The sequence below is a fragment of the Thermomonas sp. genome, assembly GCF_046293095.1.
Lineage (GTDB): Bacteria > Pseudomonadota > Gammaproteobacteria > Xanthomonadales > Xanthomonadaceae > Thermomonas.
The window spans coordinates 55898-113568 of the sequence record NZ_JBKBPN010000006.1; the positions used below are offsets into that span (position 1 = coordinate 55898).

Here is a 57671-nt window from a genome sequence, read left to right on the forward strand (position 1 = left end):
TGGAGGTGAGCTTCGACATCGATGCCAACGGTATTGTCCACGTCACCGCCAAGGACAAGAAGACCGGCAAGGAGCAGAAGGTCGAGATCAAGGCCGGCTCGGGCCTGTCCGATGAGGAGATCCAGCGGATGGTGGCCGATGCCGAAGCCCATCGCGAGGAAGACAAGCGCTTCCACGAGCTGGTGCAGGCACGCAACCAGGCCGACGCGCTGATCCATTCCACCCGCAGCGTCATCAAGGACAACGGCGACAAGCTGCCGGGCGACGCCATTGGCCGTGCCGAGGCTGCCATCGCCGAGCTGGAGGTCGCGATCAAGGGCGACGACAAGGCCCAGATCGAGGCCAAGGCGAAGGCGCTGGAAGAGGCCAGCCAGGCCCTGCTGGCAGCCGCCGCGGCTGCTGGCCAGCAACAGGCAGGGGGCACTGCCGACGCCGGCAAGCCGGCCGATGACGTGGTGGATGCCGAGTTCACCGAGGTCAAGGACGACAAGAAGGCCTGATCAGCCGATAGGGATGCGACGGGCAGGCCGGTGGCCTGCCCGTCGTCATGGAAGATTTCAGGTGGCCTATGAGCAAACGCGACTACTACGAAGTGCTGGGCGTGTCCCGCAACGCCAGCGACGAGGAACTGAAGAAGGCCTACCGTCGCTGCGCGATGAAGTACCACCCGGACCGCAACCCCGGCGACAAGGCCGCCGAGGCCGCCTTCAAGGAGTGCAAGGAGGCCTATGACGTGCTGAGCGACGGCGGCAAGCGTCGCCTGTACGACCAGCACGGCCACGCCGCCTTCGAGCATGGCATGGGGGGCGGCAATGCCGGCCCCGGCTTCGGCGGCTTTGGTGGCGCCGACATGGGCGACATCTTCGGCGATATCTTCGGAAATATTTTTGGCGGTGGCCGCCAGCAGGGGCCGCGCCGCGGCGCCGACGTGGGTTATGTGATCGAACTGGATCTGGAAGAAGCCGTGGCCGGCATCGAGAAAGAGATCCACATCCCCACGCTTGCCACCTGCGAGCCATGCAAGGGCAGCGGTTCGGAGGATGGCAGGGTCGAGACCTGCACCACCTGCCAGGGCCGCGGGCAGGTCCGCATGCAGCGCGGTCCGTTCATGATGCAGACCCCGTGCCCGCACTGCGATGGTGCCGGCAGGACCATCGTCACCCCGTGCAAGCACTGCAACGGCAATGGGCGGGTCGAAGAGGACAAGACGCTGAAGGTCCGCATCCCGGCCGGTGTGGACAATGGCGACCGGATCCGGTTGGCCGGCGAGGGCGAGGCCGGGCCCGCAGGTGCCCCCCCGGGCGACCTGTACGTGGACGTGCGGGTGCGGCCGCATGCGATCTTCGAGCGCGACGGCGACGACCTGCACTGCGAGGTGCCGATCCGCATTTCCCAGGCCGCGCTGGGCGACACCGTCCGCGTGCCGACGCTGGGCGGCGAGGTGGAGCTGCGCATTCCTGCGGAAACCCAGACCGGCCGCGTGTTCCGCCTGCGTGATCGCGGCGTGAAGTCTGTGCGCAGCCGCCAGCCGGGCGATCTTTACTGCAAAGTGGTGGTGGAGACCCCGGTCAACCTCACGACCGAGCAGCGCGAACTGCTGGAGCAGTTCGAGGCGACGTTCGTGGGCGAGGGCGCCCGCCGCCATTCTCCAAAATCCAGTACGTTCCTTGACGGCGTGCGCGGTTTTTGGGATCGCATGGTGTCCTGAATCCGGCCGCCGGCCCGTGCTGGCGCCGGCATCCGGCCGACCGACGGCAGTGTCTGTCGTCTGTGCGGGATCTCCTGTGTCGGAACCATGACGGCGGTCAACGATTGCGCCGTTCGATTCCAATACTGTAAGCCTTGGGTCATTCCCTCCCAGGCCTTGCCATGTCATTCCGTTCCCCCGCGGAATCCCCGATTCCCTCATCGGCGCCGCCCAACGGGCCGCTGCTGGACGCGCTGCAGAAACACGTATTGGATCGCTGCGGCCCGGCGCTGGACAGTGCGCTGTCCGATCTGGACGATTACCTTTTCGACCGCAGCCAGGCCGGCGAGGAAACCCTGGGCCTGATGGCCTTGCGCGAGATGCGTCGTGCCCGCGCAAACATCCTGCAGCATTTCAAGCAGGCGCTGATCGACCGCTTCCGAGCGCTGCGCGACTGGCGCCAGGGAGTCAGCGAGGGTGGCGTCGCCGCGGGTCTGAGCCTGCTTTCCGAGGAGGATCTGGAAGAGCAGCTTGCGATCGAGCAGCTGGCGGCATCGGTACTGCGAACCCATGCGCCGGCCTACGAGATTGCGGCCAAGCGGCTTTCCGCGGTGGCCGGGCAGGGCGAGCTGCCGCCACGCGAGAACCCGCTGGCTCCGATGTTTCTGGCCGCTGCGCTGGGGCGTGCCATGGGCAAGCTGGCGCTGGATGCCGAGCTGCGCATCGTGGTGTTCAAATTCTTCGAGCGCGAGCTGGATGCCGCGCTGGGTGAAATCTACGAACGTTGCAACGCATTGATGGCTTCGGCTGGCATTCTGCCTGAGCTGCGTGCCGCAAGCCGCGGGACAGTTCGCCCGTCCCGTGCGCCCGGATCGGCAACTGCATCCGCAGCGGCGTCCTCCACGCTGGCCGCCGAGTCGCGCATGCCGGCCCATGAGCATGCGGCGGGGATGTCGATCAGCCCGGCGGATCAGGCGGCCTTTGCCAACATGCTGGGCCTGCTCCAGGGCTGGCGATCGGCCACCGGCGTGGCACCTGCCGCCGGAGCGGCGCCAGCAGGGCCGGCATTGCCGACCCAGGACCTGCTGTCCATCCTCTCGCTGATGCAACACGAAGGCGCTGCGCAGTTCACCCCAGCAGGCGATGCGGAGCAGTCGCTGGCGGGTCAATTGCGCCAACAGATGGCAAAAAGCGCGCGCAAATTGGGGGTTGCGTCCGACAACCTCAATCTCGACGGGCTGGACGGCGACGCCGTCGACCTGGTGGCGTTGCTGTTCGACGTCCTGCTGGATGGGCCGCAGTTCGATTCCCACATCCGCCAGATGATCGGCCGCATGCTGGTGCCTTACGTGAAAGTGGCGGTGAAGGACCGCCGCATGTTCCTGTTCAAGGAGCACCCGGCACGCCGCCTGCTCAACACCGTGGCCGAGGCCTGCGAGGGCAACCGCGGCGAGGCGCCGCAGGAGCGCGAGCTGCTGAATCACGTGGACCACACCATCGATCGCCTGGTAGCCGAATTCAACGAGGACGTGGCGATCTTCGAGACGCTGGAGCAGGAGCTGCGGGCCTACATGGCGCAGCACCGCAAGCGGTTCGAGCTGGCAGAGCGCCGTACCGCCGAGGCGCAGCGCGGCCGCGAGCGGCTCGAGCACGCGCGCCGGGTGGCCGACGAGGACCTTGACCGCCTCCGTGCCGGGCGCGACCTGCCGCCGGTGATCGGCGAATTCCTCGCCCGGCACGCCCGTCACCACCTGACGCAGGTTGCGTTGCGTGAGGGGCGCGGGACACCCCGTTATGACGCAGGACTGAAAACCGTTGAGGGCCTGCTGGCGGCGTTCGACCATGCCGGTCCCGGCGAGTCGCCAGATGCACCGATCGACCTGCCCGAAGCCGGCCTGCACGAAATCCTCGGCAGCGTGGGCTGCCTGGGCGAAGCGGCGCAGGCGGCGATCGACGCGTTGCGCGATGCACTGGTGCGTCTGCGTTCCGGTGAGGCTGCGCTGGACGATGATGCCCGGCTGCCGCCGCAGCTGGTGGTGCCGGAACCGCAGGCCCCTGCGCCGGAGCCGGAGCCGCAGCTCGAGGTGGTGGCCGGTACCGCGGGGCTGGATTTCGATGCCGCGATGCTGGAGCGCATCCGCCAGCTGAAGATCGGTGACTGGATCCAGCTGGCTTCCGCCGACGGTCATTTCGCGCCGGCTAAGGTGTCGTGGATCAGCCCGATCTCCTCGCGCCTGCTGCTGGTGAACCGGCGTGGCATCCGCGTGCTGGTCGCCTCGGTGGAAGAGCTGGCGGTGATGGCCAAATTGGGCAAGGTCACGTTGCGCGAAAGCAATACGGCCTTCGAAAATGCCATGCATCAGGTGGCCGGCCGGCTGCAGAGTGTGGTCAGCCGCGCCTGAGCCTGGGGGCTGCGCGGCTTGCTACGGCGGGGCGTGCCGGCTAGCCTGACCGGATGACGACACCCCCGGTACGACTGCTGGTCCATGGTGCTACGGGCAGGATGGGGCAGGCTTTGTTGCGCCTGTGCCGCGACGAGGCCATTGGCAGTGAGGTGGTTGCCGCCGTTGCACGCACGGTGGGTGCTCGCGTGGTCGATGGCGTACCGCACTTCACGTCGGCCGAGCTGGTCGGCGTACCGCCCTTCGACGTGGCCGTCGATTTCAGCCTGCCGCCAGGCTTCGAGGCGGTGCTGGCCCTGTGTCAGGCGCGCGGCGCGGCACTGGTATCCGGCACGACGGGGCTGTCCGACGGCCAGCAGGCAAGGCTGGATGCCGCGGCCGCGTCGATACCGTTGGTCTGGGCCAGCAATTTCAGTCTGGGCGTGGCGGTGCTGCACGACCTGGTGGAACGGGCGGCGCGGGTATTGCCGGGCTGGGACTGCGACATCGTCGAAGCCCACCACACCCGCAAGCTGGACGCCCCCTCCGGCACGGCCCTGACCCTGGGCGCCGCGGCACAGGCCGGTGGCGCGAAGCCGCATTACGCCTCGATCCGTGCGGGCGACATCGTCGGCGAGCATCTGGTGCAGTTCGCTGCGGCCGGCGAACGCATCGAATTGATCCACCGCGCCACCGATCGCGACATTTTTGCGCGCGGCGCGCTGCATGTGGCCATGCGCGTGCACGGGCGTGCCCCTGGCCGCTACCGCGTCGCCGACCTGCTCTGAAGGCTGGCGCCCGGCGCCGCGCGCCGGTACAATCCCGGCTCGCCTGAACCCCCTCGCTCCGAACCGGTCACTCCGTTTCGGCGCTTTCTTGCAACCTGACGCAAGGCGACGCACTTGATCATTCCCGCCATCCTCGCGCTTGAAGACGGTACGGTCTTCGAGGGCATTTCCGTGGGCGCCCCCGGCCTGTCCGTGGGCGAAGCGGTGTTCAACACCGCCATGACCGGCTACCAGGAAATCCTGACCGATCCGTCCTACGCCCGCCAGCTGGTCACGCTGACCTACCCGCACATCGGCAACACCGGCTGCACCGGCCAGGACGACGAGGCCGCCAAGGCCTGGGCCGCCGGCCTGATCGTCCGCGACGTGCCGCGCCGGCCCAGCAACTGGCGCAGCCAGATCGCGCTGCCCGACTGGCTGAAGGCACGCGGCATCCAGGCCATTGCCGGCATCGATACCCGCAAGCTGACCCGCATCCTGCGCGAACGTGGCTCGCAGAGCGCCGCGCTGCTGGCGGCCGAGCGCCACGACGAAGCGCTGGACGTCGAGCATGCGATCGAAGCGGCGCGCAAGTTCCCCGGCCTCAGCGGGATGGACCTGGCGAAGGTGGTCAGCACCGATGCGCCGTACCGCTGGACCGAGGGCCAGCTGGACCTCGACCGCAACGCCTTCGTCGCGACGTCGCCGCGCTTCAAGGTGGTGGCCTACGATTTCGGCGCGAAGCGCAACATCCTGCGCATGCTGGCCGAACGCGGCTGCGACGTGCACGTGGTGCCTGCACAGACACCGGCGAGCGAGGTGCTGGCGCTGCGCCCGGATGGCGTGTTCCTGTCCAACGGCCCCGGCGACCCGGCGCCCTGCGACTACGCCATCGCCGCGATCCGTGAATTCATCCAGGCGAAGATCCCGCTGTACGGCATCTGCCTGGGCCACCAGCTGCTGGGCCTGGCGGTTGGCGCGCGGACCATGAAGATGCCCCACGGCCACCACGGCGCCAACCACCCGGTGCAGGACCTGGACAGTGGCCGCGTGATGATCACCTCGCAGAACCACGGCTTCTGCATCGATGAGTCCACGCTGCCGGCGAACGTGCGGGTCACCCACCGTTCGCTGTTCGACGGCACCAACCAGGGTATAGCGCTGACCGACGCGCCGGCCTTCAGCTTCCAGGGTCACCCGGAAGCCGCGCCCGGCCCGCACGACGTGGCCCCGCTGTTCGACAAATTCATCGCGCTCATGGAGCAGAACACCAATGCCTAAGCGCACAGACCTTACGACCATCCTCATCATCGGCGCCGGCCCGATCGTCATCGGCCAGGCCTGCGAGTTCGACTACTCCGGCGCGCAGGCATGCAAGGCGCTGCGCGAGGAGGGTTACCGCGTGGTGCTGGTCAACAGCAACCCGGCCACGATCATGACCGACCCGGACATGGCCGATGCGGTCTACATCGAGCCGATCAACTGGCAGACCGTCGAGAAGATCATCGCCAAGGAGCGCCCGGACGCGCTGCTGCCCACCATGGGCGGGCAGACCGCGCTGAACTGCGCGCTGGACCTGGCCGACCACGGCGTGCTGGAGAAGTACGGCGTCGAGCTGATTGGCGCCAAGCGCGACGCCATCCGCATGGCGGAGGACCGGGAGCTGTTCAAGCAGGCCATGTCCGAGATCGGCCTGGACAGCCCGAAATCGGAGGTCGCACGCAGCTACGAGCAGGCGGTGGCCATCCAGGCGCAGGTCGGCTTCCCGACCATCATCCGCCCGTCGTTCACCCTGGGCGGTAGCGGCGGCGGCATCGCCTATAACCGCGAGGAGTTCGAGGAAATCGTCAAGCGCGGCCTCGAGCTGTCGCCGACCCATGAAGTGCTGATTGAAGAGTCGGTACTGGGCTGGAAGGAATACGAGATGGAAGTAGTCCGCGACACCGCGGACAACTGCATCATCGTGTGCAGCATCGAGAACTTCGACCCGATGGGCGTGCACACCGGCGACAGCATCACCGTTGCGCCGGCGCAGACCCTGACCGACAAGGAATACCAGCGCCTGCGCGATGCCTCCATCGCGGTGCTGCGCAAGATCGGCGTCGATACCGGCGGCAGCAACGTGCAGTTCGGCATCAATGCCCAGGACGGTCGCGTGGTGGTGATCGAGATGAACCCGCGCGTGTCGCGGTCCTCGGCGCTGGCCTCCAAGGCCACCGGCTTCCCGATTGCCAAGGTCGCCGCCAAGCTCGCCGTTGGCTACACGCTGGACGAGCTGAAGAACGAGATCACCGGCGGCAAGACGCCCGCCAGCTTCGAGCCGAGCATCGATTACGTAGTGACCAAGATCCCGCGCTTCGCGTTCGAGAAGTTCCCGGCCGCCGACGCCCGCCTGACCACCCAGATGAAGTCGGTAGGCGAGGTGATGGCGATCGGCCGTTGCTTCCAGGAGTCGCTGCAGAAGGCCTTGCGCGGGCTGGAGACCGGCAAGACCGGGCTCGATCCGACCGGGCTGGACCTGGCCAGCGAAGACGGCCTGCTGGCGCTGCGCCGCGAGCTGAAGGAGCCCGGCCCGGAGCGCATCTTCCACATCGCAGATGCGTTCCGCGCCGGCATGAGCGTGGAGGACGTGCACGCGCTGTCGTTCGTGGATCCGTGGTTCCTCGACCAGATCGAGGAGCTGATCGACGCCGAAGTGGATGTCGTCCATCGCGGCCTGGACGGGCTGGACGGCAAGCGCCTGCGCGCGCTCAAGCGCATGGGCTTCTCCGACGCCCGTATCGCCCGCCTGGCCGGCACCAACGAGACCGCCGTGCGCGCCCTGCGCAAGGCGTTCGGCGTGCGGCCGGTGTACAAGCGGGTGGACAGCTGCGCCGGCGAGTTCGCCACCGGCACCGCCTACCTGTATTCGACCTACGAGGACGAGTGCGAGGCTGCGCCCAGCGACCGCAAGAAGATCATGGTGCTCGGTGGCGGTCCCAACCGCATCGGCCAGGGCATCGAGTTCGATTACTGTTGCGTGCACGCGGCCCTGGCCCTGCGCGAAGACGGGTACGAGACCATCATGGTCAACTGCAACCCGGAAACCGTGTCCACCGACTACGACACCTCTGACCGCCTGTACTTCGAGCCGCTGACGCTGGAGGACGTGCTGGAGATCGTGGAGCTGGAAAAGCCCTGGGGCGTGATCGTCCAGTACGGCGGCCAGACCCCGCTGAAGCTGGCGAAGGCGCTGGAGGCCAATGGCGTGCCGATCATTGGCACCTCGCCGGATTCCATCGACCTGGCCGAGGACCGCGAGCGCTTCCAGAAGCTGGTCGATGACCTGGGCCTGAAGCAGCCGCCGAACCGCACCGCGCGCAGCCCGGAGGAAGCGCTGGCCCACGCCCGCGAGATCGGCTACCCGCTGGTGGTGCGCCCCAGCTACGTGCTGGGCGGTCGCGCGATGGAAGTAGTGCATGCCGATGCCGATCTTGCCCGCTACATGCGCGAGGCGGTGAAGGTGAGCAACGATTCACCGGTGCTGCTGGACCGCTTCCTCGACAATGCCGTGGAAGTGGACATCGACGTGATCGCCGACCGCAACGGCAATGTGCTGGTGGGCGGCGTGATGGAGCACATCGAGGAAGCCGGCGTGCATTCCGGCGACTCGTCCTGCTCGCTGCCGCCGTATTCGCTGTCCGCGCGGACGCAGGAACGCCTGCGCGAGCAGGTGGTAGCGCTGGCCAAGGCGCTGCACGTGGTCGGGCTGATGAACACCCAGTTCGCTGTGCAGGTGGGCGTGGCAGAAGGCGACGAGGCCGACACCATCTACCTGCTGGAAGTGAACCCGCGCGCCAGCCGCACCGTGCCGTTCGTCTCCAAGGCGATCGGCCAGCCGCTGGCGAAGATCTCGGCGCGCTGCATGGCCGGGATGACGCTGGCGGAGCAGGGCGCCACCAAGGAAATCGTGCCGTCCTACTACTCGGTGAAGGAGGCGGTTTTCCCGTTCGCCAAGTTCCAGAACGTCGATCCGATCCTGGGTCCGGAGATGCGCTCCACCGGCGAGGTGATGGGCGTGGGCCGCAGCTTCGCGGCCGCGTTCGCGCGCGCCGAGGAGGCCGCCAACATCCGCGCGCCGCAGCCGGGCAAGGCGTTCATCTCGGTACGCGACCCGGACAAGGCGCGCGTGCTGGACGTGGCCCGCACCATGCTGTCGCGCGGGTTCAGCCTCGTCGCCACCCGCGGCACAGCCGACTACCTCACCGCCCACGGCGTCGCCTGCGAGCGCGTGAACAAGGTGGCCGAGGGCCGTCCGCACATCGTCGACCTGATCAAGAACGGCGAGATCAGCTATATCGTCAATACCACCGAAGGGCGGCAGGCCATCGCCGACTCCTTCTCGATCCGGCGCGAGGCCTTGCAGGCACGCGTCACCTATTCCACCACCGTTGCGGGTGCGCGCGCCTTGCTGCACTCGCTGGACCACCGCGGCCAGGGCGATGTGCTCTCGCTGCAGGAACTGCACAAGGAGCTGGCATGAGCCGTGCCCCCATCACCGCCAAGGGCGCGCAGCGTCTGCGCGCGGAACTTGAAGAACTGAAGTCGGTCAGGCGCCCCGCCGTGATCGAGGCGATCGCCGAGGCACGCGCCCATGGCGACCTGAAGGAGAACGCCGAGTACCACGCCGCGCGCGAGCAGCAGGGCTTCATCGAAGGCCGCATCAAGCAGCTGGAGGCGGAGCTGTCGCATGCCCAGATCATCGACGTGTCGAAGCTGGATGCCGGCGACAAGGTGGTGTTCGGTGCGACCGTGGTGGTGGTGGACTGCGAAACCGACGAAGAGAAGACCTACCAGATCGTCGGGGACCTCGAGGCCGACATCAAGCAGGGTCTGATCGCGATCTCGTCGCCGGTCGCGCGCGCCCTCATCGGCAAGAACGAAGGGGACGCCATCACCATCGAGGCGCCGGGCGGCACCCGCGAGTACGAGATCGTCTCGGTCGCCTACAAGGGCTGAGGCATTCGTGCGGTTGACCCTGCTGCTGCCGGTTACGGCGCGGTTCGCCGGCCTTCCGCTGCCACCCGCGCTGGCGCAGGCGCTGGGGCGGGCGGACCGCGCGCAGCACGATGCGGGGGAATCCGCGCAACTCGCCCGCCACCTGACGTTGCTGCCGCAAGGCTGGCCGGCGGCGGCGTTGACGCGCCTGCTGGACACGGGCGAGGACGACGCGCGCCAGGGCGCCTGGCTGCGCGCCGATCCCGCCCACGTCCGCCCCGACATCAACGGCGCGCGCCTGTTGGGCGTGGGCGCGACCGTGGGCATAGACCAGGCCGATGTCGAGGCCTTGCTGCCGGCGCTGCGGCCGCTGTTTGGCGATGCCGGCGTCCAGCTTGATGCCCCGCATCCGGCGCGCTGGTACCTGCGGCTGTCGCCGGGCACGCCGCTTCCCGATTTTTCCACGCCGGATCAAGCGCTGGGCGACGACGTGTTCGACCATGCCCCCCGCGGTGAAGCGGCGCGCCGCTGGCGGGCACTGGAGAGCGAGGTGCAGATCACCCTGCACAACCATCCGCACAACGCGGCGCGCCTGGCGTCCGGGCGGGTGCCTATCAACAGTCTGTGGTTCTGGGGTGGCGGGGTGTTGCCCGATGCGGTGTCGGCAGCCCTGCCGACGGTCCTGTCCGATGATCCCGTCGTACGGGGCGCGGCCCGGCTCGGCAAGTTGCAGGGCATGCCGCTGCCTGTCTCGCTGCCGACCAACGGCGACGCGCTGGTGGACCTGCGCGGGCAGCGCGATGGTCGCGCCCTGATCGAGCGTTGGCTGCTGCCGTCGCTTGCGGGCGGGGAGGTGATCTTGGATTTCGCCGATGGCGTGGTCTTTGCGTTGCGTCCGGGGCAACGCTGGCGTTTCTGGCGGCGGCCGCTGGCGGTATTGGCGGCATGAGCGTGGTCCGTCGCATCGTCCGACGTCCCGCGGTGGAGCCCACGGGCGACTGGCCCGCGCATTGGCCCGAGGTGCTGCGGCGCGTGCATGCAGCGCGCGGCAGCGACGCACGCGCCGCAATGCCGCGGCTGGTGGATCTGCTGTCGCCGTCCGGCCTGCTAGGCATCGACGCCGCAGTGGCGATGCTGCGCGACGCCATCGCCCACGATGCCCACATCCTGGTCGTGGGCGATTTCGATTGCGACGGCGCCACCGCCTGTGCGGTCGGCGTGCGCGGCCTGCGCCTGCTGGGCGCGCGCCGGGTCTCGCACGCGGTGCCCAACCGCATGGTCCACGGCTATGGCCTGACGCCGGGCCTGGTGGAAGAACTGGCGACGCTGCAGCCCGATCTGGTGGTCACGGTGGACCACGGCATCGCCTGCCATGCCGGCATCCAGGCGGCCAAGGCACGCGGCTGGCAGGTGCTGGTGACCGATCACCACCTGCCGGGCCCGACCTTGCCGCCGGCTGATGCCATCGTCAATCCCAACCAGCCCGGCTGTGGGTTCGGCAGCAAGGCGCTGGCCGGTGTCGGGGTGGTCTTCTACGTGCTGCTGGCGTTGCGCGCCGCGCTGGGCGCGAAGGTGGACCTGTCCGTTCTGCTGGATCTGGTGGCGGTGGGAACGGTGGCGGACATGGTGCCGCTGGACGCCAACAACCGGGCCCTGGTCGGCGCCGGCCTGCGTCGGTTGCGCGCAGGGCAAGGTTGTGCGGGGCTGCGGGCACTGGTCGAGGTGGCTGGACGTCGCGATGCCACCCTGTCCACGACCGACATCGGGTTTGCCATCGGCCCGCGCATCAATGCCGCCGGCCGGCTGGAGGACATGGGGATCGGCATCGCGTGCCTGCTCACCGACGATGCGCGGCAGGCGCGCGAGCTGGCCGCGATCCTGCACGGCATCAACGACGAGCGCCGTGCCCTCCAGGCGGACATGCAGGACGTGGCCGATGCGCGGCTGGAGGGTATCGATGCCACCCATGCCGCCTGTCTGTTCGATCCCGACTGGCATCCGGGCGTGGTCGGGCTGGTGGCGTCCAAGCTGAAGGAGCGCCTGCACCGGCCGGCCATCGCGTTCGCACCCGCGGAGCCGGGCAGCGACCTGCTGCGCGGGTCGGCGCGTTCGATTCCCGGGTTCCACATCCGCGATGCGCTGGCGCTGGTGGATGCGCGGCATCCCGGGCTGGTGCCGCGCTTCGGCGGCCACGCCATGGCGGCGGGCCTGAGCCTGCCGCGCGACGCCTTTCCCGCCTTCCGCGATGCCTTCGTGCAGGTCGCGCGGGAATGGCTGGCCCCGGCGTTGCTGACCGAGGACCTGCACAGCGATGGCGTGCTGGGGCCGGCCGACCTGCACATCGACAACGCGCTGGCGCTGCGCGATGGCGGCCACTGGGGGCAGGGCTATCCCGAGCCGCTGTTCGATGGCGAGTTCGCGGTGCTGGACTGGCGCGTACTGAAGGACAAGCACCTCAAGCTGGAGCTGGATGCCGGCGGGCGCCGCTGCAACGCCATCCAGTTCAACGGCTGGACCGGCGAGCCGCCCGGCCCGCGCGTGCACCTGGCCTACCGGCTCATGCCGGACGACTACCGGGGCGGGGATGCGGTGCAACTGGTGGTGGTGCATCGGGAGCCGGCCGCCTGAGTGCGGTCGGGCTGGTAAGATAGGCGGCTGTTTTTCCCGCGAACCGATTTGCCATGATCGAGCTCAATCCCATCCGAGCCCGCATCGCCGACCTGACCGGTCGGCTGGATGCGCTCCGGGGGTATCTTTGACTACGACGCCAAGCGTGAGCGCCTGGAAGAAGTCGAACGCGAACTGGAACATCCCGACGTCTGGAACGATCCCGCCCGCGCGCAGGCGCTGGGCCGCGAGCGCTCGATGCTGGACAAGACCGTCAATGGCATCCGCAGCCTGACCGAGGGCCTCTCCGGCGCCAGTGAGCTGCTGGAACTGGCGGAGATGGAAGACGACGAAGAGACCGCGCTGGCGGTGGTGGCCGACGTCGACCGCTTCCAGAAGGGCGTGGAGCAGATCGAATTCCAGCGGATGTTCTCCGGCAAGATGGACAGCTGCAACGCGTTCGTCGACATCCAGGCCGGTGCCGGTGGCACCGAGGCGCAGGACTGGGCGGAGATGCTGCTGCGCATGTACCTGCGCTGGTGTGAGTCGCGCGGCTGGAAGACCGAGCTGCTGGAAGTCAGCGGCGGCGACGTGGCCGGCATCAAATCAGCCACCTTCCGCGTCGAGGGAGAATATGCCTACGGCTGGCTGAAGACCGAGATCGGCGTGCACAGGCTGGTGCGCAAGAGTCCGTTCGACTCCGACAATCGTCGCCACACCAGTTTCACCAGCGTGTTCGTCTCGCCCGAGGTGGACGACGACATCGACATCGAGATCAATCCGGCCGATCTCAAGACCGACGTGTACCGTTCGTCCGGTGCGGGTGGCCAGCACGTGAACAAGACCGAGTCGGCGGTGCGCATCACCCACGTGCCGACCGGCGTGGTGGTGGCCTGCCAGACCGAGCGCAGCCAGCACGCCAACCGCGAGCGCGCCATGCAGATGCTCAAGGCCAAGCTGTACGAGCTGGAAGTGCAGAAGCGCAACGTGGAGAAAGATGCGCTGGAGGCCAGCAAGTCCGACATTGGCTGGGGCAGCCAGATCCGCAACTACGTGCTCGACCAGAGCCGGATCAAGGATCTGCGCACCGGCATCGAACGCAGCGACACTCAGAAAGTGCTGGATGGCGACCTGGACGAGTTCATCGAGGCCAGCCTGAAATCCGGCCTGGAAGCCGGCGCCAAGCGCACCGACGCGGCCTGAGCCACCTTTGCTGCCATCTGTGCGCCTGCCGGCCCGCAATGGGATTGGCAGGCGCGTCGGTTGGGCAGGCGGATCGATATCCCGTGTTCAAGTCCGGATGGGCGGAGGGCTTGCGGTCCACTGATTCGTCCAGGATGGACCGACTTCGGCCCTACCTGATGCCGGTGTGGATCAGCCTTGCGCGCGCAGGGCGCGCAGGCTGCGGGCCCGGGCCATCTCCGGGGCGCCTTTGACCAGCCGTGGCACGCTGGACAGGACGGTGACCAGGCCGGTCGCGGCGTCCGGTTGCTCCAGCATGGCCTCGGCGGTGGCTTCGTCGGGCAGGTCCGTACACCAGTAGCCCACCCAGGCATCACGGTGGCGCTTGGCGGCATACAGGGCCCGGTCGGCCAGCCGCAGGGCGTGGTCCCAGCGTCGGCTGGGGCTGCCGCTGCCATCGGCATGCAGTGGAATGGGGGCCAGCCCCAGCGACACCGTGACCACCCGCTTGCTGTGGGCGGTCTCGAAGGTGTAAGCCATCGCCCGGCGCAGGCGCGCGGCCACCTGCTCGGCCTGTTCGCGGGTGAGGCTGGCGCAGGCAACCAGGAACTCCTCGCCGCCCCAGCGCGCCACCAGGTCGGTGGGACGGCAGGCGGACTTCAGGCGCGCCGCCATGGCCGCAAGCACCTGATCGCCAGCGGCGTGGCCGTAGCCGTCATTGATCTGCTTGAAATGATCCACGTCGATCAGGAACACCACGTGCCGGGCATCCGTCGGGGTGGGCTGGCTTGCGAGTGCATCCAGCATGCGGCTGGCCGCGTGGCGGTTCTTCAGGCCAGTCAACGCATCCACTTCGCTCAGGACACGCAGTTCCAGATGACGCCTGCGCAGCCACAGCACGGCGCCGCTGACCAGCGCCAGCAGCAGGGTCAGTACGGCGATGGCTGCCACGTAGGCCAGCTGGCGCTTTTCGGCCTGCAGACGCTCGATCTGCCGGGCCTGCTGCAACCGTTCCAGGGCGCGTCCGGTGGCATCGATCCGGCTGCGCGCCTGCAGTTCAGTCAAGGCCTGCGCCTGCTGGTGCAGGCGGCTGTGCAGGCTCAGGCACTGGCTGAGCTGCTCGGCTGTGGTCTGCGCGGGTCGGACTTCCGGGGCGGCGGCAGGCACGGCGGGGATCAACAGTGCCAGCATCAGCAGCGGGGCAAGGCGCAGGGTGGCAGGGGCTGGCATGGCGTCGGACTACTGGGGGGTCTCATCGACGAGATGCAAAAAGAGTGCCGAATCCATGCCGGATTTCCGTCGAGCACCACCGGATGGTGGCCGGAAACGGCTCTGCTATGCTTTCCGACCTTTTTCTTTGCCTCGACGGGTCGGCCACCGCTGGCGGCCGGCTCTTGCCTTTCCCATGACTGACGCCGCCGACACCCCTGCAACCGACGAGAACCGCCTGATCGCCGAGCGCCGCGCCAAATTGGCGGCGCTGCGCGGCCAGGGCGTCGCCTTTCCCAACGATTTCCGCCGCACCGACTATGCCGGTGACCTGCAGGCCGAATACGCCGATGCCGACCACTGGACCGGCGAGGCGCTGGAGGCCAGCGGTCGTCGGGTGGCGATTGCCGGGCGCATACTGGCCAAGCGGGTGATGGGCAAGGCGGCATTCGCCACCGTGCAGGACATGAGTGGCCGCATCCAGCTGTTCCTGCAGGCCAATGCGCTGGGCGAGGCCTATGAGGCGTTCAAGGGCTGGGATATCGGCGACATCGTGGCGGCCGAAGGCGGGCTGATGCGGACCAAGACCGGCGAGCTGTCGGTCAAGGTGGAATCGCTGCGCCTGCTGGTGAAGTCGCTGCGGCCGCTGCCGGACAAGTTCCATGGCCTGAGTGATGTCGAGCAGCGTTACCGCCAGCGCTACGTGGACCTGATCGTGACGCCGGAAGCGCGTGAGGTGTTCATCGCACGTTCGCGCATTATCGCGGCGATCCGCCGCTGGCTGGACGCGCGCCGCTTCCTGGAAGTGGAGACGCCGATGATGCATTACATCGCCGGCGGCGCCACCGCGCGTCCCTTCATCACCCACCACAATGCCCTGGACATCGACCTGTTCCTGCGCGTGGCGCCGGAGCTGTACCTCAAGCGCCTGGTCGTCGGCGGCCTGGAGCGCGTGTACGAGATCAACCGCAACTTCCGCAACGAAGGCGTGTCCACCCGCCACAACCCCGAGTTCACCATGCTGGAGCTGTACGAGGCCTACGCCACGTACACCGAGGTGATGGATCTGACCGAAGGGATGATGCGCGACGTCGCCCACGAGGCGATGGGCACCACCGTGTTCGAGTGGGACGGCAACACCATCGACCTGGGCCCGGCCTTCCGCCGCTGGAAGCTGGAAGAGGCGGTGCGCGAACGGAACCCGGAGATCTCCGCCGCCGACTGCCGCGACCGCGACGCGCTGGCCGCGCACTGCGCGCGGCTGAAGATCCCGGTCAAGCCTGGCTACGGCTGGGGCAAGCTGCTGCTGGAGATCTTCGAGAAGACCGTCGAGAGCGGCCTGATCCAGCCGACCTTCATCACCCATTACCCCGTGGAGGTCAGCCCGCTGGCGCGCGAATCCGACAGCGAGCCCGGCATCACCGACCGCTTCGAGTTGTTCGTCGGCGGCAAGGAGCTGGCCAACGGCTTCTCCGAACTGAACGATCCCGAAGACCAGGCTGCGCGGTTCCGCGCCCAGGTCGAGGCGAAGGAAGGCGGCGACGACGAGGCCATGCACTTCGACGCCGACTACATCCGGGCCCTGGAAGTGGGCCTGGCCCCTACCGGTGGCCTCGGCGTGGGCATCGACCGTTTCGTGATGCTGCTGACCGGTTCCAGTTCGATCCGCGACGTGCTGCTGTTCCCGTACATGCGCCCAGGTGGTTGACTGGATTCCGGGCCCCCCGCTGCGCGCCGTCCCGGGCGGGCACCCTCTTGCCAACCCGGACCAATGCGGTGAGGATGCGGAAACCCCACAGCTTCGCGCCATCGCCGGGAAGGGAGGCAGCATGGATGTCGTGATTGTCGACGACCAACCTTCGGTCCGCACAATGCTGCGGCATATCGTGCAGGACATCGGCCCGCAGGTGTCCGCCCATGATTTCGGAGAACCGCAGGAGGCCTTGACCTGGTGCGAGAACAACCGCCCGGACCTGCTCCTGTTGGACTACCGCATGCCGGGCATGGACGGGTTGGAACTCGCCCGTGCTTTCCGCCAGCCATTGCGTAACCGGGACGTGCCGATCGTGCTGGTGACGGTGGTTGGCGACGAGCCGATCCGTCAGGCTGCGCTGGATGCGGGCGTCATCGATTTCCTGGTCAAGCCGATCCGGCCGCGCGAACTCCGGGCGCGCTGCCGCAATCTGCTGCAGTTGCGCCAGCAGTCGGAGTCTGTGAAACAGCGCGCCCTGTCGCTGGAGCAGCGCTTGCTGGCCAGCATGCACGAAGTGGAGGAGCGCGAGCGTGAGACGCTGCATCGTCTGGCCCGCGCCATCGAGTTCCGCGATGCCGGCACCAGTGCCTACCTCGAACGCATGGCGCATGTCGCCAGCTTGATCGCCGAGGAGCTGGGCCTGCCGGAAAGCCATGTCCGCACCATCGAACTGGCCGCGCCGCTGCACGATATCGGCAAGATCGCCATCCCCGACGCCGTGCTGATGAAACCCGGCCCGCTGGATGCCGATGAACGCAAACGCATGCAGCAGCATCCGCGGATCGGCTACCAGTTGCTGCAGGACAGCCAGAACCGCTTCATCCAGGTGGGCGCGCAGATCGCACTGCGCCACCACGAGCACTGGAACGGCAATGGCTATCCCGATGGCCTGGCCGGCGATGAGATCCCGCTGGAGGCGCGCATCGTGACGGTGGCGGACGTGTTCGACGCGCTGCTGTCGCCACGTCCGTACAAGCAGCCGTGGACGATCGCCCGGGCGCTGGAGTTCATCGGCGCCCATAGCGGCACGATGTTCGACCCTGCATGCGTGCGCGCCCTGATGAACAATATGCCGCGCCTGTACGACATCTGCGACCGCTACTCGCACGTTGCGGTCCGCCAGGACTGGCGCTGAACCCATGAGCCGGTTCTGGGCGCTGCTGCGGTCACGGCTGCACGGGCGTGCGGACAGTGAGCACGAGCAGGTGTTCGTGCGTATCGCCATCACCGCCTTGTTCTGCATCTACCTGGGCTGGGAGGTGGGCAGGGGGGGCGCCAGCGAGGCGTTGATCGGCACCTGGATCCTGCTGGTGGGTGAGTTGGTGTTTTCACTCGCGCTGATCGCGGCCATTGTGGCGGACCCGCGCCCGTCGCACCTTCGGCGCTGGCTTGGCATGCTGGCCGACTACATGGCCTTGGGCTGGGTGATGTACCTGCAGGGCGAATCCGCCGCGCCGCTGTATGCGGTCTATCTGTGGGTCACCATTGGCAACGGTATGCGCTACGGCCCGCGCTACCTGTTCGCGGCCACCGCGCTGGCGGCGGTCTCGTTTGGCGCGATGATGCTCTCCACCGACTACTGGCGGGCGAATCCTTACCTGTCGTGGGGGTTGCTGATCGGTCTAGTCGCGGTGCCGCTGTATTTCGCTTCCCTGCTGAAGGCGCTGACCGCCGCGGCCGAGGAGGCGCGGCGTGCCAATCTGGCCAAGAGCCGCTTCCTGGCCAACATGAGCCACGAATTCCGCACGCCGCTCAACGGCCTGTCGGGGATGGCGGAACTGCTGGCCAGCACCCGCATGGACGCGGAGCAACGCAGCTATCTGGAAACCATCCAGGCATCCACCCGCGCCGTGCTGGCGCTGGTGGAGGACGTGCTGGACATCTCGGTGATCGAGGCCGGCAAGCTGCGCCTGAAGGAAGAAGTTTTCGAGCTCGACGGCCTGCTGGAGCAGATCAACCTGATGCTGCGCCCGGAGGCGCGCTCCAAGCGGCTGGATTACCTGGTGATCGTGGAGCCGGATGTGCCGCTACGCTTGCAGGGCGATGCGGGCCACCTGCGCCAGGTACTGGTGAATCTGCTGGGCAATGCCATCAAGTTCACGGCATCGGGTGAAGTGCGGATGACGGTGGCGAAGTCGGCCGACGCCGCGCCCGGCCGCGTGCGGTTGCGCTTCACGGTCTCCGATACCGGCATTGGTATCCCATCCTCGGCACGGGCACGGTTGTTCGAAGCATTCGAGCAGGCCGATAACAGCCTGTCTCGCCGCCACCAGGGCAGTGGCTTGGGCACCACCATTGCCAAGGGCCTGACCGAAGCGATGGGCGGCACGATCGGATTCGAGAGCAACGAGAACCTGGGTAGCCGGTTCTGGGTGGAACTGCCGTTCGCGCTGGCATCGGCACGCGATGAGCGGGCGGTCGCGTCGCCCGCCGCCCGCACGGCGTCCCAGCCGGCCGGGGACGAGCCCTCGGCCAACGTGATTGCCTTCAGCGACCCCTTCCTGCGCCATCGGGCGCGCGTCCGGCCGGTGCGCGTGCTGGTGGCCGACGATCACGCCGCCAACCGGCTACTCCTGCAGAACCTGTTGCAGAAAGCCGGACACCGGGTGATGACGGTGGACGATGGCGAGGCGGCTCTGGACGCGCTGGCGGGCGGCGATTTCGAGCTGGCGCTGATGGACCTGCACATGCCCACGCTGAGCGGCATCGACCTGCTGCGTCAGCTGCGGGTGATGGAAGCAGGCGGTCGCAGCCGCACGCCTGTGGTCATCATCAGCGCCGACGCCACGCCCGAGGCGGTGAAGGCCTGTACCGACGCGGGCGCCAAGGCCTTCATCACCAAGCCGTTTTCGGTGGCGCGCCTGCTGGATACGATTGCCGGCATCGTGGCGGGCGAGGGCGAAAGCATTGCGGCCGCGCCCGAAACACCGCGCGCGCAATTGCATGCATCCACCGAACAGGTACTGGATCCTTCGGTGCTGGATGAGTTCGCTTCGCTCGGCATGGGCAAGGCTTTCGAGGCCGATTTCATCGGCCAGTGCGTCACCGATGCGCGGGTGGCGCTGGCCAAGATGCAGCACGCGGGCGAAGCCGAGGACTGGGAGGCGTTGCGCGAGCAGGCCCATGCCCTGAAGGGCATCGCCGGCAACCTGGGTCTGGTCCAGGTTGCCCGGCTCAGCAGCCTGATGATGCAGATGACCGGCTTTGAATTGGGGCGGGACTGGCAGCGCCACCTCGCAATCCTGATCCAGCGCCTGCGCCATGGCGAACAGGCGCTGGAGGCGCGCGGCGGATGGCAGGCCGCGCGCGAGGATCTGCCCTAGCATCCTCCGAACAGATCAGAGGTTCCCCAGCCCAGGACGGCAGGTTCGGGGAAGCAACCGCGCAAGCGATGGGTTCCGCCAAAGTCAGCTCCGCGCACTTTTCACTGCACCTCAGGCTTGCGCCGCAGCGGGTGCGCCATGGCGGCGGTACTGCGCGCGGACCAGGCGCTCCATCGTGCGCATGGACTTCTCGCCCAGCTGCAGGGCGGTATCCACCCACACCCCTGTGATCGCCATCATCTCGTCCAAGGTCACCGGCTGCGCCATCGCCCGGACCTTGTGCATGGCGGCGCGTGCGTGGGGGATGCGGCGGTTGGCGCGAATCACTTCCTCCACCGCCAGAACGCCCTGTCCACGCGGTGCCAGCACGTCCACCAGGCCCATCTTGTGCAGTTCTTCGCTGGACAGGACCTCGCCACTCAGCATCAGCTGCTCGGCCTTGTGCGGGGTGATGCGCTTGCACAGGAACGAATAGGCGCCCATGCCGGGGAACAGGTCGAACAGCACCTCCGGCAACCCCATTCCAACGCCTTCCTCGGCCACGATGGTATGGCAGCTCAATGCCGCCTCGAAGCCACCGCCCAGCGCATCGCCCTGGACCAGCGCGATACTGTGTGCGCCTGCGTCCAGACCCGCATGGAAGGCGTGCACGCCGCGCACGCACTGCTGCGCGTAGGCATAGAGCGCGGCGCGGTCCTGGCGACGGATGGCGTCGCAGAAATATTCGAGGTCGCCGCCCAGGTTGAACGCATCGCAGTCGGAGGCCAGCACCACGTGGGTCAGCGTGCCGCCATCCCGGCCCTGGTCGCGGCGCAGGCGATCGCCGAGCAGGGCCTGGTACTGCAGGATGTCGTCCACCAGCGCCGGCTTGAAGCAGGCACGGCCGGGCGAGGTTGCCAGGTCGGCGTGCATGTGGCACCAGTGCACGGTTCCGTCGGCGCTTTCAGCGGTGCGCAGGGTGGCATAGCGGGGGGCGGACGCGAGTTTCTCGAGGGTGGCGGTAGCCATGGGATTCTCCTGACGAGTGGCGCCGGCCCGGGCCACGGCCGGCGGGACACGAAGGAGGAGGAAGAGGGCCCGGTGCGCCCTCTATGCGCCCAAATTTCTGAAAGTGCAAGGAAAAAACCCCGCGGCGGGCGCGGGGTTCGGGATGTGGCGGCAGCAGTGCAACGGTCAGGACTGCGAGGGTGCGCGCAGCTCTTTGCGCAGGATCTTGCCGACGTTGCTCTTGGGCAGTTCATTGCGGAATTCGACATAACGCGGCTGCTTATAGCCGGTCAGGTTCTTGCGGCAGAACGCCTTGACATCCTCGTCGGTGAGCGCGGGATCTTTCTTGACGATGAACACTTTCACGGCTTCGCCGGATTTTTCGTCGGGCACTCCGATCGCGGCCACTTCTAGTACGCCCGGCATCATCGCGATCACGTCCTCGACTTCGTTCGGGTACACGTTGAACCCCGAGACCAGGATCATGTCCTTCTTGCGATCGACGATGTAGAAGTAGCCCTGCTCGTCCATCCTGGCCATGTCGCCAGTGTGCAGCCAGCCTTCGGCATCGATCACTTTGGCGGTTTCGTCCGGGCGCTGCCAATAGCCCTTCATCACCTGCGGGCCCCGCACGCACAACTCGCCAATTTCGCCGGTCGGCAGGATCGCGCCGTCGTCGCCTTTGATGCAGACGTCGGTCGACGGGATGGGCAGGCCGATGGAGCCGTTGTAGTCGCGCAGGTCCAGCGGGTTGATGCAGACCGCCGGCGAGGTCTCGGTGAGGCCGTAGGCTTCCGCCAGCGTCACCCCGGTGACCTGCTTCCACTTCTCGGCCACGGCGCGCTGCACGGCCATGCCGCCGCCCAGGGTCAGGTGCAGGCGGGAGAAATCGACCTGCTCGAAGCCCGGTGTGTGCAGCAGGCCATTGAACAGGGTGTTCACGCCGGTAATGGCGGTGAAGCCCGAGTTCTTCAGCTCCTTCACGAACCCCGGCATGTCGCGCGGGTTGGTGATCAGCAGATTGGCTGCGCCGAACTTCATGAAGACCAGGCAGTTCGCCGTCAGCGCGAAGATGTGGTACAGCGGCAGCGCAGTGACGATCTTTTCCTCGCCCAGCTTGACGTTGGCGCCCACCCAGGCGGCCGCCTGCTGCATGTTGGCCACCATGTTGCGGTGGGTCAGCATGGCGCCCTTGGAGACCCCGGTGGTACCGCCGGTGTATTGCAGGAAAGCCAGATCCTCAGGGGCGTTGCGCACCTCCGGCAGCGTGTGCATGCGGCCAAGGGTCAGGGCGTCACGAAAGCGGACTGCGCCCGGGATGGCGTAGTCGGGCACCATTTTCTTGACGTACTTCAGGACGAAATTGACCAGCGCCCCCTTCGGGAAGCCCAGCATGTCGCCAAGGCCAGTGGTGATGGCGCGCACGCCCGGCATCTGCGCCAGCACCTCCTGCGCCACGTGACCGAAGTTGTCCATCACCAGCAGCACGCTGGCGCCTGAATCGCTCAGCTGGTGCTTGAGTTCACGGGCGGTGTACATCGGGTTGGTGTTGACTACCGTCAACCCGGCGCGCAGCACGCCGAACAGCGCGATGGGGTACTGCAGGCAGTTGGGCATCATGATCGCCACGCGATCGCCCTTGCGGAGTTTGAGTTCGCCCAGCAGGTAGCCGGCGAAGTCGCGGCTCAGGCGATCCAGCTCGGCATAGGTGATGCCTTTCCCCATGTTGAGGAACGCGGTCTTGTCGCGGTACTTCTGGAGGGCGGAATCGAAAACGTCGTTGATCGACGCGAACTCGTCCAGGTCGATGCTGGCGGGCACGCCGGCAGGGTAATGGGCCAGCCAAGGACGTTCGACACTCATGCACAACTCCCCTGCGAATGATTCGCCGCTGGATGCGGCTGCGTATGGACAACCTTTGGATTTGAGCATAGCCGCCACACCCTGACAAGGCGATGCGGCGCGCGGCAAGAGTGCTGCAATGCGGCATTCGGATGGCCCGTGGCGGGCGCCGGTCTGGTGGCTGCGGTAGCCGACGTGCAGCAGACGCGCCCGTCCAGCCCGTGCCGGGCGCCAACACGGCAAAGTCGCGCCAGTTGCACGCAGCTGCAGCCGCGGCTGCCGTTATCGGCAGCAACGGGTGAGCGCGTCGTGGTGTCTGTCGGTCGGAAGGGTGCTTTTGCTGTGCTATCCCAGCGCGGGAGACCGGCCGGAGGCGGCGCAGGCCTGGCCCGCCATCATGCGGCCTGCCGGCTTGCCAACTGTCGCAACACGTACTGCAACAGCCCGCCATGCCGGGCGTACTCCACTTCCTTCGGCGTCAACAGCAGCACATCCACCTCGAAGACGGTATGGGTGCCGTCGGGGCGGGTGGCGGTGACCGTGGCGGTTCGCGACTCGCCATTGGCCAGTCCAGTGATGGTATAGCGCTCGTTGCCGCTGAGGCCCAAAGTCTGCGCATTCTGGCCGTCGCGGAACTGCAGCGGCAGCACGCCCATGCCCACCAGATTGCTGCGGTGGATGCGTTCGAAGCTTTCTGCGATCACGGCTTTCACGCCCAGCAGCAGCGTGCCCTTGGCCGCCCAGTCTCGGCTGGAGCCGGTGCCGTACTCCTTGCCGGCAATGACCACCAGCGGCGTGCCGTCGGCCTTGTAACGCATCGCGGCGTCATAGATGGCCAGTTTCTCCGGAGGCTGCGTGCCGAAATAGAGCGTGTTGCCGCCTTCTTCGCCGCCCAGCATCAGGTTCTTGATGCGGATGTTGGCGAAGGTGCCACGCACCATCACGTCATCGTTGCCGCGCCGGCTGCCGTAACTGTTGAAGTCGGCCGGCTGCACGCCGCGCGCCATCAGGTAGCGCCCTGCCGGGGAGTCTTTCTTGATGCTGCCGGCCGGGCTGATGTGGTCGGTGGTGATGGAATCGCCGAACAGCCCCAGAACGCGCGCGTCGTGGATGTCCTTGATCCGGCCGACCTCCATCGTCATGCCGTCGAAATAGGGTGGGTTCTTGATATAGGTCGAGGCCTCGTCCCAGACGTAAAGCTCGCCGTCGGGCGAGGCGATGCCGTTCCAGCGCTCATCGCCCTGGAACACATTGGCATAGTTGCTGCGGTACAGCGCCGGGCCCAGCGTGGAGGCGATGGTGTCAGCCACCTCTTTGGCAGTGGGCCACAGGTCCTTGAGGTAGACCGGCGCACCGTCGCGGCCATATCCCAGCGGTTCGCGGGTCAGATCCACACTGGTGGTGCCGGCCAGCGCATAGGCCACCACCAGCGGTGGGCTGGCCAGATAATTCATCTTCACTTCGGCGTGGATGCGGCCTTCGAAATTGCGATTGCCTGACAGCACCGAGGCAACGCACAGATCACCCGCGGCAATGCCGGCACTGACCTCCGCCGGCAGCGGCCCCGAATTGCCGATGCAGGTGGTGCAGCCGTAGCCCACCACGTAGAAACCCAGTTGCTCCAGTGCCTCCAGCAGGCCGGCGCGCTGCAGGTAGTCGGTCACCACGCGCGAGCCGGGCGCCAGCGAGGTCTTCACCCACGGCTTGCGGGTCAGCCCGCGCGCGGCGGCGTTGCGGGCCAGCAGGCCGGCGGCCACCATCACTGCGGGGTTGGAGGTGTTTGTGCAGGAGGTGATGGCGGCGATGACCACCGCGCCGTCCTGCAACTTCACCTGCTGGCCATCGATCGCCACATGGGCTTCCCCCTTCTGCAGGGACTCGTTGCCCACGGCGGCGCTGCCGCCTTCCGCGATGAAATCGGACACCTCGGCACTGCGCTGGTTGCGCCGGGCGGTGAGCTGTTCGATAGCCGCGCGGCTGTTGGCCGGCACGTCAGCCAGCAGGACGCGATCCTGTGGACGTCTGGGGCCGGCCAGCGAGGGCTGCACCGTACGCATGTCAAGCGTCAGGGTGCTGCTGTAACGCGCATGCGGGCTATCCGGCGTGTGCCACAGCCCCTGCGCCTTGGCGTACGCTTCCACCAGCGCGATCTGGTCTTCGCTGCGACCGGACAGCCGCAGATAGGCCAGCGATTCGGCATCGATGGGGAAGATCGCGCAGGTGGCGCCGTATTCAGGCGCCATGTTGCCGATGGTGGCGCGGTCCGCCAGCGGCAAATGCTGCAGGCCATCGCCGAAGAATTCGACGAACTTGCCGACCACACCATGCGCACGCAGCATCTGGGTAACGGTCAGCACCAGGTCGGTGGCGGTGGTCCCTTCCGGCAACTGGCCGGTCAAGTGGAAGCCCACCACCTGCGGGATGAGCATGGAGGAAGGCTGCCCCAGCATCGCCGCTTCGGCCTCGATGCCACCCACGCCCCAGCCCAGCACGCCGATGCCGTTGATCATGGTGGTGTGGCTATCGGTGCCGAACACGGTGTCCGGGAAAGCCCAGGTCTCACCATCGACCTCACGCGTCATCACCACCCTGGCCAGGTACTCCAGGTTCACCTGGTGGACGATGCCGGTGTTCGGCGGCACCACCTTGAAATCGGCGAACGCCTTCTGGCCCCAGCGCAGGAAGCCGTAGCGTTCGGCGTTGCGCTCGAATTCGATGCGACCGTTGATGTCCAGCGCGTCGGGTCGAGCGAAGGCGTCCACCTGTATCGAATGGTCGATCACCAGCTCGGACGGGATCTGTGGATTGATCTGCTCCGGCCGCCCGCCCAGCTTGACCACGGCGTCGCGCATGGCGGCCAGGTCCACCACGCAGGGTACGCCGGTGAAGTCCTGCAGGATGACGCGCGCCGGCATGAAGGCGATTTCGGTGTCCGGCACCGCGTCGGCCCGCCATGTCGCCAGCGCCTCGATATGCGCGGGTGACACGGTGACGCCGTCCTCGTGGCGCAGCAGGTTCTCCAGCAGGATCTTCAGCGACCAGGGCAGGGTGGCCAGGTCGAAGCGCTGGCCCAGCCGGCGCAGGCTGTGGAATGCGTGATCCCTGCCGTTAACATGGAGGGTGTCACGGGTATCGAAACTGTTTCGCATGGTATGGCTCCGGACAAGGGGGCGCAGATGCACAGCGCACGCTGGATGGCATGACGCCCATCATGCGCGTTTCATGTTAAGCGGGATTGAAAGGGGCAGGGCCGCGATGGATGCAATGATGCCAGCACGATTCCGCCGGGTGTGGCCCTGTCTGTTCTTGGCTCTGGCCCCGGCGCTGCCAGCGGCGGGCCTGCCCGCCCAGACCGCCGGCAGCGGTGCGCATGACGTCTGGGCTTGGGCCGGTCCGCTGCTGGGGTTGCTGATCGGTGCCGCCCTGGGGCTGGCCTGGGGGGTGCGCCACCGGCGTGCACGCAATGCGCTGGCAAGACAGTTGCAGGCAACCTCCACCGACGCAAGCCTGCAGGATGAGCGCCTGCAGGCGGCTCGCAGCGAGCGCGACCGGATGGCCGAACGGCTGCAGCAGCAGGCGGTGGAATTCGGTCGGCAGGCCCACGAGGATGGCTTGACCGGGTTGCCGAACAGCAGGGCTTTCGAAGAGGGCTTTGCGCACCATTTCGCGCGATCCAAGCGCCATGGTCAGGCGCTTTGCTTGCTACTGTTGGATGTGGACCACTTCCAGCAGATCAATGACAACTGGTCGCACGCGGTGGGCGATGCGGTGCTGAAGGAGGCCGCACGTTTGCTGCGTGGGGTCTGCCGCACTTCCGACCTGCCGGCGCGGCTGGACGGTGACGGATTCGCTGTGCTGCTCACTGATACCGACCTGGAGGGCGGCAAGCGCTTCAGCCAGCGCCTGCATGTGGCATTCGCCGGTTACCGCGGCTGGCGGCAAGCCGACGAGGCGGGCCCCAACTACGTGACATTCAGCGCAGGGCTGGTGCAGTTGGGGGACGAGGATCAGGCGCCGGCCCAGCTGCGCCAGCGTGCCGAGCGCGCCCTGTATCTGGCCAGGCATGCCGGTGGCAACCACACAAGCCTGGGGTGAATGCCCAAGGTGATGAGCGCGCCGGCAGCTCGGCTTCGGCAAGGTATGCATAAAAAAGTATGTATACTTTCAGCCTACCCATTCGCCCGGAATGTCCATGGAAGCCACCGTTGCGGAGCGCGGCCAGATCACCCTGCCGAAGGCGGTCCGCGACGCGCTGGGCCTGACCAAGGGCAGCGTGCTCAAGGTGGAGCTGGACGGCGGGCGCATCGTGCTGAGCAAGCACGTGGATGACGCCATTTCGCGGGTGCGCGGCAAGTTCGCGCTGGATGCGCCACCGGGCAAGGGCAGGACCGCATGATCGCCGTCGATGCCCCGGTGCTGGTCGAGCTGCTGGCCGACGGCCCGCATGCCGATGCCGTCGAGGCCACTCTTCGCCAGGCGCTGGGCGCCGGCCGGGTCGTGGTGGGCGATGCCGCGCTGGCCCGATTGTCCGCCACGTTGCGCAACGGCGCCGACGCGCTGGCCGCGCTGGAGGAAATGGGCATCCACTTCAGTCCGGTCGAAGCCAAGTCCGCGCTGCGCGCGGGCGAGATGCAGCGCCGCCAGCGCCAGCGCACCGGTACGCCGCGCGAGATTTCTGAATTCCTGGTCGGTGCGCACGCCCTGCTGCAGTGTGACGCGCTGATCACGTTCGATGCCGAGTTCTACCGCGATTACTTCAAGGGCCTGAAGCTGATCGTTCCCCGGGATTGAGGCCCTTCACCCCACGTAGCACACGCCAAGGAAACCCCCATGCTGGACGCCTACCGCAAACACCAAGCCGAGCGCGCCGCCCTCGGCATTCCGCCGCTGCCGCTGACCGCACAGCAGACCGCCGATGTCATCGAGCTGCTGAAGGCGCCCCCCGCTGGCGAAGCGGAGTTTCTGCTGGATCTGCTGGTGCACCGCGTGCCGGCCGGCGTGGACGATGCTGCCAAGGTCAAGGCCAGCTACCTGGCGGCGCTGGCCTTCGGCAGCGAGAAAAACCCGCTGATTCCGCGTGCCCGCGCCACCGAGCTCTTGGGCACCATGCTGGGCGGCTACAACGTGGCGCCGCTGGTGCAGCTGCTGGATGACGCCGAGGTGGGCGCCGTGGCCGCCGACGCGCTGAAGCACACCCTGCTGGTGTTCGATGCGTTCCATGATGTCGAGGAAAAGGCCAAGGCCGGCAATGCCAACGCCAAGGCCGTGCTGGAAAGCTGGGCCAACGCCGAATGGTTCACCAGCAAGCCGGAAGTGCCGGCATCGCTGACCATCACCGTGTTCAAGGTGCCGGGTGAGACCAATACCGACGACCTGTCGCCGGCGCCGGACGCCACCACCCGTCCGGACATCCCGCTGCACGCGCTTGCGATGCTCAAGAACAAGCGACCCGACGCGCCCTTCGTGCCGGAGGAAGATGGCAAGCGCGGCCCGATCGGCGAGATCCTCAAATTGAAGGAAAAGGGCCACCTGGTTGCCTACGTGGGCGACGTGGTCGGCACCGGTTCCAGCCGCAAGTCGGCCACCAACAGCGTGCTGTGGTGGACCGGCGACGACATCCCCTACATCCCCAACAAGCGCGCCGGCGGTGTGTGCTTGGGTGGCAAGATCGCGCCGATCTTTTACAACACGATGGAAGACGCGGGCGCGCTGCCGATCGAGCTGGACGTGTCGAAGATGGAGCACGGCGATGTCATCGAGCTGCGCCCGTACGAGGGCAAGGCGCTGAAGAACGGTGAGGTGATCGCCGAGTTCGAGCTGAAGTCCGAGGTGCTGTTCGACGAGGTGCGCGCCGGTGGCCGCATCCCGCTGATCATCGGCCGCGGCCTGACCGGCAAGGCGCGCGAAGCGCTGGGCCTGCCGGCCACCGACCTGTTCCGCCTGCCGGTGACCCCGCCGGACACTGGCAAGGGCTTCACCCTGGCCCAGAAGCTGGTCGGCCGCGCCTGCGGGCTGCCGGAAGGGAAGGGCATGCGCCCGGGCACCTACTGCGAACCGAAGATGACCTCGGTGGGCAGCCAGGACACCACCGGCCCGATGACCCGCGACGAGCTGAAGGACCTGGCCTGCCTGGGCTTCAGCGCCGACCTGGTGATGCAGTCGTTCTGCCACACCGCCGCCTACCCGAAGCCGGTGGACGTGAAAACCCACCACACCCTGCCGGAGTTCATCTCCACCCGTGGCGGCGTCTCGCTGCGCCCGGGCGACGGCATCATCCACAGCTGGCTCAACCGCATGCTGCTGCCGGATACTGTGGGCACCGGCGGCGATTCGCACACCCGCTTCCCGATCGGCATCTCGTTCCCGGCCGGCTCGGGCCTGGTCGCGTTCGCCGCGGCGACCGGCGTGATGCCGCTGGACATGCCGGAATCGGTGCTGGTGCGCTTCAAGGGCAAGCTGCAGCCGGGCGTCACCCTGCGTGATCTGGTCCACGCGATCCCGCTGTACGCCATCAAGCAGGGCCTGTTGACCGTGGCCAAGCAGGGCAAGAAAAACATCTTCTCGGGCCGCATCCTGGAAATCGAGGGCTTGCCCGATCTCAAGGTGGAGCAGGCCTTCGAGCTGGCCGACGCTTCCGCCGAGCGTTCTGCGGCGGCCTGCACCGTGCGCCTGGACAAGGCCCCGATCATCGAATACCTCAACAGCAACATCACGCTGCTGAAGTGGATGATCGCCGAGGGCTACCAGGACGCCCGCACCCTGCAGCGCCGCATCGCCAAGATGGAAGCATGGCTGGCCAACCCGCAGCTGCTGGAGCCGGATGCCGACGCCGAATATGCGGCAGTGATCGAGATCGACCTTGCCGAGATCGTCGAGCCGATCGTGTGCTGCCCGAACGACCCGGACGATGCCAAGACCCTGTCCGACGTGGCCGGTGCCAAGATCGACGAGGTGTTCATCGGCTCGTGCATGACCAACATCGGCCATTTCCGCGCCGCGGCAAAGCTGCTGGAAGGCAAGCGCGACATCCCGACCCGCCTGTGGATCGCACCGCCCACCAAGATGGACGCCGCTGAGCTGACCAATGAGGGCCACTACGGCACCTTCGGCACCGCCGGCGCGCGCATGGAAATGCCGGGCTGCTCGCTGTGCATGGGCAATCAGGCGCAGATCCGCGAGGGCAGCACCGCGATGTCCACTTCGACCCGCAATTTCCCGAACCGTCTGGGCCGCAACACCAACGTGTATCTGGGGTCGGCGGAGCTGGCGGCGATCTGCGCGCGGCTGGGCCGCATCCCGACCCGAGAGGAATACATGGCGGACATCGGTGTGATCAACGACAAGAGCGCCGAGATCTACCGTTACATGAACTTCGACCAGATCGAGGAGTACCGGCAGGTGGCGGATTCCGTCGCGGCCTGAGCCCTGTCCTATCGCCGCCCGTCACCCGAGTGGCGTACGCGAATGGCGACCGAGCGCCCGGCAACTCCGGGCGCTTCTTTTTGGACATCATCGAACCCGAGCCATGCCATGACCGACACGCCAGCCCTCGGGGGTTCCGGAAAACTCTTCGCCACCGTTGCCCTGGTCGAGGCCCTGACCTGGACCGGTCTGCTGGTCGGCATGTACCTGAAATACGTCAGCGGCACCACGGAGCTGGGCGTCTGGCTGTTCGGCCGCCTGCACGGGCTGGCCTTCCTGGCCTACGTGGTGGTGACGGTGTGGGTGGGCGCGCGCCTGCGTTGGCCGGGATGGGCGCTGCTGGTGGCGCTGCTGGCGGCGGTCCCGCCGCTTCTGACCTGGCCGGTGGAGATCTGGTTCAAGCGGCGGGGCTTGCTGGCACCGCGCTGATGCCCCGGCGCGATGAAATCACGCCAGAGCGCTGACGCTCCTTGCGATCCCATCGCCCTTGCTGTGGCCGGGGTTCCGCAGGATGACCAGCAGCACCAGCGGGCGCTGCCGCCGGTGCGTCGCGCCCTGCGGATCTGCAGGGCAGGCAATCGGCTCAGGCGACCTTGCGCGGCCGCTTGGCCAGCTCGATGACCCGCGCCATCTCGCCCTGGAGGTACGCTTCGGTGATCGCCGCGGGGGCCGCCTGGCTCTTGGTGGGGAGGCTGCCGACATCCACGATCAGCGCCACCCGGCCGTCGCCGAGGATGGTGGCGCCTGCAACGCCCGTGATGCGCCGGTAGTTGCGCTCCAGGTTCTTGACCACCACCTGCTGCTGGCCCAGCAGTTCGTCCACTTCCAACGCCAGCCGCTGGCCCTGGCTTTCCACCACCACGGCGATCGGCTGCGCGCCCTCGCGGGCCGCGGGCAGGCCGTACAGGGACGCCAGGTCGAGCAGGGGGACATAGTCCTCGCGCACGCGCAGCAGGCGCGAGTTGCCCGCCACGGTCTTGATCTGGTCGGGGACGGTCTGCAGCGATTCCACCACCACGTTCAACGGCAGGATGAAGACTTCGCCGCCTACCGAGACGGTCATGCCGTCCAGGATGGCCATGGTCAGCGGCAGGCGGATCGATACGGTGGTGCCTTCGCCCTGGCGGCTGCGGATTTCCACCTGGCCGCCCAGCGCGTTGATGTTCTTGCGCACCACGTCCATGCCGACGCCGCGGCCGGACAGATCGGTGAGTGCATCCGCAGTGGAGAACCCGGGGGCGAATACCAGGTCCCACACCTGCGCGTCAGTGGGGTTCTCCGGCACGGCGATGCCGCGCTCGGCGGCCTTGGCCAGGATCTTTTCGCGGTTCAGGCCGCGGCCGTCGTCGCGGACCTCGATGATGATGTGGCCGCCCTGGTGCGCGGCGGACAGCGTGACCGTGCCGGCCTCGGGCTTGCCGGCGGCAATGCGCTGCTCGGTCGTTTCCAGGCCGTGGTCGATGGCGTTGCGGACCAGGTGCACCAACGGATCGACGATCTTCTCGATCACGCCCTTGTCCAGCTCGGTGCCTTCGCCGGAGGTCTTGAGATTGACCTTCTTGCCCAGCCGCGAGGCGATGTCGCGCACCATCCGCGGGAAGCGGCTGAAGGCGAAATCGACCGGCAGCATGCGCACCGACATCACCGCTTCCTGCAGGTCGCGGGTGTTGCGGTCCAGCTGGCCCAGACCGGCCAGCAGCTGCTCGTGCAGGCCCGGGTCCAGCTCGGCGGAGCGCTGCGCCAGCATGGCCTGGGTGATGACCAGCTCACCGACCAGGTTGATCAGCGCATCGACTTTGTCCACGGCGACGCGGATGGTGGTCTCGACGGCATCGTGGCGGCTGCCGCCAGCGGCGGTGCTGGCCGCGGCTGCCACGGGCGCGGAAGGCGCAGGGGGCGCGGGCGCAGGCGAGGCTGGAGCCGACGGCACCGGCTCGGTGGTCGCGGGCGCCGGCGCGGCCGCCTCGGCGGCCAGCGGCGCGATGTTGAGCGTGCACTGGTCCTCGACCCAGGCAAAGGTGTCTTCGATCGCCGAGCGCTTCACGTTACCGATCAGCTGCAGGTCCCAGGCGAGCCAGGCCTCGAACGGGTCGAGTTCCTGGAAAGGCGGCAGCGCATCGTCGCGGCAGGTCACCTTCAGTTCGCCCAGCTGGCCCAACTCGCGCAGCATCCGCAGCGGGTCGTTGCCGCTCAGGAACAGCGAGCGCTCGGGTTCGAAGCTGATCGACCAGCCTTGCGGCTCTGTGTTTGCCGCCGGCTTGGCAGCGGTGGGCGCGGCCTGGGCTGCAGGGGCCTCCCCGGCGCCGGAGAGCAGGCGCTCCAGCTCGGCGCGGGCGCGCGTCAGCATTGCCTGGTCGATGGCATCGCCGTGCTCCGCGGCCGCCAGCAGCATGCGCAGCGCATCCACCGAGCCCAGCAGCGCGCTGATGGCCACGCCATCCAGCGTGCGCTTGCCGCTGCGCGCCTCATCCAGCAGGGTTTCCAGCAGATGGGTCAGCTCGGCGATGGCGGTGAAGCCGAAGGTGGCGCTACCGCCCTTGATGGAGTGGGCAGCACGGAACACCACGTGGATGGTATCGATGCCGCCGCCGCCGGATTCCATGTCCAGCAACCCGGCTTCCATGGCGGCGAGGTTTTCGCGGCTTTCCTCGAAGAATGTGGCGTGGAAGCGGGTGATGTCCATGGATACCCCGGGGGTGACTTAGCCGAGAACCTTGCGAACGGTGGCGAGCAGTTGCTCCGGATCGAACGGCTTGACCAGCCAGCCGGTCGCGCCGGCAGCCTTGCCCTCGCTCTTCTTGTCGGCACCGGATTCGGTGGTGAGCATGAGCAGCGGGGTGAACTTGTAGCTGGGCAGGGCGCGCAGCTGGCGGATCAGTTCGATGCCATCCATGCGCGGCATGTTGACATCGGTGATCACCGCGTCGAATTTCTGGGTCTTGGCCACTTCCAGCGCGGCAATGCCATCCTCGGCTTCCTTGACGTTGTAGCCGCCGCTGGTGAGCGCGAAGGCCACCATCTGGCGCATGGAGGTGGAATCGTCAACGATCAGAAGGTTTGCGCTCACGCGGCGTCTCCGGGGGCGGTATCGACGCCCAGACTGGCCGCGAGCGCGAGTTGGCGCGCGGCCTCGACCAGGGTCGGCGAGGGAAGGGTGATGGTGGTGACGCGCCCGCGCGCAGCACGGTCACGCATGAAGGCATGCAGCAGTTGCAGGCCCGCGGTGTGCACACGGCGTACCTCGGCGCCGGACAACTCCAGCACCTCGTCGTCGAAATGCGGCTGTAGGGCCGCTTGCAGGTCGGCGACTTGTTCGATTCCCAGATCGGCTTGTAGGGACAGGGGCATGGATGGCTCGAAAAAGGGCTTGATCCCAGACCGATTATCGGCGCCCCGGCCGGGGACTTGAGGCGGTCGATGCGAATTGCGCGGGCGTGCACAGTTTGCCCTGCCGGGCGTCAGTCGAACACCACCCGCGCATCCAGCAGGACCGTGGGCGGCGCTCCCGGGGTGCGCGCGATGCCCATGCCGATGCGGTCGCGCAGGCCGCGGGCAGGCGGCTCGATCTGCGGGCCGTCCAGCGTCACCACGTCGGTCACCGCGGTGACCAGCAGCCCGACCAGGTCGTCCTGGAATTCCAGCACGACGATGCGGGAGCGTTCGTCGACCACCACCGGTGCGCGACGCAGCCAGCGGCCAAGGTCATGAACCGGCACCACACGCCCGCGCAGGTTCATCACGCCCAGCAGGGACGGCACTGCACCGCGCACGGCGATCAGCGGCGCCAGCCGGACCACCTCCTGCACCCGCAGCAGCTCCACTGCGTAGCGGTCATCGCCTACCGCAACCCGCAGCCAGCGTTGGCCGACCGGGGCTGGCGCCGGCGCAATATCCTCCGCTGTTTCGTCCACCGCGAAGACCGGCTGCGCCGGCCGGGCCGCGACAGGTGCGGCGACGGGTGCGGCGACAGAGGCGGCCGCCACAGGCTCCATTGCAGGTGCGCCAACGGCATCCGCTTCCTCGCTGGCAGGCGGATACACGGCTTCAGACGCGGCACATTCCTCCACCGCTGCGCATTCGGCGGCCGGCTCCCGGACATCCGCGGGATCTTCAGGCCCAAGCCCTTGCACGGAAGTGGTCACGTCAACGTCCATGGTCACGCCGTCGCCTGCCGCCTGGATATCCGGAACGGCGGCCGATGCCTCGGACACTGCGGCATCCGGCGGCACGTCAAGGTCGGCAGCGGTGTCCTGCGCGGCCTCGGGCGGAACCGGCGCAGCCCCCGCCACCGGAAGTGCCAGCAGCGCGTCGACGTAGGCATCGACCACCCCTTCCGCGTCCGGCTTGGCGGCCAGCGTGGTTCCTTGCGGGTTCATGCGGCCTCCTGTTCGGCGGGAGCGGTGTCCAGCAGCCATTGCATGGCGTGTTCGTAGGCGATCATGCCGCGCCCGTACATGTGTTCGCGCGTGCCCAGCGCATCGGCGTCGCGCAGGCGCGTGTCCACCGGGATGGGGTGGGGGCAGGCGGCGGCATCGGGGTGGGACTGCAGTTGTTCCAGCGTCTGCTGGCCGGTGCGGGTACGCTTGTCGAACAGGGTCGGCAGGATCTGCCGCAGCAGCGGGCGGGCGCGCGAACGCTCCACCATCGCCGCGGTGTGCAGCATGCCCGCCAGGCCGTGCAGCGCCAGTGGGTCGGTCTGGGTCGGGACGATCAGCCGGTCGCACGCAGCCAGCGCATTGACCAGCAGCAGGCCGAGTGTCGGCGGGCAGTCCAGCAGGGCGAAGTCGTAGCGGTCGGCCGCGGCCTCCAGCGCACGTCCCAGCGCCAGCCCCAGGCCTGGCTGGGTGGCGCTGCGTCGCTCCAGGGTCGCCATGGCGGGCTGTGCGGCGACCAGGTCGATGCAGGCGTACCCGCTGGGACGGGCGACCTCGGAGAGACTGCGGCCGTTGAACAGGTCATAGGTGCCCGCTGGCGGCGGCTCCACCGGGACGCCGAAGGCGCGCGTCAGCGACCCGTGCGGATCCAGGTCCACCAGCAGCACGCGCTTGCCGGCATCGGCCAGACAACGGCCCAGGCAGAGTGCGCTGGTGGTCTTGCCCACCCCGCCTTTCTGGTTGGCGATTGCCCAGACACGCATCACGGCGCTCCTTGTTGGGTTGTGGCACGATCCGGCCGCGGTGCGGGCTTGCCGCGCATGTCCAAGCCCTCCATCACGCTGTCCACTCCGCGCGAGCTGGCCAGGATCACCAGCTCCACGCGCCGGTTGGCACTGCGTCCGGCGACCGTCGCATTGTCCGCGATCGGTTGGTATTCGCCATAGCCCATCGCGGCCAACCGCGAGGGTGCGATGCCCGCGTCGATGAGCTCGTAGACCACGTTGGTCGCGCGGGCGGCGGACAAATCCCAATTGGAGCGGAACTGCGCCGTGTTGATCGGCTGGTTGTCGGTATAGCCCTCCACCCGCACCGCGTTGGGCACGTCGCGCAGCACGGTAGCCAACTGGCGGATGGTGGTCAGCGCGGCGGCGCTCGGCGTCGCTACCCCGCTGGCGAAGAGCAGGTCGCTCTGGATTTCCACCGCCAGAAAGTTTTCACCCCGGCGCAGTCGCACCAGACCGCTCTTTACCAGCCCCGAAAGCGCTCTCTCGATATCATCGCCCAGTGCGTTCAGCTGCGCCTGGCTGGCGCGCGCCGCATCCGGGCTGGGCTGCTGCTGGCGCCGGGTGAGCGGCATCGGCACTTCGATGCGAGTCGGCTGCGTGGGGCCGCGACGGGCGCCGGTATCAACCACGGACGGATGGTCGAAATCGCCGCCGCGCAGCTGTACCTGGCCCACCTGCACTGGCTTGATGGAACGCGGCGGCCCACCGAAAGCGGCCGAGAGTGAATCCGCGACCACGCGGTACTTGCCCTCGTTGAGGGAGGAAATCGCGTACATGACCACGAAGAAGGCCAGCAGCAGCGTCAGCAGGTCGCCATAGGGGATGGCCCACGCTTCGTGGTTGAGGTGCTCTTCGTGGTGCTTGGAGGGGCGGCGTGCCATGGCTGCGCGGTCTCAGTGCAGAAAGCCGCTCAGGCGCGCTTCGATGTTGCGCGGGTTCTCGCCCTCGGCGATCGCCAGCAAGCCTTCGATCAGCATCTCGCGTTCCACCTGCTGGCGGTGGATCACACCCTTGAGCTTGGAGGCCATCGGCAGAAACAGCAGGTTGGCCGAGCCGATGCCGTAAATGGTCGCCGTGAACGCCGCAGCGATGCCGTGGCCCAGCTTGCTGGGGTCGCTGAGGTTCTTCATCACCGCCATCAGGCCCAGCACCGCGCCGATGATGCCCAGCGTGGGGGCATAGATACCCATGCCCTCGAACACCTTGGCCGCGGCGGTGTCGCGGTGGTGCTGCGCCTCGGCTTCGATTTCCAGCATTTGCCGCATGGTCTCCGGCTCGACACCATCCACCACCATTTGCAGCCCCTTGCGCAGAAACGGGTCGGCGATCTGGTCCAGCACCGGCTCCAGCGCCAGCAGGCCCTGCTTGCGGGAGGTGCTGCTCCAGTCGACCATCCTGGCGATCAAGCCGGCATGGTCCTGCGGCGGCGGGAAGAACACCCAGCGCATGATGCGCAGGGCGCGGCTGAAGGTATGCATCGGCGTCTGCAGCAGGATCGCCGCCAGGGTTCCAAGAATGACGATGACAAACGCGGCGGGCGACCATAGCCCCGAAAGGCCGGCACCCTTGAGTACGCTGCCACCCATCAGGGCGACCAGCCCGAGGATCGCGCCGATAACGCTGAGAATGTCCATATGCCCCGCTATCGGCCGCGGGCGATGGCACTTGAGCTGCGTTGTGCGGAATCGAGCAGTGCGTCGACATCCAGGATCATGGCCATTCGCCCGTCGCCGACGAGGCTGGCCCCGGCATAGCCGGGCAGGCCGCGCAGGCTGCGCGGCAGCGCCTTGATCACCACTTCCTCGCGGCCGACCACGCGGTCCACCAGCAGGCAGAACCGCTGGTCGCCAGCCTGCAGCACCACGCCCCGCGTAGCCTCACCGCCGCCATCGCCCAGGCCCAGCCATTCGCGCAGCGACAGCACCGGCAGCGGGCGCTCGCGCAGATCGAGGATCTTCTGGCCGTCCATCCACAGAAGCTGCTGTTCGTCGTGGGTTACCACCTCGGTCACCCTGACCAGCGGCAGGGCGTAAACGTCATCCGCCACTTCCACCAGCAGGGTGGGCAGGATGGCCAAGGTCAAGGGCACCCGGATGATGAACCGCGAGCCCTTGCCGATCTCGGATTGGATCTGCACCTGGCCGGAGAGTTCGCGGATCTTGGACTGCACCACGTCCATGCCGACCCCACGGCCGGACAGGTCAGACACTTCGGTGCGGGTGGAGAAGCCGGGCAGGAACAACAAGGACAGGCATTCTTCCTCGGACAGGCGCGCGGCTGCTTCGCTGTCAATCAGCCCCTTGCGTACCGCGCTGCGCCGGATGGCCTCGGGATCGATGCCGCCGCCATCGTCGCTGACCTCGATGGCGACGTGGTCGCCTTCCTGCTGCGCGGCCAGGCGCACGCGGCCCTGTTCTGGCTTGCCGGCGGCGCGGCGCATCGAAGGCATTTCAATGCCGTGGTCGATGGCATTGCGCACGAGGTGCACCAGCGGATCGGCCAAGGCTTCGACCAGATTGCGATCCAGCTCGGTCTCGGCGCCCTCGACGACCAGTTCCACCTGCTTGTCGAGCTGCCGTGCCACATCGCGGGCCAGCTTCGGGAAACGGGTGAAGACGCGGCTGACCGGCTGCATGCGGGCGGCCATCACCGCGCCCTGCAGGCGTGCAGTGACGGTATCCAACGCGGTGACGGCGCGGTCCAGCTGTTCGTTCTGCAGGCCCGGGCGCAGCGTCTTGAGGCGGTTGCGGGCAAGCACCAACTCGCCGACGAGGTTGACCAGCGCGTCGAGGCGGCGCACGTCCACGCGCACGGTGTGTTCGGCTTCCGCGGCCGCGGGCTTTTCGACCGTCGGTGCAGGTTTGGGGGCAAGCGCCGGCTTGGGCGGGGGTGGAGGCGGTGCCGGAGGGGCGGGTGGCGCTGCGCCTGGAATCGCGCCAACGCCATGCAGGCTGTCCAGCAGAGCATCGAAATCAAGGTCGTCCAGGTTGTCCGGCAAGTCGATAGCGGCGGCTGGCGCGGCTGCCGGGGGCGGCCCGTCTCCGCCGCGCACCTGGCGCAGCAGTGCCGCATCGACATCGGCGAGTGTCTCGCCGCGCGCCAGCGCATCCATCATGTCCAGCAACAGGTCCACGGCGCGCTGGGCGCCATCGAACGCGGCGGCATCCAGTGCGCGGGTGCCGCTGCGGGCGGCATCGATGCGATCCTCGAAGGCGTGGCACAGGGCCACCATCGGCGGCAGGTCGAGGAAGCCCGCGCCGCCCTTGATGGTGTGGAACCCACGGAAGACGGCATCCAGCATGGCCCGGTCCTCCGGGTCCTGCTCCAGCGCCACCACCTGTTCACCGAGGCGGTCGAGAATCTCGCGCGCCTCGATCAGGAAGTCCGCACGGGCATCGTAGCCGTCCGACGACATGTCAGATCCCGAGGTTGGCCAGCAGGTCGTTGGCCTCGTCCTGCGTCGCCGCCGGCGGGTCGACGCCGGAGACGGCAGGGCCATGGCCCTTGCCGTCCTCGCCCTGCAGCGCCTGGATGTCGCCCAGGCCGGACTGCAGCGAGCGGATGAGCTGGATCACCCGCTGGATGATCTGCCCGGTGAGGTCCTGGAAGCTCTGCGCCTCCACCATCGCCGACAGGCGGGCGCGAATGGCGTCCACCGTGGCCTCGTGTTCCGGGCCGATGGTCCCAAGCAGGGCGCGGCATTCGTCGGCCAAGTCCAGCGTGCGCATACTGGCCTCCTCGGTCATCTTGACGACGTGCTCCAGGCGGCTGCAGGCGTCAGGCAGGCCAACGGCGGACTGGCTGGCGGCAGGGATGCGCACGTCGATGGCACGCTCCAGCTCGTCCAGTTCACGCGCCAGCTTGACCAGACTCTCCACCACTGGCTGGCGGCGCCACTCCAGCAGTGAATCGAGGTGGTGCTTCCAGGCATCGGCGTCGCCCTGCTCCAGCGCCGCCATGGCGGCATGCAGGCGCTCGATGATCTGCGCGTCTCCGGCGGGGACGGACGGCGGGCGCAGGGGCAGGCTCATGCGGCTTTCTCCATGCGCTCGAAGATCTTGGTCAGCTTGTCTTCAAGGGTGGCTGCGGTGAACGGTTTGATGATGTAGCCGTTCACCCCGGCCTGCGCCGCTTCGATGATCTGCTCGCGCTTGGCCTCCGCGGTCACCATCAGGACCGGGATCTTGGCCAGTGCCGCATCGGCACGGATGGCCTTGAGCAGGTCGATGCCCGGCATGCCCGGCATGTTCCAGTCGGTCACGACCAGGTCGAATTTCGCCTTGTGCAATTCGGCCAGGGCGGTGGTGCCGTCGTCGGCCTCGGCGGTATTGGTGAAGCCCAGATCGTTGAGCAGATTCTTGACGATGCGGCGCATGGTCGAGAAATCGTCCACGATGAGGATGCGGATGCCCTTGTCCATGTCGGATCCTGTAGGTGTTCGGAAGCGGTAACGGTCGGCGACCGGGAAACTTGATGGTGCCGCATCCGGGGCGGGGATGGCAGCCCCCCGGCGGAGCCCTCAGGCGTCGTCGGCGTCAATCTCGCTGCGCCAGTCGGTCAGCCGGGAGCGCAGGCGCAGCATGGCCTGGCCGTGGATCTGGCAGACCCGGGATTCGCTGACGTTGAGGACCGCGCCGATCTCGCGCAGGTTCATATCCTGCTCGTAGTAGAGGGACAGCACCAGCTGTTCGCGCTCGGGCAGGTTGTGGATGGCATCGCCCAGCGCGGTCCGGAACGCCCCCTGCTCGAAGCGGCGGGCAGGCGTGATGTTGTCCTGCTGCTCCAGTCGCGGCTCGCCGTCGTGATCGTCGGTGTATTCGTCCAGGCTCAGCAGCTGACCGCGGGCGGCGTCCTGCAGGATGTGGTGGTAATCCTCCACGGTCATGCCCAGCGCACTCGCGATTTCCTGCGAGGTGGCGGCGCGGCCTTCGCGCTGTTCGATCGCACGGGTGGCCGCCACCACGTCGCGGTAGCGCCGGTGCACCGAGCGGGGCACCCAGTCGCCGGCGCGGATGGCATCGATCATGGCGCCGCGGATGCGGATGGAGGCGTAGGTCTCGAAGGTGGCGCCCTGGTCGGACTGGAAATTCCGGGCTGCTTCGATCAGCCCGATCATCCCGGCCTGGATCAGGTCGTCGATCTCGACGCTGGAAGGCAACCGAGCGGCAAGATGATGGGCGATCCGGCGGACCAGTTCGGCGTGCCGTGCCACGATGGCGGTGGCATCACCGGTCTGCTGGGCGCGGTATTGGGCGGCCCCGGTGCTCATCATGCACAGGCACTCCCCTGGGCAGCGATGAGGCGCTCGGTGAAGAATTCCACGTGGCCGCGCGGCCCCTGCGGTGGCTGCCACTGGCCGATCTTGCGGACGATATCGCGGAATGCAAGCGAGGCCGGCGCGGTGGGGAAGGCATCGACGACGGCTTCCTGCCGCTGCACCGCCAGGCGCAGCCACTCGTCACGCGGAATGGCGCCGAGATAGGACAGGGTGACGTCGAGGAAGCGCGAGGTGACCCGCTCCAGCTTGTCGAATACCGCACGCCCCTCGTTGACGTTGGGTACCTGGTTGGCCAGCACCTGGATACGGTTCACGCCGCGGTCGCGGCTGAGCACTTTGATCAGGGCGTAGGCGTCGGTGACCGAGGCGGGCTCGTCGATGGCCACCAGGATCACGTCCTGTGCCGCCTGGCAGAAGGTCAGGACGCCATCGCTGATGCCCGCCGGCGTGTCCACGATCATCACGTCCAGCGGGATGTCGAGCTGGGAGAACGCATTGACCAGGCCCACGTGCTGCTGGGGCAGCAACTCGGTCATGTGCCGCTTGCCCGATGCGGCGGGCACCACCAGCAGGCCATGCGGGCCTTCGATCACGGTATCGCGCAGCTCGCAGCGGCCGGCAAAGACGTCCGCCAGGGTGAAACGCGGCGACAGCCCCAGCATGACGTCGACGTTGGCCAGGCCCAGGTCGGTGTCCAGCAACAGGGTGCGCTGGCCGGCGTTGACCAGCGCCATGGCCAGATTGATCGAAGCCGTGGTCTTGCCGACGCCGCCCTTGCCGCCAGTCACGGCGATCACGCGTGGCGCGGTGGGAGTGGTCTGCGGGCGGAGGGGCTCAGGCGGATGCATGGCGACCTGCGTCGTGGTGGGGGCTTGCGGCGGCATCGCCGCGTGGGAGTTCGAGGGCGTTTGCCAATACCTGGGCATCGGCCAGCTCGAGGTCGTCGGGTACGCGTTGGCCGGAAGTGGTGTAGGCCATGGGGAGAGTATGTTGCACCAAGACCGACAGCGCTGCACCAGGACGCACGCACTCATCCAGCTTGGTCAGGATCACGCCCTCCGGCGCGGCCGGCCGGTAGCGACGCAGCAGTTCCGACAGGTCGGCCGGATGGACATTGGCCGGCAGTACCAGCAGGCTGCGCACGTTGCTGGCGGCGCGCACCCACAGGATCTGACGCAGCAGGGCACGGTCGTGCAGGCCATAGCCGGCGGTATCGACCAGCACCAGGGGATAGTCGTCCAACTGGTCCAGGATCCGGGTCAGGGCATCCGGACCGTCGGCGTCGCAGACGGTGATGCCCAGCCGGCGGCCCAGCACGTGCAGCTGTTCGCGTGCGCCGGCACGACCATTGTCGGCGCTGACCAGGGCTACGTCACGGGTGCCATGCCTGGACGCGTAGCGGGCAGCCAATTTGGCAATCGTGGTGGTCTTGCCGGCGCCGGTCGGCCCCAGCAGGGCAACGATGCCGCCTGCCTCCAGCAGCTCTTCGCCGGCGATCGGGAGCAGGTCGGCCAGCTCCATCCGGAGGGGGGCAAGGATCGCCTCGACCGGCAACGCCGGGTCGATGCGTCGGGCGATACGTTGGGCCAGGGCATCGTCGCACCCGAACGCGGCCAGTGCGTCCAGGGCTGCGGCCCGTGCCGGCGAGCCGCGCAGCCGCTCGCCGGCGAGCTGGCCCATTTCGCGCTCGATCATGCGTCGCATGGCCGCCAGTTCGGCGCGAAGCGCAACCACCGCGGGATCGGTTTCAATCACGCGAAGTGCCGAGGAATCGGCCACGGGTACGGCTGGAGGGGCTTCAGGCAATGCGGGGAAAGAAGGCGCAGGCGAGGCAGCCACATCCGCCGCGTGTGATGCGGCGCGACGTAGCGCAGCGGCAAAATCCTCGGGGCGGAGGGCGTCATCTTCATCGTCAACGCGCACGTGGAGGCGCGTGGGGGAGGGACGTGGTTCAGCGGTGGGCGCTGGCGCCGCAGCGGCCGCAGGCTGCACGGAGCGCGCCGGTTTGAGCGCGGCCATCATCTGCTCCAGTCTCCCCCCCTGCTGCTGCGCAGCTGGCACGGTGGCGGCTGCCGGCGACGTGGCCGGCGCGCCATCGATGTGGAAGACCGCGCGGCCTGTCCTGTGCGGAGTCTCGGCTGCCGGCACTGGCGACGCCGGCGGTGCGGTCATGGTACGCAGCGTCTGCTGCACCAGCGCCTCGTCGTAATCGGTGGCGGCCACGACCTCCACGCCGCCCTCCTCGAGCTGGCGACTGGACAGGATCACGGCATCAGGGCCCTGTTCATCGCGAACGTTGCGCAGCGCGGCGCGCATGTCGGGGGCGTTGAAGCGTTTGATTCTCATGGTATTCGTCCGCAATCCGGTCATCAGCCCACCGCCCCCAGCAACCGCAGCCGCTTATCTTCCGGTACTTCACCGTAAGCCAACACCGAAAGCTGCGGCACGCTGTGGCGTACCAGCCGCGAGATCGCTGCGCGGATCCCGCCCGGCACCAGCAGGATCGCGGGTTCCCCGCGCTGCTCCTGCCGGGCCACGGCCTCGCTCAGGCTTTGGTGCAGCCGTTCGGCAAGTCCGGGTTCCAGCGCGGCGCCTTGGCCGCTGACTGAATCCTGCAAGATGCGTTCCAACTGCGGCGCCAGCGTGAACACCGGCAGTTCCGGCGCCATGCCGTTGAGTTCCTGGACGATGAACGGGCCCAATGCGATCCGCACGGCGGCGGTCAGCGCCGCCGGATCCTGGGTATGGATGCCGTGCTCCAGCAGCGCCTCGACGATCCGCCGCATCTGCCGCAGTGGTACTTTTTCGGCCAGCAGCGACTGCAGGACGCGCACCACGACCGACAGCGGCAGCAGCTTCGGCGTCAACTCTTCGACGAGCTTGGGCGACGCCTTGCCGACGTTGGCCAGCAACTGCTGGACTTCATCGTGGCCCAACAGCTCTGCAGCCCGCTCCCGCACCACGTGGGACAGGTGGGTGGCGATCACCGTGCCGGCATCGACCACCGTGTAGCCCAGCGACTCGGCGTGGGCGCGCTGCGACGGCAGGATCCAGACGGCATCCAGACCGAATGCAGGATCCTTGCCCGGAATGCCGTCCAGCCGTCCGAAGACCTTGCCGGGATCCAGCGCCAGCATGCGGTCTGGATGCAGTTCGCCGCCTGCCACCGGGACCCCGTGGACCAGGATGCGGTACTGGCCGGGGGCCAACTCCAGGTTGTCACGCACATGCACCGCGGGGATCAGGAACCCGAGATCCTGGGTCAGCTTCCGGCGTACGCCCTTGAGCCGGGTCAGTAATTCACCGCCCTGCGCCTTGTCCACCAGCGCGATGAGCTTGTAGCCCACCTCCAGGCCCAGCGGCTCCACCGGGGCCACTTCATCCCAGCTCAATTCCGCAACCGCCGTGGTGCCTGGTGCTGCGGCCTCCTGTGCGATGGGCGCAGCGGCAGCATCTTCCTGCTTCTTCAGGCGCCACGCCGCATAGCCCAGAATGAACGCGAACAGCAGGAAGGGCAGATTGGGCATGCCAGGCACGATGCCGATCAGCCCCATCAGGCTGGCCGCCACCACCAGGGCGCGGCGCTGGCCGAAGACCTGGGCGGCGACCGCATCACCCATCTCCTGCTCGCGGGTGGCGCGGGTGACCAGCATGGCCACCGCAGTGGAGACCAGCAGGGCCGGCAGCTGGGCCACCAGCCCGTCGCCAATGGCCAGCAGGGTGTAGGTCTGCATGGCTTCGCCGAAGCCCAGACCATGCTGGAGCATGCCGATCAGCACGCCGCCGACCAGATTGATCGCCAGGATCAGCAGGCCGGCGATGGCGTCGCCACGGACGAATTTGCTGGCGCCGTCCATGGAGCCATAGAAGTCCGCCTCATTGCGTACCTCCTCGCGGCGCAGCTTGGCTTCCTCGCGGGTCAGGAGGCCGGCGTTGAGGTCGGCGTCGATCGCCATCTGCTTGCCGGGCAGTGCGTCGAGGATGAAGCGGGCGGATACTTCCGAGATGCGTCCGGAGCCCTTGGTCACCACCACGAAATTGACGATGGTGAGGATGGCAAACACCACGATGCCGACGGCATAGCTGCCGCCAACGACAAAGTTGCCGAACGATTCAATCACGTGGCCGGCCGCCGCGCCGCCCTGATGGCCATGCAGCAGGACCACGCGGGTCGAGGCCACGTTCAGCGAGAGTCGCAGCAGGGTGACCATCAGCAGCACGCTGGGAAATACCGAGAATTCCAGCGGCCGCCTCACGTACACCACAGCCAGCAGCACCATCAGCGACAGCGCGATGTTGATGGTGAACAGCAGGTCCAGCAGGAACGGGGGCAGCGGCACCACCACCATCGACAGCATGGCCAGGACCACAAGCGGCGCCGCGGCACCGCTGCGCAGGGACTGCATCAGCGACGCCAGCGCACCTCTCCGGGAACCGTTGTCGGGTGTGATGGCGCTCATCGCGGCGACTTCCCGTCATCCAGCGACGGATCCACGACGACGGTCGCCAGCCGGGGCATCGGGCCGTGCGACGGGTGCCAGCGGCGCAACTGGAAGACGTAGGACAGGATCTGGGCAACGGCGGCGTAGAGCTGCACGGGGATTTCCTGGTCGAGCTTGGCGTGCCGATACAAGGCGCGTGCCAATGGCGGTGCCTCCACCGTGGCTACCCGGTGGGCGGCGCCGATCTCGCGGATCCGCAGGGCCATCTCGTCCACGCCCAGCGCCACCACTTTCGGTGCCCGCATGCGCCCGGCTTCGTACTTCAGCGCCACGGCGTAATGGGTTGGATTGGTGACAATGACGTCTGCTTCCGGGACGGCTTCCATCATCCGGCGCTGGGCCAGTTGGCGGGCCATCTGGCGGATCCTGCCCTTGACCTCGGGGCTGCCTTCGGTTTCCTTGTATTCGTCGCGCAGCTCCTGCTTGGTCATTTTGAGCTTCTGCATCCAGTTCCAGCGCTGGTAGGGCACGTCGACCGCGGCCAGCAGCCCCATCGCTCCGACCACGGCCGCCAGCACACGCAGCATGAAGGCCATGCCTTCAGAGACCGCTGCCTCCAACGGCATCTGCTGCAGTTGTGGAATCGCCTTCAGTGCATGGTGAACCGCCCAGGCCCCGACGGCCCCGACGATCACCACCCGCAGTACCGAGCGCAGCAGTTCGGCCAGACCTTCCTGACCATAGACCCGGCGTATCCAGGCCATCGGGCTCAGACGTTCGAAGTTGGGCTGCAGCGCCTGACCACTGAAGGCCAGGCCGCCCATCACCAGCGGGGAAATGAAGCAGGCGGCCAGTGCCGCCGCCAGCAGCGGCAGGATAGGCAGCACCGACGTCCCCAGCAGCCATGCGGCATGGGACAGCAGGCGATCCGGATGGCCAACGATGGCGGGATCGAAGGACAGCGCGCGCTGCATCCATCCCAGCGAGGTCCGCGCCACGTAGCCACTGCTGGCCAGCATTGCGATCACGGCGGCGCCCAGTACGGCCACGTTCGCCAGTTCGCGCGAGCGCGGCACGTCACCCCGCTCGCGGGCCTCGCGCAGCCGTTTGGCACTGGGGGCTTCTGTCCTGTCTTCGCGGTCCGCCGCTTCGCTCATCGCCTCAACCCGTTAAGGCGCGGGCAGCCTCGAAGGCCTGCCCAAACAACGCCTGTACGGGTCCAAGCAATTCACGTGCCAGCACCACCAGCAGCGCCAACCCCACCAGCAGCGCCATGGGCATGCCGATCTGGATGGGATTGAACTGCGGGGCGGCGCGGGACAACACGCCCATCACGATATTCACCGCCAGCATCGCCACCGTGACAGGCAGCGAGAGCAGGACTGCGGTGCGCAGGACGGTAGGGAAAAACCCCGGAACGACGCCGAGGAACGCGGAAAAGTCGGCGAACGGTGCACCGATGGGCTGCATCCTGTAGCTGTCCAGCAGCAGTTGCACCAGCGCAAGATGGGCATCAAGCGTGAAGAACACCAGCCCGAATACCAGATAGAACCACAGCGAGAGCACGGACATCTGGCTCTGGTTGGCCGGATCCGCCATCGTCGCGAAGGACAGCGCCATGTCCTGCGAAATGAACTGCCCGGCCAGCGTGCCGGCCTCGAAAGCCAGCCGCAGCACCAGTCCGATGGCGGCGCCCACCGCGAATTCACGCAGGATGTCGAGAACGGTCGCGGCATCCACTGCCGCTGGCGGCGGCACCGGCAGGACGGCCGAGAGGGCGGCCGCCATGGCCAAGGTCAGGATGAGCCGGGCGCGCTGGGGCATGCCGCGGCCACCGACGAAGGGCAGCACCTGCAATGCCGCACCGATGCGGATGGCATGCCACAGCACCGTGCCCAGCAAAGCCAGCAGATCCAAGCCCTGTGCGGTGACGAACGTGACTGTGTCCATCGCGCCGCGGCTCAACCGATCAGGTGCGGGATCTGTCGGAACAGTTCGGTCGTGAACGACACCAGCCGGCCCATCAGGAAATGTCCGGTCAGCGCCAAGGTGACGACCAATGCACCGACCTTGGCCACGAACGCTACCGTGGGCTCGTTGATGGAGGTCGCAGCCTGCAGGATGCCCACCACCACGCCAGTGACCAGCACCGCCAACAGCAGCGGGGCACCCAACAGCAAGGCCAGGTAGAGGCCACTGGCAAGCTGGCTCAGCGCGACTTCGGGACTCATGCGTGGATGGCCCTCAAATCGGATTGAAGCTGGCGGCCAGTGAGCCCACCACCAGCACCCAGCCGTCCACCAGCACGAACAGCAGGATCTTGAACGGCGCCGAGATCAGCATGGGGGAGAGCATCATCATGCCCATCGACATGAGCACGCTGGCCACTACCAGGTCGATGATCACGAACGGGATGTAGATCAGGAAGGCGATTTCGAACGCGGTCTTCAGCTCGCTGGTCAGGAAGGATGCGGCCAGCACGCCGAACGGCACGTCCTGTGGCGTGGCATAGGGGCCCGTGTTGGACATCCCGGCGAACGTCATCAGGTCGTTCTCGCGTACCTGCGCCAGCATGAACGCGCGGAACGGCGCGGAGGCCGCCGTCCAGGCCGCGCGGAAATCGATCTGGTGGTCGAGGTAGGGGGCGACACCGGCCGTCCATGCCTGGTCCAGTACCGGCTGCATCACCATCGCGGTGAGGAACAGCGCCAGCGCCAGCAGCACCTGATTGGACGGCGCCTGGCCGGTGCCCAAGGCCTGCCGCAGCAGGCTCAGCACGATGATGATGCGGGTGAAGGCGGTCACTCCCAGCAACAGTGCCGGCAGCAGGGTGATGCTGGTCATCAGCAGCAGCACCTGCATCGGCATGCTGACAGGTTGGTTGCCGATCTGGCCGACGGTCACCGGCGGCAGGCTGGGCAACGCCGGCGCGGCAGCCGGGGCCGCGGGCGCGGCTTGCTGGACTACCTGCTGGGCCGCTTGCGCCACCGCCGTTCCGGCGAACAGGCACAGCAGCAGGGCGCACAGCAACAGCGTGCGCGGACGGAGCAGGGCGGTCATGCGGGCGTCTTCCCGAAGCGTTGCGCCAGCAGTTGGTGGAACGTTGGCGCCTGTGATGGCGGAGCCTCCGGCAGCGGGGCTTCCAGCGTGTGCAGCAGGCGCGTGCCCGTCGCACCTGTACCCAGCAGCAGTTGCGTTTGGCCGACTTCGACCACGACCAGCCGCTCGCGGGTGCCGAGTGCCAGCGAGGCCACCACGCGCAGGCCGTTGCCACCGCGCATGCCGGCAAGCCCGGGAACACGGCGGGCCAGCCAGGCCAACGCGAAGATCAGGCCCAGCACCAGCGCCAGTGCGAACAGGGTGCCGCCGACCGTGCCGGCGGCGCTCGGGGTATCGGCACGGGCGGGCTGCATGACCACGGCGGTCGTTTTCGCCGAGCGCGCCAGGAATCCGCTTGCCGCTTGTGCCGGTGCGCCCGTGGTGGAGGTGGCCACGGCGTCGAGCCTGCCTGCAGGAGCGGCGGCAGGCGTTCCCGCTGCCGCGGCAGCGGGCTGTTCACGATTGGATGCCGGTTGCACGGTATCAGCCATGAGGTCAGCGCAGGCGCTTGATGCGTTCGCTGGGACTGACCACGTCGGTCAGGCGCACGCCGAAGCGGTCATTCACCACCACCACCTCGCCCTGGGCGATCAGGGTGTCGTTGACATAGACATCCAGCGGTTCGCCTGCGGCACGTTCCAGCTCCACTACCGAACCCTGGTTGAGCTGCAGCAGGTTGCGGATGGGGATGCGGGTATGCCCCACCACCAGCGACAGGGTCACCGGCACGTCGAGGATGACGTCGAGGTTGATGTCGGTCTTCGGGCCACTGCCGGCGTTCGGGTCGGTGGCCGTACCCGCGGTGAGTGCCTCGAAGGCGGCAAGCTGGGCGGCTTCGTCGGTGGATGTCATGGCGTCGGTACCGGATTCTGGGGGGAGCGGGGAGTATGGATTGCGGTGATCTTCACCGCGTTCTTGCCGTTGTGGACGCCGAATTCACCGGTGAACAGCGGCAGGTGCTCGACGTGCACGGGGATCTCGGGCTTGAGGTCGATCGGGATCACGTCACCGACCTTGAGCTTGCTGAGCTCGCGCAGGCTGATCTGGCGGGTGGCCAGGGTGCTCTTGATCTCGACCGCCACGTCCTGCAGTTGCCCGTGCAGCGCATTGGTCCAGTTTTCGTCCTTTTCGACGCGGTCGCTCTGCACGCCGGTATCCAGCTGCTCCCGGATCGGCTCCAGCATCGACCACGGCATCGCCAGATGCAGTTCGCCGCCGCCGCCCTCCAGCTCGACGTGGAAGCGGCAGACCACGATGTACTCGCGCGGGCTGATGATGTTGGCGAAGTGCGGGTTGACCTCGGAATTCATGTATTCGAATTCGAGGTGCATCACCGGCGCCCAGGCCTCGGTGAAATCGGCGAAGGTCTGCTTGAGGAGCAGCTGGATGACCCGCATTTCGGTCGGCGTGAACTCGCGCCCCTCGATGCGGGTGTGGTACTTGCCGTTGCCACCGAAAAAATTGTCCACCACGGTGAAGACCAGGCGCGGCTCGAACATCACGATGCCTGTTCCGCGCAGCGGCTTCATCTTCACCAGGTTGATGTTGGTGGGCACTTGCAGCGAATGCATGTACTCGCCAAAGCGGATCATGTCGATACCGCGCACCGACAGGTCAGCCGAGCGCCGCAGCAGGTTGAACAGGCCGATGCGCCAGCTGCGCGCGAAACGCTCGTTGATCATCTCCAGGGTCGGCAGGCGGCCCCGGATGATCCGCTCCTGACTGGAGAAATCATACGGCCGTGCCTCGCCGGGCGCCGGTGGCGGCTCGACGTCGACCGCCCCCGAATCCACGCCATGCAGGAGAGCGTCGATTTCGTCCTGGCTGAGCAGGTCGGTGCTCATCACTGGCGTCCGTTACTGGATCACGATGCTGGTGAACAGGAGCGCATCCACCTGGTTGGCCGCATGCTGGGCCTTCAGGGTCTTCTTGACCTCCGCCAGGGCCTGCGCCTGCAACTGCTCCTTGCCGTTGCGACCCGTCAGCGCCGCCGAGGTCTGCTGGCCGAACAGCAGCAGCAGCCGGTTGCGGATGATCGGGGCGTGCAGGGCAATCGCCGCCGCAGTTTCGGCATCGCGCGTCTGCAGCTGCACGTCGGCCTGCAGGTACTTGGCGCCGCCATCATCGGCGAGATTGACCACGAACGCAGGCTCCAGCGCGATGTACTGCGGTGGCGCCAGCGGCTTGGCGGCCGGGGGATGGGACGGCTTGAGGAGAAAGAAGGCCGCGCCAGCACCGCCACCCACCGCGATCAGCAGGACGATGATGATCAGCAGAAGTTTTTTGGACTTCTGGGGCGGCTCGGTGTTGCCGGCGTTGGCGGCGGGTTTTGCGGGAGCTGCAGCCACGGTGGGATCCATCCTTGAACGGGTCTGGCACCATAATGCAAAGCTCGTGCCGGATTGCAATGCCTGGTTGCGTCAAGCGCCAGTCACGAGGGCCGCGGATGGTTGCCATGGAATGCCACTGAGGCCGGCCAGCGCAATCCGCCGGGACATCTCAGGCATAGAGATCGACCAACCTGCGGCTGCGACGGAAATTCGGCGGCATCGGCGATCCTGCTTCATGCGGCAGGGTCAAACCCTCCGGCTGCTCCTGGCCCTGCCGGCTGTCTCCAGGCTGCCGCTGCCCACTCTGCCCCTGGCCCACGCCCGCATGCGACAACTGCAGGCCCTGCTGGCCCAGCATGTCACGCAAGCGGGGGAGGCTGGCTTCCAGCGCCTGCCGGACCTCGGGCTGGCTGCTGTGGAACTCTGCCCGGACGTTGTTGCCATCCATCTGCAAACGGATGTCGATGATGCCCAGATGCTCCGGGACCACGCGGATCTCGGCCTGCCCGATGCGCTGCCCGGCCAGCCAGGCGACATGCTGGCCGAACGGCTCGTCATAACCCTGGGCCGGATCCGCGGGCTGGTGCAACACCGGGACCGGGCCGGCAGCAGATTGCGGTGCGGCGGTGACGTGCACCTGCACTACGCCCAGTCCCAGCATCGCCTGCATGGGGGACGCGGCGGAAACGGCGGGCGTATCGCCATCCACCTGGAAGGCCGGCGCCATGTCCGCCGCAAGCGCGGCCAACTGAGACGCTGGCTGGCCTGATGCGTGCACGGATGCGGTCGCAGCAGGCTCCGTCCCCGGAGCCGCCGAACGCATGGCCGCCAACAAGCCGTCCGGCATTGCCGCCGATGCTTTGACGTCCACGGCCTGCGGCTGCGTGGCAGCGATCGGGGCAGACGCCTCTTGGCCATTCAGCGCGGCATCCTGCGGCAGGCCCGGCATTGGCAGTCCCGCCAGCGCGGGCATGCCCGCCGTCACGGGTGCGGGAGACGACGCGGCGCCCTCCGCCGATTCGGCCGCCGTTGGACCCGTGGCCGCTGGTGCAGGCACCGCGGTCGCCGGAATGGGCATCTGGGCCAGGATCAGCTGCAGCGGATCCGCTTCGACAGGCGCATCGTCCAAGCGACGGGCAAGGGTCGCGCGGGACGAAACGGGTTGCGCGGGATCAAGCCCAGCTGCACTTCCCGGCGCATCACCCAGCAACAGGTCGAACAGGCGTGCAGCATCCGTCGGGGCCTCGGTGCCATCGGCATTCTTCGGCTGCGCCGCGACCGCTCCGGTTGTCCTGGCCGCTCCGTTGGCGGGCGCAGCCGCCGTTGCGACAGCGGGCGTCGACGCCTGTTGAAGGGGAAGCGGAGTGGTCTCGGCCATCACAATTCGCCTCCGTCCTGCGCGCCGCGGGCCCGACGAGCCCCCAGGTCATCCAATTCACGCTGTTCGCGGCGCCCGGCGACCCGCAGCTCTTCGGCGCGGTAGCTGGCAGCCAGCTGTTCCAGCACCTTGTTGTCCCGGCTGGCCAGCATCAGCCGGGCCCGTTCCACCTCGCAGCTCTGGCGTGAGGAATCCACCACCTGCGCCTGCTGCTGCAGGGCGCTGTCCAGTTTCGCCCGGAATGCGACGTGGTTGGCCAGCATCGCCGGCGCCAGCGTGCCGCCGCTCGGAGCGACGCGGTAGGCCTCGGCATACTCCTTGAGCATGTCGAAACGCTGCTGTTGCTCGGCCAGCACCCTGTCGCGTTCGGCGAGTTGCCTGGCCAACGCGTCCTGGCGTTGCTGGGTGACGCGAAGCAGCGGATCGAGGCGTTGCGAGCGGGTCATGGGGTGATCTCCGGTATCCCGTCGAGCAGGCGGGCGAGGGCATTGCGGCTGGCTTCGACGTCGGCGGATTCGGCGACATCCTGACCAAGGAACTGCAGGATCTGCGGCCACAGCGCCAGTGCGTCGTCGACCAGTGGATCGTTGCCGCGCTGGTAGGCGCCGATGGCGATAAGGTCGCGTTGGGCGTTGTAGGCGGCCATCAGCTGCTTGAGCCGGCGGATGCGGGCGCGCCAGGCCGGGTCGGTGATGTCCTGCATCACGCGGCTGACCGAGACTTCCACGTCGATCGCCGGGTACAGGCCGGCGTCGGCAATGCGGCGGGTCAGCACGATATGGCCATCGAGGATGGCGCGGGCAGCATCGGCGATGGGTTCCTGCTGGTCGTCGCCTTCGGTCAGCACGGTGTAGAACGCAGTGATCGAACCGCGCCCGTCGGCACCGTTACCAGCACGTTCGACCAGGGCCGGCAGGCGGGCGAATACCGAGGGCGGGTAGCCGCGCGTGGTCGGCGGCTCGCCCACGGACAGGCCGATCTCGCGTTGGGCATGAGCGAAGCGGGTCAGGGAATCCATCAGCAGCAGGACATGCAAACCCTGGTCCCGGAACCATTCGGCGATGGCGGTGGCGCGCAGGGCGCCGTGCAGACGCGCCAGCGGCGGCCGGTCGGCCGGGGCGGCCACCACCACGGCACGCCGCAGCCCCTCCGGGCCCAGCGTGCTTTCGACGAAATCGCGCACTTCGCGGCCACGTTCGCCGATCAGGCCGACCACGATGACGTCGGCCGCGGTGTAGCGGGTCATCATGCCGAGCAGCGTCGATTTACCGACGCCGGAGCCGGCAAACAGGCCAACGCGCTGGCCGCGTCCGATCGGCAGCAGGGCATTGATGGCGCGGACGCCAACATCCAGTGGGCGGGTGATCGGTTCGCGCATCAGCGGATTGATCTGGACACCGGCAAGGGCGACGAAATCCTCGGGGCGCAGGGGCGGGCGACCATCCAACGGCACGCCGTCGCTGTCGATCACGCGGCCCAGCAGGCCTTCGCCTACCGCCACTTCGCCCCGGCTGGAGCCGGTGATGACGCGTGCGTTGGGCAGCAGGCCGGACAGATCGGAGGTCGGCATCAGGAAGGTGCGGTCGCCGGCGAAGCCAACCACCTCGGCATCGACCCAGCGTCCGCCGCTGCTTTCGACGCTGCAGCGGGCGCCGAGCGGCGCTTCGCAGCCGGTGGCTTCCAGGGTCAGGCCGACGGCGCGGCGCAACACGCCTTCGCGCACCATTCCCTGGGCATGGATACGGGTGGGGTCCATGCCACGCAGGCGCATCGCCAGCCGCAGGCTACGCGCTTCGTCCCACTGTGCGGCGGCAATGCTCATCGGCTTGCTCCCGCGTTGCCGGATGCCGTGATCCCTGTGGAACCGCGAAGCCGGTCACGGTTCATAGCGCCTATCCAGCGCCATTTTTTTCCAAAGTGCAAGCGGCAGCAGGCCGTCATCATGCGCCGTCTCCCGCCACCAGGCGCTGCAGGGTCGCATTCAGGCGGGCCGACAGGCTGCCATCGATGCGGACGCTGTCGGCGTGCAGGCGCAGATCACCGCGGGCGAGGGTGGCATCGGCGCTCAGGCGCACCCCGGCAGGCATTGCCAGCTGCGGGGCAAGCAGGGCGAGATCGTCCGGATGCAGGCGCAACTCCACTTGGCGCTGGTCACTGCCCGCGATCTCCAGGGCTTCGTGCACCAGTGCCTGCAGCAGGGCAGGATCGGTGGCGTATTCGCGGCGGAGCAGAGCGCCGGCAATCCGCACGGCAAGATCACCCAGGGCATCGCCTACCTCCGCATCCAGCCGCGCCAGCGGCCGGGTGAAGGCATCCAGGATGCCTTCCATCTGGGCGGCGATGCGGCGGACCTCCGCTTGTCCGGCCGCTATGCCCTCGGCGTGGCCGCGGGCATAGCCTTCGGCATGCGCGGCCTCTTCGATGGCCTGCAGCTCTTCCACGCTGGGCATGTGGCGCTCGGGCTCCTGCACCACCGGCGCCGGTGGTGCCAGCTCGGGCGCAGCCCAGCGCACCGCACTGCTCATACAAAGACCTCGGCCTTCGCCGCCAGTTGGATGGTGCCGTCATCGGCCATCTTGCGCACGATCGCCAGGATTTCCTTCTGCGCGCCTTCGACCTCGGCCAGACGGACCGGGCCGCGTGCCTCCATGTCCTCGACCAGCATCTCCGCGGCACGCTGCGACATGTTGGAGGTGATCTTCTCGCGGACTTTGGCATCGGCCCCGCGCAGCGCCAGCGCCAGCTTGTCGGCGGGGACCTCGCGCAACACGGCCTGCATGGCGCGATCATCGATCTCGGCAAGGTTGTCGAACACGAACATGTGGTCGCGCAGGGTCGCGGTCAGCGGCTCGTCGATCTGGGCGATTGCGGTGAGGATGGCTTCGTCCTGCCCGCTGTCCATGAAATTGAGGATGTTGGCGGCCACCTTCACGCCGCCGATTGTGGAGGACTTGAGGTTCTGGTTGCCGGCGAACTGCTTGGCCATCACGTCGTTCAACTCGTTGAGCGCGTGCGGCGGAATACCGTCGAGGGTAGCGATGCGCAGCAGCACGTCGGCACGAGTGCGCTCGGGCAGGTATTTCAGCGCCTCGGCTGCCTGGTCCGGGTCCAGATGCGAGAGTACGATCGCGATGATCTGCGGGTGTTCGTTGCGCACCAGATCGGCAATGGCGCGCGGCTCCATCCACTTCAGCGTATCCAGCCCGGTGGTATTGCGGCCCAGCAGGATGCGGTCGATCAGGCTGCTGGCGCGCTCCTCGCCCAACGCCTGCACCAGCACGCTGCGCACATACTCGTCAGCACCGCTGCCGATATTGGGTTGTTCCAGCGTATCGACGAAATCGTCGATCACCTTTTCCACCTCCTGCCGGGAGACCCCACCGACCGAGGTCATGGCCACGCCCAGCTTCTGCACTTCCTTGGCGCCCATGTGCTTGAGCACCTCGGCGGCCTGCTGCTCGCCCAGCGACAGCAGGATGACGGCAGCCCGCTGGACGCCGGTCAGCGTGGACTCACTCATCGGCATTCACCAGGTCGCGCACTACTGCCGCGACGCGCTTGGAATCCGCGGCGACGGCATCGCGCGCCACCTGCACCTTGGCGTCGAAATCACGACGCTTGGCCATCCGCTCCTGGGTCAGCGCGGGAGCCGCGACGCCATCCTCATGGTCGACCATCTGGGTGATCTCCACGTCATGCGTGTCCTGCATATCCTGCGTGTCCTGCCGGATCAGTACTTTGGGCGTGGTCAGCGCCCGGAACGCGGGGCGCAGCACGAACCACACCACCGCCAGCACCGCCAGCCCGCCCAGCAGGGTGCGCAGCAGCTCGCGGGCTTTCGGATTTTCCCATAGCGGCAGCGGCTCCGGCGCCACCTCGGGCTGGCGCGCAAACGGCGAGTTCACCACGGTGACCACATCGCCGCGCTGGGTGTCATAGCCGATGGCCTGCTGCACCAGCGCCTGGATGCGCTGGAGCTCCTGCGCGGTCAGGGCGCGGGTGGTGGGCTTGCCGTCCTTGCCGGGCGCCCCGGGGATGTTGTCCACCAGCACGGCCGCGGTCACCCGCTGGATGCGGCCCGGGGCCTGCCGGGTGTGGGTGAGGGTGCGGTCGATTTCGTAGTTGCGCACCGAGCTGCGCGAACCATTGCCGGTGGCGGTCTGCGCTGTGGCGTTGGTGGCCGGGGCAGCGCCATTCGCATTCGGTGCCGCAGCGGCATTGGCCGGCGCAGCCGCGGCTGCTGGCGTGTTGCTGGCACTTCCGGGCACGCCCTGCGGCGGCGAGGCTGCGGCCAGATTGCCGCTTTCCGAGAGCTGCTCGCTGCGGACGATGGCCGGATCGGGGCCGTACTTCTCGCTGGCCTGCTCGGTCTGGCTGAAATCCATGTCCACGCTGACTTCGGCGCGCACCCGGCCGGGGCCGGTCATCGGCTCCAGCAGCTCCTGGATGCGGCGGACGAACACGGTTTCCTGGCGACGCTGGCGTTCGAACTGCTGGGCACTGATGGCAGCGTCGCTGTCGGGATCGGGGTTGGACAGCAGGCGGCCGAACTGGTCGACCACGGTGACATTGCTGGCCGGCAGGCCCGGAATGGAGGAGGACACCAGATGGACGATGGCATCCACCTGGCCTTGCTCCAGGGCAGCACCGCTCTGCAGCTGCAGAACCACCGAGGCGCTGGCTGGATCCTTCTGGCGGGTAAAGGCAGACGGCTTGGGCAAGGCAAGATGGACGCGGGCCTCGCGCACCGGGCGCAGGTTGGTGATGGTCCGCGCCAGCTCGGTTTCCAGTGCATGCTGGTAGCGCGCGGTTTCCACGAACTGGCTGGTACCGAAGCCCTGGTCGCCTTCCATGACCGCAAAGCCCCGGTCATCGGCGGCACCGATGCCCCCCGATGCCAGCGCCAGGCGCGCCTCGCCCATACGGTCTTCGGGCACCGACAGCGCACCGGTCGCCGGATCGATCCTGAACGGCACCTGCGCGTTGCGCAGGACGTCACGGGCCTCGCTGGCGGTCTTGGCGTCCAGCCCGGAGAGCGGCACATAGCCAGGTTTCTGGGTCCAGAAGAACAGCCACAGGCCCAGACCGATGGCCGCAGCCGTCACGCCCAGCGTCAACAACTGCCGGACCAGCGGGATGTCCTGCAGGCGTCCCAGGTTCTTCAGGCCGTCGGCGGTCTTGGGGAGTGCGATGGCGCTCATGGCAGGCGGGCGTCGTTATTAGAGGAAATGGGGGCGATCAGCAGGGCGGGAAAGGGCATCAGACCGGCATGTTCATCACGTCCTGGTAAGCCTGGACAAGACGATTGCGGACTTCCACGGCGGCTTTGAACGCGACCTGGGACTGCTGCATGGCCACCATCACGCGGGCCAGATCCGCCCGTGGGTCGCCGAGTTCGAACGCTTGCTGCAGGGCGCCGGCCTCGTTCTGGGCCTTGCTGACACCATCAATGGCGTTGGAGAGGGTTTTCTGGAAATCCGAGGTGGCGGGACGGGCAACGTCGATCGCATTGGACGGCAGGGCATCGCCAAGGCCGCCCGGAGCGCCCAGTGCACCCTGGGCCCGCGACTCGTGGGCGCGGATCTGGGACAGGATCGAGCTGATGGCGTCGGTCATGCGTGCGGCGGGACAAGGAAGGCCTGCCGCTGACCGTGCAAAACGCATGCCGGCGCAATGTCAAAAAGGCGCCATCGGGCCGGGAGTGCCGCAGGCCAGCGTCAGGTCACCGCTGGCGGCAAGAACTCAACATCAATAAATTCAGCAACATGGAAATCAAATATCAGGTGAAACCTGATATTTCATCCTGCAGGTCGGACTGACCGGCTTCAGACGTCGTGCTGCCCGTC

Annotated in this window: 51 protein-coding genes and 1 pseudogene (2 of these 52 running past the window's edge); 18 read left to right on the forward strand and 34 right to left on the reverse strand. The window is 67.6% G+C overall.

Going from position 1 to position 57671, the window contains the following annotated elements; genetic code table 11:
- The 10 genes from dnaK to prfB all read left to right on the forward strand — a co-directional run.
- Window positions 1–500, forward strand: the final stretch of a protein-coding gene (gene dnaK, locus ACK4SG_RS11110) for a molecular chaperone DnaK (protein ID WP_409601818.1). 1420 nt of this gene lie to the left of the window's left edge; only the last 500 of its 1920 coding nucleotides appear in the window; its start codon lies off the left edge, out of view; the stop codon is at window positions 498–500.
- Window positions 501–568: 68 nt separating this feature from the next.
- Window positions 569–1708, forward strand: coding sequence for a molecular chaperone DnaJ (dnaJ, locus tag ACK4SG_RS11115; protein ID WP_409601819.1), 1140 nt, complete (start codon window positions 569–571; stop codon window positions 1706–1708).
- A gap of 161 nt (window positions 1709–1869) precedes the next feature.
- A complete protein-coding gene (locus tag ACK4SG_RS11120) occupies window positions 1870–4089 on the forward strand; it encodes a DUF1631 family protein (RefSeq protein ID WP_409601820.1) in 2220 nt (739 codons plus the stop codon).
- Window positions 4090–4142: 53 nt separating this feature from the next.
- Window positions 4143–4856: a 4-hydroxy-tetrahydrodipicolinate reductase gene (locus tag ACK4SG_RS11125; protein ID WP_409601821.1), complete on the forward strand. Its 714-nt coding sequence runs from the start codon at window positions 4143–4145 to the stop codon at window positions 4854–4856.
- Window positions 4857–4970: 114 nt separating this feature from the next.
- A complete protein-coding gene (gene carA / locus ACK4SG_RS11130) occupies window positions 4971–6116 on the forward strand; it encodes a glutamine-hydrolyzing carbamoyl-phosphate synthase small subunit (RefSeq protein ID WP_409601822.1) in 1146 nt (381 codons plus the stop codon).
- Window positions 6109–9357: a carbamoyl-phosphate synthase large subunit gene (gene carB, locus ACK4SG_RS11135; protein ID WP_409601823.1), complete on the forward strand. Its 3249-nt coding sequence runs from the start codon at window positions 6109–6111 to the stop codon at window positions 9355–9357. Before carA ends, carB begins: the two co-directional genes overlap by 8 nt.
- Window positions 9358–9368: 11 nt before the next feature.
- Complete coding sequence (gene greA / locus ACK4SG_RS11140) at window positions 9369–9833, forward strand: transcription elongation factor GreA (protein ID WP_409601898.1); 465 nt, start codon at window positions 9369–9371, stop codon at window positions 9831–9833.
- A 7-nt stretch (window positions 9834–9840) separates the two neighbouring features.
- Window positions 9841–10761: a phosphoglycerate mutase gene (locus ACK4SG_RS11145; RefSeq protein ID WP_409601824.1), complete on the forward strand. Its 921-nt coding sequence runs from the start codon at window positions 9841–9843 to the stop codon at window positions 10759–10761.
- Window positions 10758–12440 carry a single-stranded-DNA-specific exonuclease RecJ gene (gene recJ, locus ACK4SG_RS11150; protein ID WP_409601825.1) on the forward strand — a complete coding sequence of 561 codons (1683 nt, stop codon included), beginning with the start codon at window positions 10758–10760 and terminating at the stop codon, window positions 12438–12440. Before ACK4SG_RS11145 ends, recJ begins: the two co-directional genes overlap by 4 nt.
- A gap of 53 nt (window positions 12441–12493) precedes the next feature.
- Window positions 12494–13622 (forward strand): peptide chain release factor 2 gene (prfB, locus tag ACK4SG_RS11155; protein ID WP_409601826.1). Its coding sequence is split into 2 segments (ribosomal slippage): window positions 12494–12568 and window positions 12570–13622, totalling 1128 coding nucleotides; the frame shifts between segments, so codons are not numbered across the junction.
- 171 nt (window positions 13623–13793) lie between these two features.
- Here the strand turns inward: prfB and ACK4SG_RS11160 are convergent.
- Complete coding sequence (locus ACK4SG_RS11160; RefSeq protein ID WP_409601827.1) at window positions 13794–14831, reverse strand: GGDEF domain-containing protein; 1038 nt, start codon at window positions 14829–14831, stop codon at window positions 13794–13796.
- A gap of 175 nt (window positions 14832–15006) precedes the next feature.
- Between ACK4SG_RS11160 and lysS the strand changes: the two genes are divergently transcribed.
- From lysS to ACK4SG_RS11175, 3 genes are all read left to right on the forward strand, one after another.
- Window positions 15007–16518, forward strand: a complete 1512-nt coding sequence (gene lysS / locus ACK4SG_RS11165; protein WP_409601828.1) for a lysine--tRNA ligase — start codon at window positions 15007–15009, stop codon at window positions 16516–16518.
- Between the two features lie 121 nt (window positions 16519–16639).
- Entirely contained in the window at window positions 16640–17698 is a 1059-nt protein-coding gene (locus ACK4SG_RS11170) for an HD domain-containing phosphohydrolase (RefSeq protein ID WP_409601829.1), read from the forward strand.
- Between the two features lie 4 nt (window positions 17699–17702).
- Entirely contained in the window at window positions 17703–19886 is a 2184-nt protein-coding gene (locus ACK4SG_RS11175) for a response regulator (protein WP_409601830.1), read from the forward strand.
- 111 nt (window positions 19887–19997) lie between these two features.
- On the opposite strand, the gene ACK4SG_RS11180 is transcribed toward ACK4SG_RS11175, so the two are convergent.
- From ACK4SG_RS11180 to acnA, 3 genes are all read right to left on the reverse strand, one after another.
- Entirely contained in the window at window positions 19998–20894 is an 897-nt protein-coding gene (locus tag ACK4SG_RS11180; RefSeq protein WP_409601831.1) for a crotonase/enoyl-CoA hydratase family protein, read from the reverse strand.
- Window positions 20895–21059: 165 nt separating this feature from the next.
- Window positions 21060–22736 carry a long-chain fatty acid--CoA ligase gene (locus tag ACK4SG_RS11185; protein WP_409601832.1) on the reverse strand — a complete coding sequence of 559 codons (1677 nt, stop codon included), beginning with the start codon at window positions 22734–22736 and terminating at the stop codon, window positions 21060–21062.
- Between the two features lie 374 nt (window positions 22737–23110).
- On the reverse strand, window positions 23111–25864 hold the full coding sequence (acnA, locus tag ACK4SG_RS11190) for an aconitate hydratase AcnA (RefSeq protein ID WP_409601833.1): 2754 nt from the start codon (window positions 25862–25864) through the stop codon (window positions 23111–23113).
- 157 nt (window positions 25865–26021) lie between these two features.
- On the opposite strand from acnA, the gene ACK4SG_RS11195 reads away from it, so the two are divergent.
- The 5 genes from ACK4SG_RS11195 to ACK4SG_RS11215 all read left to right on the forward strand — a co-directional run bounded on the left by ACK4SG_RS11195 (window position 26022) and on the right by ACK4SG_RS11215 (window position 30566).
- Window positions 26022–26810 (forward strand): GGDEF domain-containing protein, encoded by a 789-nt coding sequence (locus ACK4SG_RS11195; protein WP_409601834.1) that lies wholly within the window; start codon window positions 26022–26024, stop codon window positions 26808–26810.
- Window positions 26811–26907: 97 nt separating this feature from the next.
- Entirely contained in the window at window positions 26908–27111 is a 204-nt protein-coding gene (locus tag ACK4SG_RS11200; protein ID WP_409601835.1) for an AbrB/MazE/SpoVT family DNA-binding domain-containing protein, read from the forward strand.
- Window positions 27108–27506, forward strand: coding sequence for a type II toxin-antitoxin system VapC family toxin (locus ACK4SG_RS11205; protein WP_409601836.1), 399 nt, complete (start codon window positions 27108–27110; stop codon window positions 27504–27506). Before ACK4SG_RS11200 ends, ACK4SG_RS11205 begins: the two co-directional genes overlap by 4 nt.
- A 39-nt stretch (window positions 27507–27545) precedes the next feature.
- Window positions 27546–30137, forward strand: coding sequence for a bifunctional aconitate hydratase 2/2-methylisocitrate dehydratase (acnB, locus tag ACK4SG_RS11210; RefSeq protein ID WP_409601837.1), 2592 nt, complete (start codon window positions 27546–27548; stop codon window positions 30135–30137).
- 108 nt (window positions 30138–30245) lie between these two features.
- Window positions 30246–30566, forward strand: coding sequence for a DUF3817 domain-containing protein (locus ACK4SG_RS11215; RefSeq protein ID WP_409601838.1), 321 nt, complete (start codon window positions 30246–30248; stop codon window positions 30564–30566).
- 229 nt (window positions 30567–30795) lie between these two features.
- Here the strand turns inward: ACK4SG_RS11215 and ACK4SG_RS11220 are convergent.
- The 30 genes and pseudogenes from ACK4SG_RS11220 to ACK4SG_RS11365 all read right to left on the reverse strand — a co-directional run.
- Window positions 30796–32820: pseudogene (locus ACK4SG_RS11220) on the reverse strand (chemotaxis protein CheA); the annotation flags it as partial.
- An 18-nt stretch (window positions 32821–32838) separates the two neighbouring features.
- Complete coding sequence (locus ACK4SG_RS11225) at window positions 32839–33204, reverse strand: response regulator (RefSeq protein WP_409601839.1); 366 nt, start codon at window positions 33202–33204, stop codon at window positions 32839–32841.
- On the reverse strand, window positions 33201–33485 hold the full coding sequence (locus ACK4SG_RS11230) for a lipid asymmetry maintenance protein MlaB (RefSeq protein WP_374557147.1): 285 nt from the start codon (window positions 33483–33485) through the stop codon (window positions 33201–33203). Before ACK4SG_RS11230 ends, ACK4SG_RS11225 begins: the two co-directional genes overlap by 4 nt.
- A 110-nt stretch (window positions 33486–33595) precedes the next feature.
- Window positions 33596–34513, reverse strand: coding sequence for a chemotaxis protein CheW (locus tag ACK4SG_RS11235; protein ID WP_409601840.1), 918 nt, complete (start codon window positions 34511–34513; stop codon window positions 33596–33598).
- Entirely contained in the window at window positions 34510–35274 is a 765-nt protein-coding gene (locus tag ACK4SG_RS11240) for a ParA family protein (protein WP_409601841.1), read from the reverse strand. The genes ACK4SG_RS11235 and ACK4SG_RS11240 overlap by 4 nt, the downstream gene beginning before the upstream one ends.
- Window positions 35274–36179, reverse strand: a complete 906-nt coding sequence (gene motD / locus ACK4SG_RS11245; RefSeq protein ID WP_409601842.1) for a flagellar motor protein MotD — start codon at window positions 36177–36179, stop codon at window positions 35274–35276. The genes ACK4SG_RS11240 and motD overlap by 1 nt, the downstream gene beginning before the upstream one ends.
- Window positions 36180–36191: 12 nt before the next feature.
- A complete protein-coding gene (locus ACK4SG_RS11250; protein ID WP_409601843.1) occupies window positions 36192–36932 on the reverse strand; it encodes a flagellar motor protein in 741 nt (246 codons plus the stop codon).
- An 8-nt stretch (window positions 36933–36940) separates the two neighbouring features.
- Entirely contained in the window at window positions 36941–38713 is a 1773-nt protein-coding gene (locus ACK4SG_RS11255) for a chemotaxis protein CheA (protein ID WP_409601844.1), read from the reverse strand.
- A gap of 1 nt (window position 38714) precedes the next feature.
- Window positions 38715–39329 carry a protein phosphatase CheZ gene (locus ACK4SG_RS11260; RefSeq protein ID WP_409601845.1) on the reverse strand — a complete coding sequence of 205 codons (615 nt, stop codon included), beginning with the start codon at window positions 39327–39329 and terminating at the stop codon, window positions 38715–38717.
- Window positions 39326–39718, reverse strand: a complete 393-nt coding sequence (gene cheY, locus ACK4SG_RS11265) for a chemotaxis response regulator CheY (protein ID WP_409601846.1) — start codon at window positions 39716–39718, stop codon at window positions 39326–39328. Before cheY ends, ACK4SG_RS11260 begins: the two co-directional genes overlap by 4 nt.
- Window positions 39719–39817: 99 nt before the next feature.
- Entirely contained in the window at window positions 39818–40570 is a 753-nt protein-coding gene (locus ACK4SG_RS11270; protein ID WP_409601847.1) for an RNA polymerase sigma factor FliA, read from the reverse strand.
- On the reverse strand, window positions 40567–41424 hold the full coding sequence (locus tag ACK4SG_RS11275; RefSeq protein WP_409601848.1) for a P-loop NTPase: 858 nt from the start codon (window positions 41422–41424) through the stop codon (window positions 40567–40569). The genes ACK4SG_RS11270 and ACK4SG_RS11275 overlap by 4 nt, the downstream gene beginning before the upstream one ends.
- Window positions 41411–42922 carry a flagellar biosynthesis protein FlhF gene (gene flhF / locus ACK4SG_RS11280; RefSeq protein WP_409601849.1) on the reverse strand — a complete coding sequence of 504 codons (1512 nt, stop codon included), beginning with the start codon at window positions 42920–42922 and terminating at the stop codon, window positions 41411–41413. The genes ACK4SG_RS11275 and flhF overlap by 14 nt, the downstream gene beginning before the upstream one ends.
- A 23-nt stretch (window positions 42923–42945) precedes the next feature.
- Entirely contained in the window at window positions 42946–44982 is a 2037-nt protein-coding gene (gene flhA, locus ACK4SG_RS11285; RefSeq protein WP_409601899.1) for a flagellar biosynthesis protein FlhA, read from the reverse strand.
- Window positions 44983–45032: 50 nt separating this feature from the next.
- Complete coding sequence (gene flhB, locus ACK4SG_RS11290) at window positions 45033–46175, reverse strand: flagellar biosynthesis protein FlhB (protein WP_409601850.1); 1143 nt, start codon at window positions 46173–46175, stop codon at window positions 45033–45035.
- A gap of 4 nt (window positions 46176–46179) precedes the next feature.
- The gene (gene fliR, locus ACK4SG_RS11295; protein ID WP_409601851.1) at window positions 46180–46968 is read right to left on the reverse strand and encodes a flagellar biosynthetic protein FliR; all 789 of its coding nucleotides are present in this window, start codon (window positions 46966–46968) and stop codon (window positions 46180–46182) included.
- An 11-nt stretch (window positions 46969–46979) separates the two neighbouring features.
- On the reverse strand, window positions 46980–47249 hold the full coding sequence (locus ACK4SG_RS11300) for a flagellar biosynthetic protein FliQ (RefSeq protein WP_409601852.1): 270 nt from the start codon (window positions 47247–47249) through the stop codon (window positions 46980–46982).
- A gap of 13 nt (window positions 47250–47262) precedes the next feature.
- Window positions 47263–48078 (reverse strand): flagellar type III secretion system pore protein FliP, encoded by an 816-nt coding sequence (gene fliP / locus ACK4SG_RS11305; protein WP_409601853.1) that lies wholly within the window; start codon window positions 48076–48078, stop codon window positions 47263–47265.
- Window positions 48075–48608, reverse strand: a complete 534-nt coding sequence (fliO, locus tag ACK4SG_RS11310) for a flagellar biosynthetic protein FliO (RefSeq protein ID WP_409601854.1) — start codon at window positions 48606–48608, stop codon at window positions 48075–48077. Before fliO ends, fliP begins: the two co-directional genes overlap by 4 nt.
- Before the next feature lie 4 nt (window positions 48609–48612).
- Complete coding sequence (fliN, locus tag ACK4SG_RS11315) at window positions 48613–48969, reverse strand: flagellar motor switch protein FliN (RefSeq protein WP_409601855.1); 357 nt, start codon at window positions 48967–48969, stop codon at window positions 48613–48615.
- Entirely contained in the window at window positions 48966–49964 is a 999-nt protein-coding gene (gene fliM, locus ACK4SG_RS11320) for a flagellar motor switch protein FliM (protein ID WP_409601856.1), read from the reverse strand. The genes fliN and fliM overlap by 4 nt, the downstream gene beginning before the upstream one ends.
- A gap of 9 nt (window positions 49965–49973) precedes the next feature.
- The gene (gene fliL, locus ACK4SG_RS11325) at window positions 49974–50465 is read right to left on the reverse strand and encodes a flagellar basal body-associated protein FliL (protein ID WP_409601857.1); all 492 of its coding nucleotides are present in this window, start codon (window positions 50463–50465) and stop codon (window positions 49974–49976) included.
- Window positions 50466–50616: 151 nt separating this feature from the next.
- Entirely contained in the window at window positions 50617–51825 is a 1209-nt protein-coding gene (locus ACK4SG_RS11330; protein ID WP_409601858.1) for a flagellar hook-length control protein FliK, read from the reverse strand.
- The gene (gene fliJ / locus ACK4SG_RS11335) at window positions 51825–52271 is read right to left on the reverse strand and encodes a flagellar export protein FliJ (RefSeq protein ID WP_409601859.1); all 447 of its coding nucleotides are present in this window, start codon (window positions 52269–52271) and stop codon (window positions 51825–51827) included. Before fliJ ends, ACK4SG_RS11330 begins: the two co-directional genes overlap by 1 nt.
- Entirely contained in the window at window positions 52268–53647 is a 1380-nt protein-coding gene (gene fliI / locus ACK4SG_RS11340; RefSeq protein WP_409601860.1) for a flagellar protein export ATPase FliI, read from the reverse strand. Before fliI ends, fliJ begins: the two co-directional genes overlap by 4 nt.
- 118 nt (window positions 53648–53765) lie before the next feature.
- Window positions 53766–54350 carry a FliH/SctL family protein gene (locus ACK4SG_RS11345; protein WP_409601861.1) on the reverse strand — a complete coding sequence of 195 codons (585 nt, stop codon included), beginning with the start codon at window positions 54348–54350 and terminating at the stop codon, window positions 53766–53768.
- Complete coding sequence (fliG, locus tag ACK4SG_RS11350) at window positions 54347–55330, reverse strand: flagellar motor switch protein FliG (RefSeq protein WP_409601900.1); 984 nt, start codon at window positions 55328–55330, stop codon at window positions 54347–54349. The genes ACK4SG_RS11345 and fliG overlap by 4 nt, the downstream gene beginning before the upstream one ends.
- Before the next feature lie 7 nt (window positions 55331–55337).
- Window positions 55338–57026, reverse strand: coding sequence for a flagellar basal-body MS-ring/collar protein FliF (gene fliF, locus ACK4SG_RS11355; protein ID WP_409601862.1), 1689 nt, complete (start codon window positions 57024–57026; stop codon window positions 55338–55340).
- 58 nt (window positions 57027–57084) lie between these two features.
- On the reverse strand, window positions 57085–57441 hold the full coding sequence (fliE, locus tag ACK4SG_RS11360) for a flagellar hook-basal body complex protein FliE (RefSeq protein WP_409601863.1): 357 nt from the start codon (window positions 57439–57441) through the stop codon (window positions 57085–57087).
- A gap of 209 nt (window positions 57442–57650) precedes the next feature.
- Window positions 57651–57671, reverse strand: partial view of a sigma-54 dependent transcriptional regulator gene (locus tag ACK4SG_RS11365; protein ID WP_409601864.1) — the final stretch only. 1455 nt of this gene lie beyond the right edge of the window; 21 of the gene's 1476 nt are visible here — the last part of the coding sequence; the start codon falls outside the window, past its right edge — the gene reads right to left on this strand; the stop codon is at window positions 57651–57653.

Coding starts and splice junctions, on each gene's coding strand:
- fliF (WP_409601862.1), bottom strand. CDS start 57,026: ATGAGCGCCATCGCACTCCCCAAGACCGCCGACGGCCTGAAGAACCTG.
- motD (WP_409601842.1), bottom strand. CDS start 36,179: ATGGCACGCCGCCCCTCCAAGCACCACGAAGAGCACCTCAACCACGAA.
- flhA (WP_409601899.1), bottom strand. CDS start 44,982: ATGCAGTCCCTGCGCAGCGGTGCCGCGGCGCCGCTTGTGGTCCTGGCC.
- ACK4SG_RS11235 (WP_409601840.1), bottom strand. CDS start 34,513: ATGAACCCGCAAGGAACCACGCTGGCCGCCAAGCCGGACGCGGAAGGG.
- ACK4SG_RS11205 (WP_409601836.1), top strand. CDS start 27,108: ATGATCGCCGTCGATGCCCCGGTGCTGGTCGAGCTGCTGGCCGACGGC.
- ACK4SG_RS11215 (WP_409601838.1), top strand. CDS start 30,246: ATGACCGACACGCCAGCCCTCGGGGGTTCCGGAAAACTCTTCGCCACC.
- fliR (WP_409601851.1), bottom strand. CDS start 46,968: ATGGACACAGTCACGTTCGTCACCGCACAGGGCTTGGATCTGCTGGCT.
- ACK4SG_RS11185 (WP_409601832.1), bottom strand. CDS start 22,736: ATGAGTGTCGAACGTCCTTGGCTGGCCCATTACCCTGCCGGCGTGCCC.
- fliN (WP_409601855.1), bottom strand. CDS start 48,969: ATGACATCCACCGACGAAGCCGCCCAGCTTGCCGCCTTCGAGGCACTC.
- ACK4SG_RS11200 (WP_409601835.1), top strand. CDS start 26,908: ATGGAAGCCACCGTTGCGGAGCGCGGCCAGATCACCCTGCCGAAGGCG.
- fliI (WP_409601860.1), bottom strand. CDS start 53,647: ATGAGCATTGCCGCCGCACAGTGGGACGAAGCGCGTAGCCTGCGGCTG.
- ACK4SG_RS11250 (WP_409601843.1), bottom strand. CDS start 36,932: ATGGACATTCTCAGCGTTATCGGCGCGATCCTCGGGCTGGTCGCCCTG.
- ACK4SG_RS11170 (WP_409601829.1), top strand. CDS start 16,640: ATGGATGTCGTGATTGTCGACGACCAACCTTCGGTCCGCACAATGCTG.
- flhB (WP_409601850.1), bottom strand. CDS start 46,175: ATGAGCGAAGCGGCGGACCGCGAAGACAGGACAGAAGCCCCCAGTGCC.
- ACK4SG_RS11175 (WP_409601830.1), top strand. CDS start 17,703: ATGAGCCGGTTCTGGGCGCTGCTGCGGTCACGGCTGCACGGGCGTGCG.
- fliJ (WP_409601859.1), bottom strand. CDS start 52,271: ATGACCCGCTCGCAACGCCTCGATCCGCTGCTTCGCGTCACCCAGCAA.
- cheY (WP_409601846.1), bottom strand. CDS start 39,718: ATGGACAAGGGCATCCGCATCCTCATCGTGGACGATTTCTCGACCATG.
- acnA (WP_409601833.1), bottom strand. CDS start 25,864: ATGCGAAACAGTTTCGATACCCGTGACACCCTCCATGTTAACGGCAGG.
- ACK4SG_RS11275 (WP_409601848.1), bottom strand. CDS start 41,424: ATGCATCCGCCTGAGCCCCTCCGCCCGCAGACCACTCCCACCGCGCCA.
- ACK4SG_RS11255 (WP_409601844.1), bottom strand. CDS start 38,713: ATGTCGTCGGACGGCTACGATGCCCGTGCGGACTTCCTGATCGAGGCG.
- ACK4SG_RS11240 (WP_409601841.1), bottom strand. CDS start 35,274: ATGCGTGTCTGGGCAATCGCCAACCAGAAAGGCGGGGTGGGCAAGACC.
- ACK4SG_RS11345 (WP_409601861.1), bottom strand. CDS start 54,350: ATGAGCAGTGCGGTGCGCTGGGCTGCGCCCGAGCTGGCACCACCGGCG.
- lysS (WP_409601828.1), top strand. CDS start 15,007: ATGACTGACGCCGCCGACACCCCTGCAACCGACGAGAACCGCCTGATC.
- ACK4SG_RS11160 (WP_409601827.1), bottom strand. CDS start 14,831: ATGCCAGCCCCTGCCACCCTGCGCCTTGCCCCGCTGCTGATGCTGGCA.
- ACK4SG_RS11125 (WP_409601821.1), top strand. CDS start 4,143: ATGACGACACCCCCGGTACGACTGCTGGTCCATGGTGCTACGGGCAGG.
- ACK4SG_RS11230 (WP_374557147.1), bottom strand. CDS start 33,485: ATGCCCCTGTCCCTACAAGCCGATCTGGGAATCGAACAAGTCGCCGAC.
- ACK4SG_RS11120 (WP_409601820.1), top strand. CDS start 1,870: ATGTCATTCCGTTCCCCCGCGGAATCCCCGATTCCCTCATCGGCGCCG.
- ACK4SG_RS11260 (WP_409601845.1), bottom strand. CDS start 39,329: ATGAGCCTGCCCCTGCGCCCGCCGTCCGTCCCCGCCGGAGACGCGCAG.
- fliE (WP_409601863.1), bottom strand. CDS start 57,441: ATGACCGACGCCATCAGCTCGATCCTGTCCCAGATCCGCGCCCACGAG.
- acnB (WP_409601837.1), top strand. CDS start 27,546: ATGCTGGACGCCTACCGCAAACACCAAGCCGAGCGCGCCGCCCTCGGC.
- ACK4SG_RS11300 (WP_409601852.1), bottom strand. CDS start 47,249: ATGAGTCCCGAAGTCGCGCTGAGCCAGCTTGCCAGTGGCCTCTACCTG.
- dnaJ (WP_409601819.1), top strand. CDS start 569: ATGAGCAAACGCGACTACTACGAAGTGCTGGGCGTGTCCCGCAACGCC.
- ACK4SG_RS11330 (WP_409601858.1), bottom strand. CDS start 51,825: ATGGCCGAGACCACTCCGCTTCCCCTTCAACAGGCGTCGACGCCCGCT.
- fliP (WP_409601853.1), bottom strand. CDS start 48,078: ATGACCGCCCTGCTCCGTCCGCGCACGCTGTTGCTGTGCGCCCTGCTG.
- flhF (WP_409601849.1), bottom strand. CDS start 42,922: ATGAGAATCAAACGCTTCAACGCCCCCGACATGCGCGCCGCGCTGCGC.
- ACK4SG_RS11270 (WP_409601847.1), bottom strand. CDS start 40,570: ATGATGAGCACCGGGGCCGCCCAATACCGCGCCCAGCAGACCGGTGAT.
- carB (WP_409601823.1), top strand. CDS start 6,109: ATGCCTAAGCGCACAGACCTTACGACCATCCTCATCATCGGCGCCGGC.
- ACK4SG_RS11180 (WP_409601831.1), bottom strand. CDS start 20,894: ATGGCTACCGCCACCCTCGAGAAACTCGCGTCCGCCCCCCGCTATGCC.
- fliO (WP_409601854.1), bottom strand. CDS start 48,608: ATGGCTGATACCGTGCAACCGGCATCCAATCGTGAACAGCCCGCTGCC.
- recJ (WP_409601825.1), top strand. CDS start 10,758: ATGAGCGTGGTCCGTCGCATCGTCCGACGTCCCGCGGTGGAGCCCACG.